At 72.5% G+C, this 55,119-nt stretch carries 55 protein-coding genes and 1 pseudogene (1 of these 56 only partly in view); 29 read left to right on the top strand and 27 right to left on the bottom strand.

The window, feature by feature from the left end; all coding sequences use genetic code 11:
* From ACFWPQ_RS26425 to ACFWPQ_RS26415, 3 genes are all read left to right on the top strand, one after another.
* On the top strand, positions 1–568 hold the end of the coding sequence (locus ACFWPQ_RS26425) for an IucA/IucC family protein (RefSeq protein WP_384039537.1). It extends 938 nt beyond the left edge of the window; the window shows 568 of its 1,506 coding nt (coding positions 939–1,506); its start codon lies off the left edge, out of view; it ends in the stop codon at positions 566–568.
* 211 nt (positions 569–779) lie between these two features.
* A complete protein-coding gene (locus ACFWPQ_RS26420; protein ID WP_384039534.1) occupies positions 780–2,045 on the top strand; it encodes a VWA domain-containing protein in 1,266 nt (421 codons plus the stop codon).
* Entirely contained in the window at positions 2,045–2,854 is an 810-nt protein-coding gene (locus tag ACFWPQ_RS26415) for a hypothetical protein (protein WP_384039531.1), read from the top strand. The genes ACFWPQ_RS26420 and ACFWPQ_RS26415 overlap by 1 nt, the downstream gene beginning before the upstream one ends.
* 53 nt (positions 2,855–2,907) lie before the next feature.
* Here ACFWPQ_RS26415 and ACFWPQ_RS26410 read toward each other — a convergent pair whose 3' ends face one another.
* Positions 2,908–3,543, bottom strand: coding sequence for a winged helix-turn-helix transcriptional regulator (locus ACFWPQ_RS26410; protein WP_384039528.1), 636 nt, complete (start codon positions 3,541–3,543; stop codon positions 2,908–2,910).
* Between the two features lie 81 nt (positions 3,544–3,624).
* Between ACFWPQ_RS26410 and ACFWPQ_RS26405 the strand changes: the two genes are divergently transcribed.
* The 5 genes from ACFWPQ_RS26405 to ACFWPQ_RS26385 all read left to right on the top strand — a co-directional run bounded on the left by ACFWPQ_RS26405 (position 3,625) and on the right by ACFWPQ_RS26385 (position 7,220).
* Positions 3,625–4,833: a pyridoxal phosphate-dependent aminotransferase gene (locus ACFWPQ_RS26405; RefSeq protein ID WP_384039525.1), complete on the top strand. Its 1,209-nt coding sequence runs from the start codon at positions 3,625–3,627 to the stop codon at positions 4,831–4,833.
* A gap of 57 nt (positions 4,834–4,890) precedes the next feature.
* Positions 4,891–5,421 carry a hypothetical protein gene (locus tag ACFWPQ_RS26400; RefSeq protein ID WP_384039522.1) on the top strand — a complete coding sequence of 177 codons (531 nt, stop codon included), beginning with the start codon at positions 4,891–4,893 and terminating at the stop codon, positions 5,419–5,421.
* 3 nt (positions 5,422–5,424) lie between these two features.
* Entirely contained in the window at positions 5,425–6,024 is a 600-nt protein-coding gene (locus tag ACFWPQ_RS26395) for a histidine phosphatase family protein (RefSeq protein ID WP_384039519.1), read from the top strand.
* 80 nt (positions 6,025–6,104) lie between these two features.
* Complete coding sequence (locus tag ACFWPQ_RS26390; protein WP_384039516.1) at positions 6,105–6,740, top strand: hypothetical protein; 636 nt, start codon at positions 6,105–6,107, stop codon at positions 6,738–6,740.
* A gap of 57 nt (positions 6,741–6,797) precedes the next feature.
* Positions 6,798–7,220, top strand: a complete 423-nt coding sequence (locus ACFWPQ_RS26385; protein ID WP_384039514.1) for an acyl-CoA thioesterase — start codon at positions 6,798–6,800, stop codon at positions 7,218–7,220.
* Between the two features lie 30 nt (positions 7,221–7,250).
* Here the strand turns inward: ACFWPQ_RS26385 and ACFWPQ_RS26380 are convergent, their stop codons facing one another.
* Positions 7,251–7,652, bottom strand: coding sequence for a winged helix-turn-helix transcriptional regulator (locus tag ACFWPQ_RS26380; protein ID WP_384039511.1), 402 nt, complete (start codon positions 7,650–7,652; stop codon positions 7,251–7,253).
* A gap of 113 nt (positions 7,653–7,765) precedes the next feature.
* Between ACFWPQ_RS26380 and ACFWPQ_RS26375 the strand changes: the two genes are divergently transcribed.
* Positions 7,766–9,193 carry an MFS transporter gene (locus ACFWPQ_RS26375; RefSeq protein WP_384039508.1) on the top strand — a complete coding sequence of 476 codons (1,428 nt, stop codon included), beginning with the start codon at positions 7,766–7,768 and terminating at the stop codon, positions 9,191–9,193.
* 71 nt (positions 9,194–9,264) lie between these two features.
* On the opposite strand, the gene ACFWPQ_RS26370 is transcribed toward ACFWPQ_RS26375, so the two are convergent.
* Positions 9,265–10,128, bottom strand: a complete 864-nt coding sequence (locus ACFWPQ_RS26370; RefSeq protein WP_384039505.1) for an NAD(P)H-binding protein — start codon at positions 10,126–10,128, stop codon at positions 9,265–9,267.
* Between the two features lie 93 nt (positions 10,129–10,221).
* Here ACFWPQ_RS26370 and ACFWPQ_RS26365 point away from each other — a divergent pair, with 93 nt between their 5' ends.
* Entirely contained in the window at positions 10,222–11,013 is a 792-nt protein-coding gene (locus ACFWPQ_RS26365; RefSeq protein WP_384039865.1) for a helix-turn-helix domain-containing protein, read from the top strand.
* Here ACFWPQ_RS26365 and ACFWPQ_RS26360 read toward each other — a convergent pair.
* From ACFWPQ_RS26360 to ACFWPQ_RS26350, 3 genes are read right to left on the bottom strand one after another with little or no spacing between them, the layout of a single operon-like run.
* Positions 10,961–12,634 carry an AMP-binding protein gene (locus ACFWPQ_RS26360; protein ID WP_384039502.1) on the bottom strand — a complete coding sequence of 558 codons (1,674 nt, stop codon included), beginning with the start codon at positions 12,632–12,634 and terminating at the stop codon, positions 10,961–10,963. The genes ACFWPQ_RS26365 and ACFWPQ_RS26360 overlap by 53 nt on opposite strands.
* A 19-nt stretch (positions 12,635–12,653) precedes the next feature.
* A complete protein-coding gene (locus tag ACFWPQ_RS26355) occupies positions 12,654–14,972 on the bottom strand; it encodes a CoA transferase (protein ID WP_384039499.1) in 2,319 nt (772 codons plus the stop codon).
* Between the two features lie 27 nt (positions 14,973–14,999).
* Positions 15,000–15,866: an alpha/beta fold hydrolase gene (locus ACFWPQ_RS26350; protein WP_384039496.1), complete on the bottom strand. Its 867-nt coding sequence runs from the start codon at positions 15,864–15,866 to the stop codon at positions 15,000–15,002.
* 103 nt (positions 15,867–15,969) lie between these two features.
* On the opposite strand from ACFWPQ_RS26350, the gene ACFWPQ_RS26345 reads away from it, so the two are divergent.
* The gene (locus ACFWPQ_RS26345) at positions 15,970–16,449 is read left to right on the top strand and encodes a MaoC family dehydratase N-terminal domain-containing protein (RefSeq protein WP_384039493.1); all 480 of its coding nucleotides are present in this window, start codon (positions 15,970–15,972) and stop codon (positions 16,447–16,449) included.
* Between the two features lie 20 nt (positions 16,450–16,469).
* On the top strand, positions 16,470–16,853 hold the full coding sequence (locus ACFWPQ_RS26340; RefSeq protein WP_384039490.1) for an acyl dehydratase: 384 nt from the start codon (positions 16,470–16,472) through the stop codon (positions 16,851–16,853).
* 32 nt (positions 16,854–16,885) lie between these two features.
* Here ACFWPQ_RS26340 and ACFWPQ_RS26335 read toward each other — a convergent pair whose 3' ends face one another.
* Genes ACFWPQ_RS26335 through ACFWPQ_RS26325 form a run of 3 tightly spaced genes read right to left on the bottom strand, consistent with a single transcriptional unit; the run spans position 16,886 to position 19,604 of the window.
* A complete protein-coding gene (locus tag ACFWPQ_RS26335; protein WP_384039487.1) occupies positions 16,886–17,848 on the bottom strand; it encodes a zinc-binding alcohol dehydrogenase family protein in 963 nt (320 codons plus the stop codon).
* On the bottom strand, positions 17,845–18,663 hold the full coding sequence (locus ACFWPQ_RS26330; RefSeq protein ID WP_384039484.1) for an ABC transporter permease: 819 nt from the start codon (positions 18,661–18,663) through the stop codon (positions 17,845–17,847). Before ACFWPQ_RS26330 ends, ACFWPQ_RS26335 begins: the two co-directional genes overlap by 4 nt.
* Entirely contained in the window at positions 18,660–19,604 is a 945-nt protein-coding gene (locus ACFWPQ_RS26325; RefSeq protein WP_384039480.1) for an ATP-binding cassette domain-containing protein, read from the bottom strand. The genes ACFWPQ_RS26330 and ACFWPQ_RS26325 overlap by 4 nt, the downstream gene beginning before the upstream one ends.
* Positions 19,605–19,907: 303 nt before the next feature.
* On the opposite strand from ACFWPQ_RS26325, the gene ACFWPQ_RS26320 reads away from it, so the two are divergent.
* From ACFWPQ_RS26320 to ACFWPQ_RS26290, 7 genes are all read left to right on the top strand, one after another.
* Positions 19,908–21,119: a Rieske 2Fe-2S domain-containing protein gene (locus tag ACFWPQ_RS26320; protein ID WP_384039477.1), complete on the top strand. Its 1,212-nt coding sequence runs from the start codon at positions 19,908–19,910 to the stop codon at positions 21,117–21,119.
* A gap of 124 nt (positions 21,120–21,243) precedes the next feature.
* The gene (locus ACFWPQ_RS26315; RefSeq protein WP_384039863.1) at positions 21,244–22,557 is read left to right on the top strand and encodes a M20 family metallopeptidase; all 1,314 of its coding nucleotides are present in this window, start codon (positions 21,244–21,246) and stop codon (positions 22,555–22,557) included.
* Positions 22,554–23,525: a catechol 1,2-dioxygenase gene (locus ACFWPQ_RS26310; RefSeq protein ID WP_384039474.1), complete on the top strand. Its 972-nt coding sequence runs from the start codon at positions 22,554–22,556 to the stop codon at positions 23,523–23,525. The genes ACFWPQ_RS26315 and ACFWPQ_RS26310 overlap by 4 nt, the downstream gene beginning before the upstream one ends.
* Positions 23,522–24,382, top strand: coding sequence for an alpha/beta fold hydrolase (locus ACFWPQ_RS26305; RefSeq protein ID WP_384039471.1), 861 nt, complete (start codon positions 23,522–23,524; stop codon positions 24,380–24,382). The genes ACFWPQ_RS26310 and ACFWPQ_RS26305 overlap by 4 nt, the downstream gene beginning before the upstream one ends.
* Positions 24,383–24,514: 132 nt before the next feature.
* Complete coding sequence (locus tag ACFWPQ_RS26300; protein ID WP_384039468.1) at positions 24,515–25,348, top strand: IclR family transcriptional regulator; 834 nt, start codon at positions 24,515–24,517, stop codon at positions 25,346–25,348.
* Positions 25,345–25,851, top strand: coding sequence for a MaoC family dehydratase N-terminal domain-containing protein (locus ACFWPQ_RS26295; RefSeq protein ID WP_384039465.1), 507 nt, complete (start codon positions 25,345–25,347; stop codon positions 25,849–25,851). The genes ACFWPQ_RS26300 and ACFWPQ_RS26295 overlap by 4 nt, the downstream gene beginning before the upstream one ends.
* Positions 25,848–26,273 (top strand): acyl dehydratase, encoded by a 426-nt coding sequence (locus tag ACFWPQ_RS26290; RefSeq protein ID WP_384039462.1) that lies wholly within the window; start codon positions 25,848–25,850, stop codon positions 26,271–26,273. Before ACFWPQ_RS26295 ends, ACFWPQ_RS26290 begins: the two co-directional genes overlap by 4 nt.
* On the opposite strand, the gene ACFWPQ_RS26285 is transcribed toward ACFWPQ_RS26290, so the two are convergent.
* Complete coding sequence (locus ACFWPQ_RS26285) at positions 26,242–27,231, bottom strand: ABC transporter substrate-binding protein (protein ID WP_384039458.1); 990 nt, start codon at positions 27,229–27,231, stop codon at positions 26,242–26,244. The genes ACFWPQ_RS26290 and ACFWPQ_RS26285 overlap by 32 nt on opposite strands.
* Before the next feature lie 220 nt (positions 27,232–27,451).
* On the opposite strand from ACFWPQ_RS26285, the gene ACFWPQ_RS26280 reads away from it, so the two are divergent.
* From ACFWPQ_RS26280 to ACFWPQ_RS26265, 4 genes are read left to right on the top strand one after another with little or no spacing between them, the layout of a single operon-like run.
* Positions 27,452–28,495, top strand: coding sequence for an NAD(P)/FAD-dependent oxidoreductase (locus ACFWPQ_RS26280; protein ID WP_384039455.1), 1,044 nt, complete (start codon positions 27,452–27,454; stop codon positions 28,493–28,495).
* A gap of 1 nt (position 28,496) precedes the next feature.
* Positions 28,497–28,817: a ferredoxin gene (fdxA, locus tag ACFWPQ_RS26275; protein ID WP_384039452.1), complete on the top strand. Its 321-nt coding sequence runs from the start codon at positions 28,497–28,499 to the stop codon at positions 28,815–28,817.
* Positions 28,817–29,821 carry an LLM class flavin-dependent oxidoreductase gene (locus ACFWPQ_RS26270; RefSeq protein WP_384039449.1) on the top strand — a complete coding sequence of 335 codons (1,005 nt, stop codon included), beginning with the start codon at positions 28,817–28,819 and terminating at the stop codon, positions 29,819–29,821. The genes fdxA and ACFWPQ_RS26270 overlap by 1 nt, the downstream gene beginning before the upstream one ends.
* A gap of 35 nt (positions 29,822–29,856) precedes the next feature.
* Positions 29,857–30,639: an alpha/beta fold hydrolase gene (locus ACFWPQ_RS26265; RefSeq protein ID WP_384039447.1), complete on the top strand. Its 783-nt coding sequence runs from the start codon at positions 29,857–29,859 to the stop codon at positions 30,637–30,639.
* A gap of 5 nt (positions 30,640–30,644) precedes the next feature.
* Here ACFWPQ_RS26265 and ACFWPQ_RS26260 read toward each other — a convergent pair whose 3' ends face one another.
* Positions 30,645–32,216 carry an AbgT family transporter gene (locus tag ACFWPQ_RS26260; protein WP_384039444.1) on the bottom strand — a complete coding sequence of 524 codons (1,572 nt, stop codon included), beginning with the start codon at positions 32,214–32,216 and terminating at the stop codon, positions 30,645–30,647.
* Positions 32,216–33,478 carry an amidohydrolase family protein gene (locus ACFWPQ_RS26255; RefSeq protein WP_384039441.1) on the bottom strand — a complete coding sequence of 421 codons (1,263 nt, stop codon included), beginning with the start codon at positions 33,476–33,478 and terminating at the stop codon, positions 32,216–32,218. Before ACFWPQ_RS26255 ends, ACFWPQ_RS26260 begins: the two co-directional genes overlap by 1 nt.
* A gap of 163 nt (positions 33,479–33,641) precedes the next feature.
* Here ACFWPQ_RS26255 and ACFWPQ_RS26250 point away from each other — a divergent pair, with 163 nt between their 5' ends.
* Both ACFWPQ_RS26250 and ACFWPQ_RS26245 read left to right on the top strand, forming a co-directional pair.
* Entirely contained in the window at positions 33,642–34,733 is a 1,092-nt protein-coding gene (locus ACFWPQ_RS26250) for an Lrp/AsnC family transcriptional regulator (RefSeq protein WP_384039438.1), read from the top strand.
* Positions 34,734–34,926: 193 nt separating this feature from the next.
* Positions 34,927–35,736: a chitosanase gene (locus ACFWPQ_RS26245; RefSeq protein WP_384039435.1), complete on the top strand. Its 810-nt coding sequence runs from the start codon at positions 34,927–34,929 to the stop codon at positions 35,734–35,736.
* Here the strand turns inward: ACFWPQ_RS26245 and ACFWPQ_RS26240 are convergent.
* The 15 genes from ACFWPQ_RS26240 to polX form a co-directional block, all read right to left on the bottom strand.
* Positions 35,721–37,049 (bottom strand): nucleobase:cation symporter-2 family protein, encoded by a 1,329-nt coding sequence (locus ACFWPQ_RS26240; RefSeq protein WP_384039860.1) that lies wholly within the window; start codon positions 37,047–37,049, stop codon positions 35,721–35,723. The two genes, ACFWPQ_RS26245 and ACFWPQ_RS26240, sit on opposite strands and share 16 nt — an antisense overlap.
* A gap of 308 nt (positions 37,050–37,357) precedes the next feature.
* Positions 37,358–38,734: an 8-oxoguanine deaminase gene (locus ACFWPQ_RS26235; protein ID WP_384039432.1), complete on the bottom strand. Its 1,377-nt coding sequence runs from the start codon at positions 38,732–38,734 to the stop codon at positions 37,358–37,360.
* A 120-nt stretch (positions 38,735–38,854) separates the two neighbouring features.
* The gene (gene pucL, locus ACFWPQ_RS26230; protein ID WP_384039429.1) at positions 38,855–39,760 is read right to left on the bottom strand and encodes a factor-independent urate hydroxylase; all 906 of its coding nucleotides are present in this window, start codon (positions 39,758–39,760) and stop codon (positions 38,855–38,857) included.
* Between the two features lie 4 nt (positions 39,761–39,764).
* Positions 39,765–40,169: a hydroxyisourate hydrolase gene (gene uraH / locus ACFWPQ_RS26225; RefSeq protein ID WP_384039426.1), complete on the bottom strand. Its 405-nt coding sequence runs from the start codon at positions 40,167–40,169 to the stop codon at positions 39,765–39,767.
* A 4-nt stretch (positions 40,170–40,173) separates the two neighbouring features.
* Positions 40,174–40,686, bottom strand: coding sequence for a 2-oxo-4-hydroxy-4-carboxy-5-ureidoimidazoline decarboxylase (gene uraD / locus ACFWPQ_RS26220; protein ID WP_384039423.1), 513 nt, complete (start codon positions 40,684–40,686; stop codon positions 40,174–40,176).
* Positions 40,687–40,823: 137 nt separating this feature from the next.
* The gene (locus tag ACFWPQ_RS26215) at positions 40,824–41,192 is read right to left on the bottom strand and encodes a helix-turn-helix domain-containing protein (RefSeq protein ID WP_384039420.1); all 369 of its coding nucleotides are present in this window, start codon (positions 41,190–41,192) and stop codon (positions 40,824–40,826) included.
* Positions 41,189–41,443, bottom strand: a complete 255-nt coding sequence (locus ACFWPQ_RS26210; protein WP_384039418.1) for a hypothetical protein — start codon at positions 41,441–41,443, stop codon at positions 41,189–41,191. The genes ACFWPQ_RS26215 and ACFWPQ_RS26210 overlap by 4 nt, the downstream gene beginning before the upstream one ends.
* Before the next feature lie 178 nt (positions 41,444–41,621).
* Entirely contained in the window at positions 41,622–42,299 is a 678-nt protein-coding gene (locus ACFWPQ_RS26205) for a VWA domain-containing protein (protein ID WP_384039415.1), read from the bottom strand.
* Positions 42,300–42,348: 49 nt separating this feature from the next.
* Positions 42,349–43,542: a hypothetical protein gene (locus tag ACFWPQ_RS26200; RefSeq protein WP_384039413.1), complete on the bottom strand. Its 1,194-nt coding sequence runs from the start codon at positions 43,540–43,542 to the stop codon at positions 42,349–42,351.
* Complete coding sequence (locus ACFWPQ_RS26195; RefSeq protein ID WP_384039410.1) at positions 43,539–45,080, bottom strand: protein phosphatase 2C domain-containing protein; 1,542 nt, start codon at positions 45,078–45,080, stop codon at positions 43,539–43,541. Before ACFWPQ_RS26195 ends, ACFWPQ_RS26200 begins: the two co-directional genes overlap by 4 nt.
* A complete protein-coding gene (locus ACFWPQ_RS26190; RefSeq protein ID WP_384039406.1) occupies positions 45,077–46,195 on the bottom strand; it encodes a hypothetical protein in 1,119 nt (372 codons plus the stop codon). The genes ACFWPQ_RS26195 and ACFWPQ_RS26190 overlap by 4 nt, the downstream gene beginning before the upstream one ends.
* On the bottom strand, positions 46,192–48,405 hold the full coding sequence (locus ACFWPQ_RS26185) for a hypothetical protein (RefSeq protein WP_384039404.1): 2,214 nt from the start codon (positions 48,403–48,405) through the stop codon (positions 46,192–46,194). The genes ACFWPQ_RS26190 and ACFWPQ_RS26185 overlap by 4 nt, the downstream gene beginning before the upstream one ends.
* Positions 48,402–49,286, bottom strand: coding sequence for a hypothetical protein (locus tag ACFWPQ_RS26180; RefSeq protein WP_384039402.1), 885 nt, complete (start codon positions 49,284–49,286; stop codon positions 48,402–48,404). The genes ACFWPQ_RS26185 and ACFWPQ_RS26180 overlap by 4 nt, the downstream gene beginning before the upstream one ends.
* A gap of 152 nt (positions 49,287–49,438) precedes the next feature.
* A complete protein-coding gene (locus ACFWPQ_RS26175; protein WP_384039400.1) occupies positions 49,439–50,092 on the bottom strand; it encodes a Crp/Fnr family transcriptional regulator in 654 nt (217 codons plus the stop codon).
* A 201-nt stretch (positions 50,093–50,293) separates the two neighbouring features.
* The gene (gene polX, locus ACFWPQ_RS26170) at positions 50,294–52,033 is read right to left on the bottom strand and encodes a DNA polymerase/3'-5' exonuclease PolX (RefSeq protein ID WP_384039397.1); all 1,740 of its coding nucleotides are present in this window, start codon (positions 52,031–52,033) and stop codon (positions 50,294–50,296) included.
* Positions 52,034–52,166: 133 nt separating this feature from the next.
* Here polX and ACFWPQ_RS26165 point away from each other — a divergent pair, with 133 nt between their 5' ends.
* The 4 genes and pseudogenes from ACFWPQ_RS26165 (at position 52,167) to ACFWPQ_RS26150 (ending at position 54,978) form a co-directional block, all read left to right on the top strand.
* Positions 52,167–52,997 (top strand): TIM barrel protein, encoded by an 831-nt coding sequence (locus ACFWPQ_RS26165; RefSeq protein WP_384039394.1) that lies wholly within the window; start codon positions 52,167–52,169, stop codon positions 52,995–52,997.
* 39 nt (positions 52,998–53,036) lie between these two features.
* Positions 53,037–53,930, top strand: coding sequence for a 2-hydroxy-3-oxopropionate reductase (locus tag ACFWPQ_RS26160; RefSeq protein ID WP_384039391.1), 894 nt, complete (start codon positions 53,037–53,039; stop codon positions 53,928–53,930).
* Between the two features lie 226 nt (positions 53,931–54,156).
* A pseudogene (locus ACFWPQ_RS26155) lies at positions 54,157–54,372 on the top strand (catalase-related domain-containing protein); the annotation flags it as partial.
* Positions 54,373–54,735: 363 nt separating this feature from the next.
* A complete protein-coding gene (locus tag ACFWPQ_RS26150; protein WP_384039388.1) occupies positions 54,736–54,978 on the top strand; it encodes a hypothetical protein in 243 nt (80 codons plus the stop codon).
* Positions 54,979–55,119 lie beyond the last annotated feature (141 nt).

The following is a 55,119-nucleotide window of genomic DNA, read 5'->3' as shown; positions in this document are numbered from 1 at the left end:
GCGCGAGTCGCCGGAGTTGTACGCGGCGCCCGGCGAGCGGGTCCTCCCGGTGGCCGCGCTGGCCACCACCGCCCTCCCCGGATCGCCGTCCTGGCTGGCCGAGTTCACCCGGCTCGCCCTCACGGTGGGGCTGCGGCTGCTGGACCTGGGCGTGGCCCTGGAGGCGCACGGCCAGAACCTCCTGGTGGTGCTCTCCGGGACCGGGGCACCCCTCCGGCTGGTCTACCGCGACCTGGCCGACATCCGCCTCAGCCCCGCCCGCCTCAGCCGTCACGGCATCACCCCGCCCGACCTGACGGGCCGCCTGGTCACGGACGACGAAACGATGCTGCGCCGCAAGCTGTTCGGCTCCCTGGTCGCGGGCGCGCTGGCGGGCACGGCGGGTTCCGGACCGGCCCTGGCGGCGGCCCTGCAGGCGGCCGTACGGCACCTGCCCGCCTCCCCCGACCTGACGGCCCTGCTCGAAGGCCCGCTGCCGGCCAAGGCGTTGACCCTGATGCGGCTGTCGCCGGAGGTGCCCGGGGACCAGTGGGCGGCACTGCCGAACCCGCTCGCCGACGTGCGGTGAACGCCGACGCCACGTGAACGCCACCGCCCCGTGAGCGCCGCCGCCCGGTGAATGCGGTCGCCCGGTGAACGCCGCGGCCCGCCGACCGCCCGACCCCGGCGGGTGAGCGCACCGGCCCGCCCGCCGCCCTCCGTTGGCCTGCCGGTCACTCCGGTTTCGGGCTCCGGACCCCGTTTTGGAGCCCGGCACCATTGATCAATAGGATCCGCCGATGATCAGAACACATCGGCCGGCGGCAGGGATCTGCGCCCTGCTCGCCGCCCTGGCGGCCGGGATCGCGTTCCCCGGCCAAGCGGTCGCCGACGAGACCACACAGGCCGCCCCCAAGGTGGAACTCGTGCTGGACGTCAGCGGCTCCATGCGGACGGCGGACATCGACGGCGGGACGCGGATGGCCGCGGCCAAGCAGGCGTTCAACGAGGTGCTGGACGCCACCCCCGAGGGGGTCCAGCTCGGCATCCGCACACTGGGCGCCGACTACCGCGGCAACGACCGCAAGGAGGGCTGCAAGGACACCGCGCAGCTGTACCCGGTCGGCACGCTGGACCGCACCGAGGCGAAGACCGCCGTCGCCACGCTCTCGCCGACCGGGTGGACCCCGATCGGCCCCGCGCTGCTCAAGGCGGCCGACGACCTCCAGGGCGGTGACGGGACCCGCCGTATCGTCCTGATCAGCGACGGCGAGGACACCTGCCAGCCGCTGGACCCGTGCGAGGTGGCCCGGGAGATCGCCGCAAAGGGCGTCGGGCTCACCATCGACACGCTCGGCCTGGTGCCGGACGCCAAGACCCGCGACCAGCTCAGCTGCATCGCGGACGCGACCGGCGGCACGTACACCTCCGTCCAGCACAAGGAGGAACTGACCGACCGGGTCGGCCAGTTGGTGGACCGGGCGGCGGACCCCGTGGTCACGCCGGTGGCGACCGAGGGGACGGACCAGTGCTCGTCCGCGCCCACGCTGAAGTCGGGGCTGTACACCGACCGTGAGGAGTTCGGGCAGCAGCGCTGGTACAAGGTCGACGTCAACCCCGGCCAGGAGCTGCGGGCTTCGGTGAGCGTCGCGGCCGACCGGGCCGTCAACGCCGACTACGGGGTGCTGCTGCGTGCGGTGACCGTGCACGGGCGGGAGATCGTGCGCGGCGAGGCGTCGGGCCTCGGCCGTACGGACGTCATCTCGACCGGGCTGCGGTATCCGAAGGCCGAGAGCGACGACGACGAGGACACCACCCCGGAGACCGTCTGCCTCCAGGTGACCAACTCCTTCTCCGCCGCGTCCGGCGTGAAGACCAGCCCCGGTCTGCCGGTCGAGCTGACGGTCGACGTGGTGGACGGGCCGTCGAAGGCGAGCGACGTCGCCTCCTTCGGCCTCGGCCGCGGCTGGTGGCTGCTCGGCGCACTCGTGCTGACCGGCTTCCTCGCGGGTCTGGTGTGGGGCTGGGTGTCCCGCTGGCGGGTCGCGGTCTGGAGGACCAACTGATGTCGATCACACGTGTGTTGAGCGCCGCCCTGCTGGCGGTGGGCCTCGCGGCGGGGCCGGCGGCGGCCGACTCCTCGCCCTCCCCGAGCGCCTCGGACGACAGCGCGGCGCCCACCCAGGCCGGCACGTCCTTCCGTACGGCGACGGAGATCGACCAGGGCCAGCAGGCGACGGCCAGCGGTTCGGCCGGCGACTACCTGTACTGGTCCTTCCCGGCCGACGCCGGCCAGCGTCCGGACGTCAAGGCGACGGTGAAACTGCCCGACTCGCACGCGGCGCAGACCTGGCAGATAGACGTGTACGACGGGCTGCGGCGTCGGCAGGCCTGCCAGTACGGCGCGCAGACCCGCACGGCCGCGCAGGACGCCGCGACGGTGGAGCTGGCCTGTGTGATGCGTACCGTCCGGGCCTGGTCGGAGCCGTGGGCCGACGACCCGCTGCCCGGCACGTACTACATCCGGCTGACGGTGGTGAACCTGACCTCGGCGGACCTCGGCCAGCCGGTGAGCGCCGAGGTGAAGGTGGACTCCAAGGACATCGGCGGATCGGCGGCGGTGGACGGTTCGCTGGCCAAGCCGCTGGTGCCGGGGATCGCGGTCAAGTCCGAGTCGGACGAGGACAGTTCCTCGTCGACGAAGTCCGCGGTGCTGTCCTCCATCGAGCCCGACGACGGCTGGTCCTCCGGCTGGTGGACCGACCGTTGGGTGTGGACCGGGATCGGCGGGGTGCTGGCCGCGCTGGCGGGCATCGGCGGGTACGCGCTGACGCGGGGGGCGGGGCGGCCGTCACGAGTGCCGCCAGGCATGTGATCCGATACCGACCTTGATGACTGGGCCCCGTTCGCGGCGGCCCAGTCGTCGTTTCAGGCCTCTCGCAGCTCCTTGGCCAGGGCGCCGTCCCCGGTCACCGTGACGCGCCCGTCCCGCACCGCCGGTACCAGCCCCGACTCGCCCCGGGCCAGGGCCGCGCCCGTCCCGGCGTCCAGCACGAGTCGCGCGTCGGGCTCCGCCGGGGCGGGGCCGTCGCCGTACACCGGGCCGCCCTCGGCGCCGACGTGGAGGTGGAAGTGCCCCTCTCCCAGCCGGACTTCGACGAGCCCCTCGCCCTCCAGGCCCGCCAGGCTCCGCAGCAGCGGCAGCGCGAACCAGTGGGCGCGTACCGCGTCGGTCGGCCGGCGCTCGCCCAGTTCGGGTTCGCCCCACTTCCCCAGCGCCTGCAGCACCGGGAGCAACTCCCGCCCGCGCTCGGTGAGTTCGTAGACGTACGCCGCACCCGGCGGGGGCAGCCGCCGCCTGGTGGTGACCCCGTCCCGCTCCATGTCCTTCAGCCGGGAGGCGAGGACGTCCGTGCTGACCCCCGGCAGATCCGCGTGCAGGTCCGTGTAGCGGCGGGGACCGGCGAGCAGCTCCCGGACGATCAGCAGGGTCCAGCGGTCGCCGACGACGTCGAGGGCGCGGGCTGCGGAACAGTACTGGTCGTAGCTTCGGCGAGGTGACATGCGACGCAGTCTAGACAAGATGTTGGACTTTCCAAGCTCCTACTTGGTAAAACCAAGCAACACGAGTTTCCGGAGGGGCGCATGGAGTTCCGGCAGTCCAACAAGCTCAGCGAGGTCTGTTACGAGATCCGCGGACCGGTGATCGAGCACGCCAACGCGCTGGAGGAGGCGGGCCACAGCGTGCTGCGCCTGAACACCGGCAACCCCGCGCTGTTCGGCTTCGAGGCGCCGGAGGAGATCCTCCAGGACATGATCCGGATGCTCCCGCAGGCACACGGCTACACGGACTCGCGCGGCATCCTCTCCGCCCGCCGGGCCGTGGCGGGGCGCTACCAGACGCTCGGCCTGGAGGTCGGCGTCGACGACGTCTTCCTCGGCAACGGCGTCTCCGAGCTGGTGTCGATGGCCGTCCAGGCGCTGCTGGAGGACGGCGACGAGGTCCTCATCCCGGCCCCGGACTTCCCCCTCTGGACCGCCGTGACGACCCTCGCCGGCGGCAAGGCGGTGCACTACCTCTGCGACGAGCAGGCCGACTGGTACCCGGACCTGGCCGACATGGAGTCGAAGATCACGGACCGCACCAAGGCCGTGGTCATCATCAACCCGAACAACCCGACCGGCGCGGTGTACCCCAAGGAGATCCTGGAGGGCATCCTCGACCTGGCCCGCCGGCACGGCCTGATGGTCTTCGCGGACGAGATCTACGACCAGATCCTGTACGACGACGCCGTCCACCACTCGGTCGCCGCCCTCGCCCCGGACCTGGTGGTCCTGACCTTCTGCGGCCTGTCGAAGACGTACCGGGTGGCCGGCTTCCGCTCGGGCTGGCTGGTCGTCACCGGCCCGAAGCAGCACGCCAGGGACTACCTGGAGGGCCTCACCATGCTGGCCTCCATGCGGCTGTGCGCCAACGCCCCCGCCCAGTACGCCATCCAGGCCGCGCTCGGCGGCCGCCAGTCCATCCGCGAACTCGTCACCCCCGGCGGCAGGCTGTACGAGCAGCGCATCGTGGCCTGGGAGAAGCTCAACGAGATCCCCGGTGTCTCGTGCGTCAAGCCGAAGGGCGCCCTCTACGCCTTCGCGCGCATCGATCCGAAGGTGCACCCGATCCACGACGACGAGAAGTTCGTCCTGGACCTGCTGCTCCAGGAGAAGATCCAGGTCGTCCAGGGCACCGGCTTCAACTGGCCCGCCCCCGACCACTTCCGCATCCTGACCCTCCCCCACGCGGAGACCCTGGAGACCGCGATCGGCCGGATCGGACGGTTCCTCAGCGGCTATCGGCAGTAGCGGACCGGTAGTGGGCCGCGGGGGCCGTCCGGGTAGGTCCTCCCCATGACCCAGCCCATGACCCAGCGGCCTCTGCTCCTCCTCGACGTCGACGGCCCCCTCAACCCCTTCCGGGCCCGGTTCCTGCAGCACCGCGGGTACGTGACCCGCAGGCTGCACCCCGCCAACTGGTCGGCCCGTCAGCGGCCCGGCTCCCGCAGGCTGCGCCGGGGGCTGCGGGTGCGGCTGCATCCGGGGCACGGGGCCCGGCTGCTCGCACTGCCGTACGAGCTGGCCTGGGCCACCACCTGGATGCATGAGGCCAACGAGATGATCGGGCCGGTCGTCGGGCTGCCCGAGCTGCCCGTCATCGAGTGGCCGGAGCTGTTCGCGAAGGATCCGGACGGCCTGTACTGGAAGACGCGGACCGTCGTTGCGTGGGCGGCCGGCAGGCCGTTCGTGTGGGTGGACGACATGGTCACCGAACTCGACGTCCGCCACGTCGCCGAGCACCACGACGGCCCCGCACTGCTCCTTCCGGTGGATCCGCGGCACGGCCTGCGGGCGCGTGAGTTCGCCGAACTGGAACGGTGGGCTCTTAGCCTCTGACGTATGGCTGATGTCTTCCTCGTCCGGCACGGTGAGACCGAGTGGTCGCGGTCCGGACGGCATACCGGGTGGACCGACGTGCCGCTCACCGAGCACGGCAGGGACGAGTCGCGGCGGCTGGTGCCGTCGATCCGCTCGCACCGCATCGGTGCCGCCTTCGTCAGCCCGCTCCAGCGGGCCCGCGAGACCGCCGAGCTGATCGGGGTGCCCGACGCCCGGGTCGACGCCGACCTGCGGGAGTGGGACTACGGCGGCTACGAGGGCGTGACCACCGTGGAGATCCAGCGCACCCAGCCCGGCTGGTTCCTGTTCACGGACGGGGTGGCGCCCGGTCCGCCGGAGCATCCCGGGGAGAGCCCGGAGCAGGTCGGGGAGCGGGCCGACCGGATGCTGGCCAAGGTCGAGGCGGCCCTCGCCGACACGGAGGGGGTCGTACTGCTCGTCGCCCACGGGCACTTCCTGCGCGTCCTGACCGCCCGCCGCCTCGGCCTGCCGCCGTCTGCCGGCGCCCTCTTCCAACTGGCGACCGGGACGCTGTGCCGGCTGGGCACGGAGCACGAGCGGCCGGTGATCGCGGGCTGGAACATCCGGCCCGGCGGATAGCGGGACCGCGTTGTCAGTGCCCGGCCGTAACCTTCGAAGAAGGGATCAGGACCGCGCTCGACGCCGGGGAGGTGTGCACCGTGACCCGACCGCCCACCGCCGCGCAGCGGCGGGTCATCGACGCCGCCGACCCGGTCACCGGACGGCTGCGCGGCACGGAGGCGCAACTGGCGGCGCTGGTCGGGCGCGGGCTGGCCTTCCGGCACCCGCGCCCGCCGCACGACCACTTCCTGACACCGGCCGGGCATCGGATACGGGAGGCTCCGGAGCCCCTGACCGCGACGGAACCCCGGGCCACGACGGGTGCCGAGCCGACCGGGGGCTTCGCCGCGCGGGTCGGCGGGGAGGACGCGGCCGACGCCGGGCCCGCCCGCGCCCGCGAGGTGCACAGCGCCTGGCAGGGGCTGCTCGAACTGCGCCGGATGACCAATCCCGACGGCGCCACGGACCGGCCGTGCGGCTGGGAGCGTACGCATCTGGTGCGGGCCGCCGCACTCGCCCTGGAGGCGGCCGGGCAGCCGCCCGAGGGGCCGGACACCCCCGGGTACCGGGTACGGGCCACCCCGCAGCCGGAGGCGGTCGCGGTGTACGCGCCGGCGGGCGAGCCGCTGCTGGCGTGCGCGGCCACCCTGGAGCGGGCGGGCTGGCAGACCGGTGAGTACACCGAGCCCCGGAGCAGACGGCGCTATCTGCTGGCATCGCCGCGCCGGGTGTGACCCTCGTGTCAGGATGCCGACGAAGGATCAGTGCGTCGTACACGAGAAGGGGAAGTCGTGAGCGAACCGTATTCCGTCCGCGTCACGGTCCGTGGTTACGAGACCGATGTGCAGGGCCATGTGAACCAGGCGGTGTACATCAACTACGCCGAGCACGCCCGCTGGTCGCTGCTCCAGGCGGCCGGGGTCACGCAGGCCGAGCTCATCGGGCGGGGCGTGGGACCGGTGGGGCTGGAGACGACCATCCGTTACAAACGGGAGCTGCTCGCCGGTGACGAGGTCGATGTGACCTGCGCGTTCGAGTGGAGCGGCGGCAAGACGTTCCGGGTGCTCCAGAAGATCACCAAGGCGGACGGCACGCTGGCCGCCGAGGTCGACGCGGTCGGCGGGCTGCTGGACCTGAAGGCCCGGAAGCTGGTCGCCGACCCGCGTGAGGTCTTCAAGGAACTCACCTCGGACCCGGAGCTGTTCGGGTTCTGAGAGCCGGCGGGCCCGTCGGTTCCGATCCGTCTACGCGTCGAGCAGTTCGGGCTGGTGCTCGGCGTCGTAGGCCGCCCGCGCCTCCGCGATGTACCCGCGGTTGCGCTCGGCCCAGTCGGTCAGCCCCAGCAGGGTCTCGTGCAACTCCAGCGCCACCGGGGTGAGTCCGTACTCCACCCGTGGCGGCACGGTCGGGTACACGGTGCGGGTCACCAGCCCGTCGCGCTCCAGGTTGCGCAGGGTGAGGGTCAGCATCCGGCGGCTGATGCCCTCGATGCCGCGCTCCAGTTCGGTGAAGCGGATGGGCCCGTGCGAGGCCGCGACCAGGATCTGGACGCTCCATTTGCCGGCCACCCTGTCAAGAACCTCACGGACCGGGCAGGCGTGCGCGTTCACGACCTGGGCGGTTACATCGGTGTTCCTCTGGGACATCCGACTGCCTCCTTACGCCGACTCCCATGGTCACCCACGATGTCCTCCGTTACAAGTCGTGCACCAAGGGACCGGTACCCGGTTCCGCCGATGAACACGGAGGCCACAGCGCCATGACGGCTGCCACCACGTCACCGACGCGCACACGGCAACGAACGTACCCCCGCCGGGCATCTCTCGCCATCCTGTGCGCGGGGGCCCTCATGACGATCCTGGACGGCACCATCGTGACCGTCGCACTGCCCGCGATCCAGACCGACCTGGGCTTCTCCGGGGCGGGGCTCGCCTGGGTGGTGAACGCGTATCTGATCCCGTTCGGCGGACTGCTTCTCCTGGTGGGCCGAATGGGTGATCTGCTGGGCCGCAAGCGGATGTTCACGGCCGGGCTCGCCGTGTTCACCGTGGCCTCCGTGCTGTGCGGGCTGGCCACCAGCCAGGGGCTGCTGATCGCGGCGCGGGCCGTACAGGGCGTCGGCGGGGCGATGGCCTCGGCGGTCGTACTCGGCATGCTGGTCGCGCTCTTTCCCGAGCCGCGTGAACAGGCCTGGGCCATCGCGGTGTTCAGCGCGGTCGGGTCGGTGGGCGCCACGCTGGGCACCTTCCTCGGCGGGGCGCTGACCCAGGCGCTGAGCTGGCACTGGATCTTCCTGATCAACCTGCCGATCGGCGTCGTCGCCTGGCTGGCGGCGGTCCGGGTGCTGTCCCCGGAGCGCGGCGCCGGGCTCCGCGACGGCGCCGACTACCCGGGCGCGGCGCTGGTCACCGGTGCGCTGATGCTCACGGTGTTCGTCGTCGTGGGCTCCGCCGACCGCGGCACGGCCACGACCCTGCTGCTGACGGCGCTCGCCCTCGCCCTGTTCGCGGCGTTCACCGTCCGCCAGACGCGCGCCCGACGCCCGCTGCTGCGCCCCAGGCTGTTCCGCTCCCGGACGCTGACCGGCGCGAACGCCGTGCAGGTCCTGATGATCGCGACGATGTACGGCTTCCAGTTCATCGGCGCGCTCTACCTCCAACGGGTGCTGGGGTTCGGCGAGTTGGCCACCGGCCTGGCCTTCCTCCCGGCGCCGGTGGCGCTCGGGGTGCTGATGACGACCCTCTCCGCGCGGGCGATCGGCCGCTTCGGGGCGTACCGGGTGCTGCTCGCCGGGCTGGTGCTGATCAGCGGCGGCATGGCGCTGCTGAGCCGGGCCCCCGCCGACGGCTCGTACGCCGCCGATGTGCTGCCGCCCATGCTGCTGATGGCGGCCGGGTTCGCGGCCGCCATGCCCCCGCTGACCGGTCTCGCCATGTCGGGCGCCGCCGAGGAGGACGCCGGCCTGGCCTCGGGGCTGTTCAACACCACGCAGGTGGTGGGCGGTTCACTGGGCCTGGCGGTGCTGAGCACGCTGGCGGCGAGCCGCACCGCCGGACTGCTCGACCGGGGCGCGGAGCTGGTCCCGGCCACCGCGGAGGGCTACCGGCTGGCGTTCCGGGTGGCGACCGGGCTCGCGGTGGCCGCCCTGGTGCTGGCGGGGGCGGTACTGCGGCCGCGGAGCCGGTGAGGCGGGGTCTCGACGCCGCGCGCACCGAGCCCCATTGACCTCAACCCGTCGCACAGGGCCGCCCGTCGACCTCAGCCCACCTCGAAGAGCCCCTTGTTGTCCGCCGCCCAGGTCCGGAAGGTCCGGGCCGGCCGGCCCAGCACCTCGGCCACGTCCTCGGTGAGCACCGCGTTGCCCCCGGCGCGGACGAACGCCAGGCCGGTCAGGACACCGTCCGCCCGGGTCCCGTCCATGCCCCAGGCCGTACGGAGGAACGCGCGGGTCTCGTCCGGGGACAGGTCCCGGGTCGGCACCGGGCGGTCCAGGACCTCGGCGAGCACGGCGGCCTGGCCGGGGACGGTGATCGCCTCGGGACCGGTCAGGGTGTACGTCCTCCCCGCGTGCCCGGTGTCCAGCAGGGCCCGCACGGCCACCTCGGCGATGTCGCGCGGGTCGATCACGCCCGACGCGCCGTCCCCGGTCATGTTGGGCACCGGTTCGCCCGCGCGCAGGGCCTGGAGCCAGGTCAGCGTGTTGGAGGCGAACGAGGACGGCCGCAGCACCGTCCAGGCGAGCCCGCTGTCCCGCACGGCCCGCTCGCCGGCCACGTGCCACGACCCGGACGGTCCGGTGGCCGGGTCGCCGGTGGCGATGGCGGAGAGCTTCACGAGCCGGTCGACGCCCGCGGCCCGCGCCGCGGCGACCAGCGCCGCGTCCTGCCCCTCGTCGGGGCCGGGCGGCCGCAGCAGGAACACGGCCGTCGCCCCGGCCAGCGCGGCGTCCAGGGCTGCCGGTTCGCCGTACGCCCCGCGGACCGCCTCCACCCCGGCGGGCAGCCGTGCCTTCGCCGGGTCGCGGGTGAGGGCGCGCACCTTCGCACCGCGCCCGGCCAGTTGTCGTACGACGTCACGCCCGATGGTGCCCGTGGCACCCGTCACCAGAATCATGAGGTCCACGGTGGGCCCGCCGGGGCGCCCCGCTCTTGGAAATTCCGGCACGCTCCGCCCGGCCGGGCGCCGGCACCCGGCCGTTACGGTGGAAGGGTGCCGATGACCATCGCCGAGCCGCTGCCGACCACGCCCGAGGCGCTGCGCCCGTGGGTCGCGGAGGTGCGGACCATGTCCTTCACCGACCCGCCCGAGGGGACGTTCGTCCAGTTGCCGGACGCGGGGACCAAGGTGGTGCTGCGGGTGACCGGGGACGGGCGGCGTGACGTGCTGGCCGTCGGGCCGCGGGTACGGGCGGCGTACCACGAGGGGAAGGCCCATATCGCGTGTGCGGAGCTGCGCCTCGCGCCGGGAACCGCCCGCGCGCTGCTGGGTGTTCCGGCCGCCGGGCTGGTCGGCCGGGTGGTGCCGCTGGACGCCCTGCCGGGCGGGGTGGCCCGCCGGTTCGCGCGTGAGGTGCGGTGGCTGGATCCGCGGGAGGCGCTGCCCCGCATCGCCGAGGTGCTGCCCGGGCTGCTGGCGGAGCAGGCGGACCCGGCCCGGACAGCACTGCTGCGGGCGGGCGCGGCCGCGCTGTCGGTGCGGATGGACCGGACGCCCGCGCAGGTGCGGGACGTGGCCCGGGAACTGGCCGTGAGCGAACGCCAGTTGCGGAACCTGTTCAGCGACGGCGTGGGGGTCTCCCCGAAGCACTACGCCCGTATCGAGCGCGTCCGCACGGTCGCCGCCCGGGCGGGCAGCGCCGGCTGGTCCGAACTGGCCGCCGCCACCGGCTACTTCGACCAGTCGCACATGACGACCGACTTCCGTGCCCTGATGGGCGTACCGCCCCGCTCCTACTTCAGGGGCCGGCTGCCCGCGACGACCCCCTGCCAGGCGATCCGGCAGCCCTGAACCCGGACGCGCCGTCACGGTCCCAGGTGCCGGGCGTGACCCCCCGTTCCCGCAGTACCGCCTTGCGCACCTTGCCGGTCTCGGTGAGCGGCAGCTCCCCGACCGCCTCGATGTAGCGGGGAACGGCGAACGCGGGCAGTTCGCGGGCGCAGTGCCGGGCCAGGTCCGCCGGGTCCGGCAGGCAGCCGGGCCGCAGGACCACGGCGACCATCACCTCGTCCTCGGCCAGTTCGGAGGCGACCGGGAAGGCGGCGGCCGTGACGACCGCCGGGTGGGAGCGGACGGCCGCCTCCACCTCGTACGAGGAGATGTTCTCGCCGCGCCGCCGGATGACGTCCTTGATGCGGTCGACGAACCGGAACCAGCCGTCGGGCTCGCGGACCACGCGGTCGCCGGTCCGGCGCCAGGAGTCCGGGGCAGGTTCGGGGTCGCCCAGGTAGCCGGTGGCGAAGGCGAACGGGTGGTGACTGCGGACGAGGAGTTCGCCCGGGGTGCCGTCCGGTACGGGGACGAGGTCCGCGTCGACCACTCGCGCCCCGAAGCCCGGCCGGACGGTGCCCATGTAACCGGGCCGGTGGTGCTCGGGGGTGGAGCCGATGACGAGGTTGGTCTCCGTGGAGCCGAAGCCGTCGACGAGCGTGACGCCGAACCGCTCGCGGAAGGGCTCCCAGAGCGGGCCGGGCGTGGCCGGGGAGAGGCCGCGGCGCACCCGGTGCGCCCGGTCGTCCGGGCCGGGCGGCCGGGCGAGCAGCATGGGGACCATCGCGCCGAGCAGGTGGACGGCGGTGGCACCGGCGTCGGCCGCCTGCCGCCAGAACCGCGAGGCGGAGAACCGCTCGCCGATCACGACGCACGCGCCCACCGTCATCGCCTGGGCCAGGGTGTTCAGGGCGTTGGTGTGGAAGAGCGGGAGGCAGGTGAACAGCACGTCGTCGGAGGTGAGGCGCAGGGCGTCCGAGACCGTACGGCCCCACCACACGAACTGGGCCTGGGGGCAGCGGACGCCCCGGGGCGGGCCCGTGGTGCCGGAGGTGAAGAGGACGGCGGCGGTGTCCTGCGGGCGGACGGGGGCAGGGGGCAGCGGCGCGGCGCCGTCGGGGCGCGGAGGCAGGCCGATGACCTGGCCGGGGAGTGGGGGCAGCCCGATGTCCTCGCCGGGGAGTGGGGGCAGCCCGATGTCCTCGCCGGGGTGCGGGGGCACCGTCTCCCCCGCCGTCTCCCCCGCCGCCTCCCTCGCCGTCCACACCGTCCCCCGGTACCCGGCCTCGGCCGCCCGCCGCGCCGACTCGGGCTCGGCGTAAAGGAACCGGGGCCGCGCCTCCCGCAGGGCGTGTTCCAGCGACCGGCCGCGCAGTGCGGTGTTCAGCGGTACCGCGACCGCGCCCAGCCAGGCGCAGCCGAGGAACAGGTCCACGAGTTCGACCCGGTTTCCCAGCAGCGCCGCCACCCGGTCGCCCGGCCCGCAGCCCCGGGCCGCCAGCGCCCCGGCCGTCCGGGCCGCCGCCTCGCGGGTCTCGGCGTACGTCCGTGCCGTCCCGCCGAGGCGCAGGAACGGGCGGTCGCCGTACCGCTCGGCGGCCGCCTCGACGAGTTCCGGCACGGTCAGGCCGGTGGCGATCACTTCGACATCCCGGTGTCGTTCACCGCAACACCCCCGCGTCATAAAGGTATTGGATCCGTTCCGGGGAGTATCCCGCCACCTCGCGCAGCACCTCCTCGGTGTCGGCGCCGAGCAGCGGCGCGGGGGTGCGGACCGAGCCGGGGGTGCGGGTGAGCCGGATCGGCGGGCCTTCGTGGAGGAAGGCGCCGGCGGCCGGATGCGCCATGCGGGCGTAGAAGCCGCGCGCCCTCAACTGCGGGTCGTGTTCGACCAGTTGCCGCCCGTCCTGCACGGCCCCTGCGGGCACCCCCTGCTGTTGCAGCAACTCGGCGGCCAGGTCCGCGGGGAGCGTACGCGTCCACGTGCCGATCGCCTCGTCCACGAGGGCGCTGTGCCGCCTGCGGCCGGCGGCCGTCGCCCCCTCGGAGACCAGGTCGGGGCGTCCGATCACTCGGCACAGCGCCGCCCACTCCTCGTCCGAACGGACGCTGGCGGCGAGCCAGTTGTCCGCGCCCAGACACCGGTACACGCCCTGCGGACTCCACACCGGATGCGTGTTGCCGATCGGGGACCGCGCGGAGGTGAGCAGGCTGGTGCCCATGTGGGCCGCGATCGCCTCCAGTTGGGAGAGGTCGATGTGCTGCCCGCGGCCGGTCCGGTCCCGGTGCTCCAGAGCGGCGAGGGTGGCCAAGGCCGCCTGGAGTCCGGCCACGATGTCGCCGTGCCCGTAGATGACCCCGACCACGTCACCGGGCCCCCACCCGGTCAGGCCGGTGAGCCCCGAACTCGCCGAGACGGTGTCGGCGTACGACACCCAGCCCGCCCGCGGACCGGTGTGCCCCATGCCGGACATGCTGACGTAGACGAGCCGGGGGTTGATCTCGCGGAGGATGTCCCAGCCGAGGCCGAGCCTGGTCATGACCGTGGCGCTGAAGTTCTCGACGAGGACGTCCGAGGACGCGACGAGGTCACGCAGCACGGCGACGCCGTCGTCAGTGCGGGTGTCGAGGGCGAGGCTGCGCTTGTTGCGGTTGACCTCGTTGAAGTAGCCGTTGGTGTCCGGGTCGGTGTGGGGGCCGCGGGAGAGGTGCATGAAGGGCGCGAACCGGGTGGGGTCCGGGCGGCCGGCCGACTCCACCTTGACGACGTCGGCGCCGTGGTCGGCGAGGACCTTGGTGCAGTAGGGGCCCGCGAGGACCCAGGTCAGGTCGAGGACGCGGACGCCGTCGAGGGCGGGACGGGCGGAGTCGCCCTCCCGCACGGACACCGGGCGCCGCTCGGCGAGCAGGTTCTGGTCGGCGCCCGCCGCCGGGACGGTGAGAGAGGTGATCCGGTGCCCCTCGGGGAACGCGAACGGGAATCCGAGGTCGGTGCGGCCGTCGACCTCGGTGAAGAAGCCGCGCGCGACGAGTTGGGGGTTGTCCGGCAGTTCGGCCGGTACGTCGACGGCGGCCCAGGGCAGCTTGCGGTCCTGGGCGCGCTCCGCGAACCGCGCCTTCGGCCAGGTGCCCGCGAAGTCCTGGACGACCTTGAAGACGTGCTCCTGGTGCTTCTTCCGCTCGACCGGGTCCTGCCACCGGGACTCGGTGAGGTCCGCCTGCGCGCCCTGCTCGCACAGCCAGTCGAGCAGCGCGTCCCACATCCGCGGGCTGCCGCCGAGTCCCCCGCCCAGGTGGCCGTCGGCGGCCCGGAACAGCCCGTGCGGGACCAGCGGGTGCACCCGCCCGGGGCGGGACGGCACCCGGTCCTCGTGCAGGTAGGCGAGGGTGCCGGCCTCCAGGGCGGCGGCGACGCAGGCCTGCGCGGAGACGTCGGCGAGCTGTCCGGGGCCGCGCCGGCGCGCCCGCAGGCCCAGCAGGGCGGCGATCGCCGCGTTGACGCCCGCGAGGTGTTCCGCCTGGTTCTCCGGCAGGTGCAGGGGCGGGCCGTCGGGGTCGCCGACCTGGGCGAGCATCCCGCCGAGGGCGGCCACGACGAGATCGGTGCCCTGCCAGCCGCTGCGCGGGCCGACCAGCCCGAAAGGGGTCACCCGGACGTGGACCAGATGGTCGAGGCCGGTGGTGTCGGCGCCGTCGGAGGTGCCGTCCGGTGTGCCGTCCGGTGTGCCGTCCGGTGTGCCGTCGAGGAGGATGTCGGCGCCCGCGAGCAGGCGGCGCAGCTCGTCCGGCCCCGAGACGGTCACCGAACGCTTCCCGGCGTGCCAGTGGGCGAAGCCGACCGGGTCCTCCCGCCGGTCGGGGTGGCCCTCGGAAGGTTCGGCCAGGACGACCTCGTAGCCGACACCGACCAGCAGCCGGCCGGCGAAGCGGGTGAAGGGGCTGGTCAGTTCGACGACCCGCGGGGTTGCTGCTGCGCTCACCTGTCCTCCTCTCCTCCTGCCCGTCGGTCAGCCGTGCCGCTGGTTCAGGAATCCGTCGACCACGCTGTGGAAGTCGTACGGTCGCTCCTCCTGGAGGTGGTGGGAGGCCTCGTGCATCACGTGCAGGTTCCCCTTGGGGATCATGCGGGCGAGCATCAGCGGGTAGTCGGGGGTGAGGAAGGCGTCCTGCATGCCCCACATGAACAGCACGGGGGCCTGGATGGCGCCGAGTTCGGCGGTCAGGTCCTGCCAGTCGCCGCGCGGGTTGTCGGAGGCGCCGGCCAGTGCGGTCTCCTCGGGGTCGAGGCTCTGCTCGTGGCGCAGCCGTACCGTGCCCTCCGGGATCGCCTCGGGGTCGTACCACTCCAGGCGGGCCATCAGCTCGCGCATCTTGGTGAGGGACGGGCCGTCGCCGCCGTAGTAGACGTCCCGGGCGTTGCGGCCGCGGCGGCCGCCCTCCGGGAGCGGGGCGAGCGGGCCGTAGAAGACGGGCATGCTGCCGGTGACCACCAACGACCGGACGCGCTCGGGGTACTTGGCGGCCAGGTTCAGCGCGATGGTGCCGCCCCAGGAGTTGCAGACGAAGTCGGCCCGGTCGATCTCCAGGGCGTCCATCAGGGCCACGGTCTTCGCCGCGTGGTAGTCCCACATGGGGCCCTCGATGACGGGCTTCGCCGACCTGCCGTACTGCAGGATGTCGACCAGCAGACAGCGGCGGTCGGCGGCGAACAGCGGGGCGACCTGCCCGAAGTCCGACCAGCCGGTGCAGCCGGGGCCGCCGCCGTGCAGGAAGATCGTGGGGCTGCCCGTGCCCAGCTCGATGTAGTGGTACTTGACGCCGTCCGCCTCCGCGTAGGCGCCCTGCGGGGGCGCCTGGATGTCCATGAGATCCATGAGCGGATCGTGCCGGGCGGCCCGGGCGGGTCCAAGCGGGGCGGTCCGCTGAGTGGTCCGGGTCTGTGGCCGCAGGAGTGCCGGCCTCCCTAAGGTCCCCGGCATGCTGGATGTCGCTGAGGAAAGAGCCCAGGCGGCGATGGGCCACTGGGAGGCTCGCTCGCTGGGGGTCGTACGGGCCGAGGCGGCGGCCGAGTTCGCACGGGCCGCCGGGGACACCGCGCCCGCACTGGTGGATCCCGCGGACCCCGCCTTCGTGGTGCACCCGATGTACCTCGTCAGCCTGCTGCGACCCGAACCGGGCTCTGAGCCCGGCGAGTTGAGGCCGGACGGCATGTACCGCGACGAGGTGCCGGGCACCGACGGGCTGGACGTCCGGCTCATGGCCGGCGGTCAGGCGGTGCGCTGGGTCGGGGAGGTGCGGGTCGGCGACCGCGTCGAAGTACGCCGTGCGGTCACGGCTGTCGACCGGAAACGGCCGGATCTGCTCCTGGTCACCGTCGAGAAGACGTACGCCGCCGAACGCGGCCCCCTCGTCGAGGTCACGCTCATCGAGGTCACGGAGAGGTTCATCGTGCGATGAGACCGTGCGCCGAGGGGGACGTGACGACGGAGCTCGTGCCCGACGAGGTCATGTTGCTGCGCTTCGGCGCGGTCACCCGCAACACGCACCGCATCCACTACGACACCGACTTCGCCCGGTCGGAGGGCCTGGCCGGGCCGGTCGTCATGGCGCAGCTGCACGGCTGTCTGCTGCACCGGGCGGCCGCGGCCCACGCCGGGCCCACGGGACAGGTGCGTGAGGTGTCCTGGCAGAACCGGGCACCCGCCCACCCGGGCGACCGGCTCACGGTGACCGCCTCCGTACGGGGCGTGGACCCGGCCAGCGGTGAGATCACCCTCGATCTCGTCGAACACCGGGGTGACGGTGTCGTCTGCTGCCAGGGCCACGCCGTGGTCGTGCGCCGGGAACACGTACCGGACTGATCCGCTCGTCAAGAGGCCATCGGCTTCTCGGCTCAGGAGAAGTCCAGCACCACCTTCCCCACCGCCTCCCCCGTCCGCAGCCGCTCCACCGCCTCGGCCAGCCGCTCCGGCCGGTGCCGTTCGACCGGCAACTCCAGCTCGCCGGCCGCCAGTTCACCCAGCATCCGGTCGACGTCGGCGGCCACCTCCCGGCCCCGGGTCATCAGGTTCACCGGCAGCAGTGAGACGTCGGCGAGCAGGAATTCCGCGAGGTCGACGGTGAGTTCACGGCCCGCGGTGTACCCGACCAGGGCGACCCGGCCGCGCGGCCGGACCAGGCCCAGGGCGGCCCGCAGCACCGGCCCGCCCACGGTGTCGACGACCGCGTCCACCGGCCCGCCCACCGCATCCGCCGTCAACTCCCCCGCCAGGACCGCCTTCGCGGCGGCCGGGACCCGGTCGAGCTTGGCGGGCCGCCCGACCACGCCGATCACCTCGGCCCCGGCCCGCGCCGCGACCTGAACGGCCAGTGACCCGACCGCGCCCGCGGCGCCGGTGACCAGCACCCGCTCGCCGGGCCGCACGCCCGCCACCGTGTGCACCGCCGCCCAGGCGGTACCGGCCGGGGTGAAGAACCCGCAGGCGAGCGCGGGATCCGTGCCCTCCGGCACCGGGATCGCGGCGGCGTCCGGCACCAGGGCGTGGCCTTGCCAGCAGCCGTCCCGGCGCAGTCCGAGCCCCTTGCCGTTGATCCTGACCAGGCTGCCCACCGGGTGGCTGTCCGAGGCGAGCACGTGCCCGGCCCCGTTGGTGCCGGGCACGGCGGGCAGGTCCGGCAGGATCCCGAACTTCCCGTCCACGACGTTGAGATCGAGGTGGCCGACCTGTGCCGCCAGCATCCGCACGAGGGTGTGGCCCGGCTGGGCTTCCGGCACGGGCCTCTCCCGGAGCCGGGGCAGGACGCCGAACTCTTCGAGGACCAGGGCACTCGACGTGCCGCTCACATTGCCGCTCACAGTTTCACTCCGTATCGACGCAGGACCCGGGAGGCCACGATCCGCAGCACGCGGTCGAAGACGAACCCGAGGAGGCCCAGGGTGATGATCCCGACGAACACCCAGTCGATGCGTCCGTAGTTGCGGGAGGTCCAGATCAGGGAGCCGAGGCCGACCTGGGCGGCGACGATCTCGGCGGAGACGATGGTCAGGAAGCTGTTGCCCATGGCCAGCCGCGCCCCGGTGACGATGTACGGCACCGTCGAGGGCAGTACCACCCCACGCAGGATCTGCCCCCGGCACGCGCCGAGGCTCGCCGCCGCGCGCAGCTTGGACTCGCCGACCGACATCACCCCGGCGCTGGTGTTGAGGATGACGATGAAGACGGCCGTGTAGAAGATCAGCACCACCTTCGAGGACTCGCCGATGCCCAGCCAGACCACGGCCAGCGTGACGAAGGCGACCGGCGGGATGAACCGGAAGAACTCGATGTACGGCTCCAGGAGCCGGCGTACGACCTTGCTCTGGCCGACGAGCAGCCCGGCCGGTACGCCCACCAGTAGCCCGAGGCCCCAGCCGATCAGGATGCGGCGGCTGGAGGCGATGATCGAGTTGGTGAGGGTGCCGTCCTTCGCGAGGTCGCCGGCGGCGGTGAGGGTCTCGTGCGGGGACGCCACGAGCGAGGGGCCGTAGTGCAGGGCCAGGAGCTGCCAGACGCCGAGGCCGACGAGAACGGAGACGGCGTACAGGCCGGCGGAGCGCAGCCCGAGGACCGCCCTGCGCTCGGCGCGCGGTTTCGGCGGGGCGGTGGCGGTCACGGTGGTCACTGTGGTCACGACGTCTCCTCCACGTCACGTTCCTGGTCGAGTCCCTCGTCGAGTCCCTGGTCGAGTCCCTGGTCGAGTCCCTCGTCGAGTCCCTCGTCGAGTCCCTGGTCGAGTCCCTGGTCGCGCAGGGCCTTGCGGACCTCTTCGCCGATGTCCTGGCGCAGGCTGCGGCGCAGGTCGAGGGCGGCCGGGTCGTCCTCGTCCCGGGGCCGCGGCAGGTCGACGGGGTAGACGGACTTGACCGAGGCCGCCGGGCCCGCCGTCATGACGGCGACCCGGTCCGCCAGCAGGATCGCTTCCTCGATGTCGTGGGTGACGAACACGACGGTGCAGCCCGAAGCCTGCCAGAGGCGGGCCATCTCCTCCTGCATGACCTGCCGGGTCTGCGCGTCGAGCGCGCCGAACGGCTCGTCCATCAGCACGACCCGGGGCTGGTTCGCCAGCACCCGCGCGATCTGCACCCGCTGCCGCATACCGCCGGAGAGCTGCCCGGGGAACCGGTCGGCGCAGTGCCGCAGCCCGACCAACCCCAGGTACTCGTCGGCCAGTTCGTGCTGCTCGGCGCGGGAGCGGCCGCGCATCCGGGGCCCGAAGGCCACGTTCTGCCGGACGGTCAGCCAGTCGAAGAGCGCCTCGCTGCTCTGGAACACCATCCCGAGGTCCGGGTCGGGTCCGGTGACCGGCTGCCCGTCGACGGTCAGCCCGCCCTCGGACGGCCGGACGAACCCCGCCAGCGCAGACAGCAGCGTGGACTTGCCGCAGCCGCTCGGCCCGAGCAGACACAGGAACTCACCGGCTGCCATGTCCAGCGTGATGCCGTCCACGGCGTGGAAGGAGCCGAACCGGATCCCGACGCCGTCGACGCGGACGGCGGCCCCGTGGCCGCCCGCCCGGCTGTCCGTGCCCTCGGTCCGGGCGGGCGCGGGGCCCGTCTGGATGGCCTTCGTCATCGCTCACGATCCCTTCGTGTCGAACGGGAGGAGGCTTCTGCTGCCGGCCTGTGGCTCCATGGGCACCTCGGGGGGGGGTGGCGGGGAAGCTGCCTGGGGCGGTACCGGGGGTGCGGGGAATTCGCGCACCGTAGAACGTGCCGGGTGGCGCGCGCATGGCCGGTGGTCCGCTGAGCGGAACGCCCGCCCCGGCGGGCCCGCGACGCGCCGGCGGTCTGCTCAGCGGAACGGTTTCGTAGGCCGCCACCTGCCGTGAGCCGAAGCTCGTCTCCACGCACCGACGGCAGCAGGAGGTCACGCACGATGACGACGGGTGAAGGCCCGAAGAACAGAAGCCGGACCGCGCCCGGCCGGCAGGACTGGTCTTCCTGGCCGCACTACGACGGCGCCGCCCAGGGCTTCCGCGGCTACTGGTACCCGGTCACCTGGTCCAGCCACCTGACCGGCAAGCCGCAGCCGTACACGATCTGCGGCGAGAAGATCACCCTCATCCGGGACGGCGGCACGGCGTACGCCCTGCACAACCGCTGCCCGCACCGCGGGGTGCCGCTCTCCGAGGGCGACCAGCAGTTCCCCGGCACGGTCAGCTGCCCCTACCACGGCTGGACGTTCGACCTGCCCACCGGAAAGCTCAGCGCGGTCATCACCGACGGGCCCGGCTGCCGGCTGACCGGCAAGGTGGGCGTACGGACATACGCGGTCGAGGAGCGCCTCGGCATGGTGTGGGTGTACATCCCGCTCGCCGACGAGGAGCCCCACCCCATCGACGAGCAGCTCCCCGAGGAACTCGTCTCCAACCCCTTCGTGATGGGCGGCCGGATCGAGCCGCGCGGCGGCAACTGGCGGTTCGCCTGCGAGAACGGCTTCGACGAGGGCCACGCCAAGTACCTGCACCGCACGGCCCTGTGGCGGCTGTTCAAGCCGATGCCGACCTGGAACATCACCAGGATCGTGCCCCGCGGCCGCTGGATCTACCGGGTCCAGGACGAGGTCCACTGGGAGGCCGACTTCCCCGGCGTGGGCCACTGGTCCAACAAGCGCTGGTGGAAGATGCAGCCGCCGAAGGAGACCTTCAACATCGGCAACACCGGCAAGGCGGACAGCATCAACCCGACGATCGAGGCCCAGGACTTCCCCGGCTTCGCGTCCCTGTCCATGCCGGGTGTGCTGCGGATCGTCTACCCGAACTTCATCCACTACGAGTTCTACGTCCCGGTGGACGCCGATCACCACAACTACGTCGGCGTGATGGTCAACTTCACCGAGGGCTGGTCGACCCTGCGCTTCTACGCCAAGTATTTGGGCGCCATCCGCTGGCTGTTCCACGGCCAGTTCTCCGGCCAGGACGCCTGGATGGTCGACGTCACCGACGCGCCTCCGGAGAAGCTCTACCGCCCCGACGTCTCACTGACCTCCTGGCGGAACCTCAGCGAGGAGGAGTACGGCAAGAAGCTGGCCGGGACGGGCACGGCCGGACCCGCAGCACCCGCAGCACCCGCAGAGAAGGAGGCGTGAGCATGCGCCGCACCCTGTTCACCCTGCTGGCCGGAGCCGCTCTCGCGATCGGGTTGCCGCTGGCCAAGCGACGCTTCGAGCGCAGCACCATGACCCAGGTCCACAGGATAAACCAGTGAACGTCCTGGCCGGCCTCGACGAGCGACGCGCCGGCTGGGTCACGGAGGCCTGGCGGCACGTCACCGCCGATCGGCTGCGTGAGCTGGTCGTGGGGCTGGTGGACATCGCGAGCCCCACGGGGGACGAGGGACCGCTGGCACGGCACATCGCCGGCACCATGTCACATACCATTAAAGATTCAACAACACAGCCCCTCGACGACCGCCAGGCCAACGCCTGGTCCCGCCTCAAGGGCGACGGCACCGGCCCCGACCTCATGCTCTACGCCCCCATCGACACCCTCACCGTGGGCGACGAGCGCGAGGACCTCCCTTGGATCGGCCCGGAGCTGCGGGAGGACATGCGGCCGCGGGCGACCGTGTACGACGACCTGGTCACCGGCCTGGGCGCCTCCAACCCCAAGGGCCACGCGGCCTGCGTGATGATGGCCGCCGAGGCGATCGCCCGCGCCGGTGTCCCGCTCACCGGCGACCTGGTCGCGGCGTTCGGCGCGGGCGGTATGCCCACCAACGCCCGGCCCGGCGGCCCCAGGCTCAACACCGGGCAGGGAGTCGGCTGCTCGTTCCTCCTGGAGCAGGGCGTGTGGACCGACTACGCGGTCATCGCCAAGCCCGGCTGGACGGTCTCCTGGGACGAGGTCGGCCTGGTCTGGTTCGAGGTCACCGTCCGCGGCACCCACACCTACGTGGGCTCGCGCCACCGGCTGCCGTACGACAACGCCGTCGCCCGCGCCGGGGAGGTCGCCCGGCACCTGGAGGAGTGGTTCGCCGAGTACGCCGAGCGGCACACCGGCGGCACGGTCGCCCCGCAGGGCGTCGTCGCCTCCGTGCGCGGCGGCTGGCCCCGCATGGCCGCGGTCACCCCGGCCTCCTGCACCCTGATGGTGGACCTGCGGATCGCCCCGGAGACCTCCCCGATGCAGGCGAAGCGGGAGTTCCTGGCGGCCCTCGGCAGACTGCCCGGAGACGTCACCGCGGAGATGGTGCTCGCCATACCCGGCACCCGGACCGACCCGGACAGCTGGATCCGCCGCTCCGCGACCGCCGCCTGGGAGGCCTTCGAGGGCCGCGAGCACGAGGTGATCCGCGGCAACAGCGGCGCCACCGACGCGAACATCCTGCGCGCCCGCGGCATCCCGACGGTGCGCGTCGGCATGCCGAAGGTTCCCCAGGCCGAGGCGCCCTTCGAGATCGACTTCGCGCGCGGGATGAACACCGTCTCCGTGCGGGCGATGGAGAAGCTGACCCGCCACCTGATCCGTACGGCGGTCGACACCGTCACCCGCCCCCGCACAGAGATCCCCGGAGACCCGGCATGACCGAGATCGTCCTGGGTGTCGGCGCGTCGCACAGCACGCTGATGAACACCCACTGGGACCAGACCTTCCACAAGGACCGCGCCGAACGCTTCCGCGACGCCCTGGCCGCCGCCCGCGACCGGCTCGCCGCCGCCCGCCCGGACACGGTGGTGCTGGTCGGCTCCAACCACTTCCGCGGCTTCTGGCTGGACCTCATCCCGAGTTTCACGCTCGGCGTCGGCGAGTGCGTGGCGAGCGGCGAGTCCGGCACCCCGAAGGGCCCGCAGCGGGTCGACGTCCCGCTGGCCCGGCACCTCGCCGGCTCCCTCGTCGAGGACCACGGTTTCGACATCGCCTTCTCCGCCCGGCTGCAGATCGACCACGGCCAGTCGCACGCGATCCAGTACCTCCTCGACGGACTCGACGTGGAACTCGTCCCGCTCGTCGTCAACGTCTTCGCGCCGCCGCTGCCGACCCTGGAGCGCTGCGAGCGACTGGGCCGGGCCATCAGGGAGACACTCCTCTCCTTCCCGGCGGACCGGCGGGTCGCCGTCATCGGCTCCGGCGGCCTCTCGCACCGGCTGCCCTGGCCGGACTGGCGTGCCCCGCACGGCGACGACGAGGAGTTCATGGTCGACGCCTGGCTCAACGGCCGGGAGAACTGGCAGGACTACGACGTCCGCCGCCGCGAGATCATCCGGGCCGCGGAGGCCGCGCTCACCCCCGAGTTCGACGAGGAGTTCCTCACCCTCCTGGAGCGCGGCGAATCCCGCCGCCTGACCGGCCTCACCACCGAGGACCTGGAGAAGCGGGCCGGCAACGGCGCCCAGGAGATCCGCACCTGGCTGCTGATGGCGGCCGCCCTCGGCCACGTCCCCGGACACCGGCTGGCCTACGAGCAGCTGCCCGAGTGGCTCACCGCCATGGCCGTCGCCGTCCTCGACCCCGCGTCCCCCGCGCGCCCCGCGTCCCCCGAAAGGCAGTCATGAGCATCTGGACCGAACTGACCGGCACCGACCACCGTCTCGCCTACGTCGACGCCGGCGGCATCCGCACCCGCGCCCTGCAGGCCGGGCCCGAGGACGGCGAGCACGTGGTGTTCCTGCACGGCACCACCGGCCACCTGGAGGCCTTCGTCAGGAACATCCCGGTGCACGCCGCCGCCGGGTACCGCGTCCACGCCGTCGACATGCTCGGCCACGGCTACACCGACAAGCCCGACCGGCCCGGTGAGATCCCCGCCTACGTCGAGCACCTGATCGCCTACCTGGACGCCGTGGGCGCCGAGCGGGCGCACCTGGTCGGTGAGTCGCTGGGCGGCTGGGTGGCGTCCTGGGCGGCGAGCGAGCACCCGGACCGGGTCGCCTCCCTGCAGCTGCTCTGCATGGGCGGCACGAAGATCAACCCGCAGGTGATGGAGCGGCTGAAGACCGCGACCAGGGCGGCGGCCCTGGAGGACGACATCGCCCTCACCCGGGACCGGCTGCGGCTGCTGTGGGCCGAGTGGGACGAGGACCTGGGCGAGGAGCTGACCCGGGTCCGGTACGAGATCTACCACCAGCCCGAATTCCAGCAGAATCTCGACAACCTGCTGGCCCTCCAGGAGGTCGACCGGCGCGAGCGCAATCTGCTGCGGCCGGACCGGATGGCCCGGATCAAGGCCCCCACGCTGGTGGTGTGGGCCAACAAGAACCCGTTCGGGGACGTCCCGGAGGGCGAGGCCATCGCCGCCGCGATCCCCGGGGCCCGGCTGGAGGTCTTCACCGAGTGCGGGCACTGGCCGCAGCACGAGAAGGCGGAGCTGTACAACCCGCTCAGCCTGGGGTTCCTCGGCGAGGCCGGCTGACGATACGGCCCGCTGACGGTACGACGAATTTACCCCTGGCCTCTGGCCTGATCACGGGACACATGGTTCCGTTTCCCGCATGACGCAGGACTGACTTCCGCATGGCAACGGATTGACCGGGAGGTTCCGCCCATGACCGTCACCACGGTCGGCCGCGCCGACACCACGCCAGCCGAACCCGCACCCGCCGTCCCGCGCGGTTCCGTCATCCCACGGGCCGAGGCTCCCGGCCAGGACACCATGAACTCGGTCCTGGGCAAGGTCAGGCCGATCCTGGAGGCGTTCACCGCCGAGGACGACGCGCTCTCCCTGGCCGAGCTGGTGCGCCGGACCGGGGTGGCCAAGGCGACCGTGCACCGGCTCGCGCAGGAGCTGGTCGTCTGGGGGCTGCTGGAGCGCTCGGGCTGCGACTACCGGCTGGGGCTCAAGCTCTTCGAGATCGGGCAGCGGGTGCACCGGCAGCGGATCCTGCGCGAGGTGGCCCAGCCGTACATGGAGGATCTCCTGCTGGCCACCCAGGAGACCATCCACTTCGCCATCCACGACAGCCTGGACGTCATCTACCTGGAGAAGATCTTCCCGCACCGCGGCCTGAGCGAGGAGTCCCGGGTCGCGGGCCGGCTGCCGCTGTACTGCACCGCGACCGGCAAGGCGATCCTGGCGTTCTCCCCCGCCTCCCTGTTCGCGGAGGTGGTCCGGAGCGGGATGAAGCCGCTGACCCGGCACACGGTGACCTCGCCGGGGCGGCTGCGCGCCCAGCTGGAGCGGGTCCGGGCCGACGGCGTGGCGACCGAGGCGGAGGAGATCAGGCTGGGCTACGCGAGCATGGCGGTGCCCGTCTTCAGCCCTCAGTCCACGCTGGTGGGGGCGCTGTCCATCACCGCGCCCACCTACCGGATGGACGGCCCCGGCCATGCCGTGGCGCTGCGCACGGCCGCCCTGGGCATCGCCAGGTCGCTGCGGTGAGCGCCGTACTGGACGAGGTCCTGGCGCGGGCCCGGGGGCTCGTCGGGGAGTGGGAGAGCGAGGACTGCGGGGTGCTCGCCGTGAAGGACTTCTGCCGGTACGCGGCGGCCCTGAACGACGTCGGCTATCTCCGCCGGGCCCGGACCCAGGAGGCCGCCGGGGACGAGGTCGTGGCCCCCGCGCTGTTCCTCGCCGGGACGATGAGCTGGCAGGACGGCCCCGCCGAGCACGAGCTGCGCCCGGACGGGCTGGCCGTCCGGGAGTCACCGTGCACCGCGGGCCTGCCGGTCCGCCAGGTGCACGGGGGCCAGACGGTGCGGCTACGGCGGACCCCGGTCGCCGGCACCCGGGTGACCGCCGCGCGGGCGGTCACCTCCGCGGACCGGCGGCAGGGGCGGACCGGCGACTTCGTGCTGCTCGGCGTCACCACCCGCTTCACCGCGCAGGACGGTGCCGAGCTGATGGCGATGGACGAGACGATCGTCGTACTGGAGGGACCGTGAACGGCGCGCCCGCGGCCGGGCAGGTCTGCCCGCCGCGTTCCTACACCCACACCCCCGTGCAGCTGTTCCGGTTCAGCGCCGTGTCGTGGAACTCCCACCGCATCCACTACGACGCCGGGTACGCCGCCTCCGAGGGGTTTCCCGGGGTCGTCGTCCAGTCCACCCTGCACGGCGAGACCCTCAGCCGGCACGCCCTGGACTGGGCCGGGCCGGGGGCGGAGCTGGCGTCGGTGAGCTGGCGCAACCGGGCCACCGCCGTGGCCGGGGAGCCGCTGACCTGGACGGGGACGGTCCGTGCGGCCGAGCCCTGTGACGGGGGTACGCGTGTGACGCTGGACGTCGCCGTGGTGAAGGGCGACGGCGTCCCCTGTGTCACAGGGCTCGTGGAACTCACCTGGCGTGCTGGTCGTACCAGCCCTTGAGCAGGGTGGTGTCGAGGTCGGGGGACTTCTTGACCAGCTTCTGTGCGAGCAGGAAGTCGACGATCTTCTGTGCCGAGGTGACGTCGGCGCCGCCGAGGCCGCGGGCGGAGAAGGTGATCTCCGGGAGTACCTTCTCGGTGTCCGCGACGGGCAGTTTCACCTGCTTGTTCGTGGCCTCGGCGGCCGCCGCGGGGTCGGAGGTGACCAGCTTGTCCGCCTGGGCGACGGCCTTGAAGACCTTGCCGGCGGTGTCCTCGTTGTCCTTGAGCCAGTCCTGGTCGGCCAGCAGCCACTGCACGTAGCGCACCCCGAAGTCGCCGATGCGGGCGGTGATGTGGCCGCCGGACGCGGCGCCCTTCGCCGCCCAGGGCTCGTACAGCACGTACCCGTCGATCGAGCCGCGCGCCAGCATGCCGGGCATCTCCGGGGCCGAACTCTGCAGGATCTTCACGGACTTCGGGTCGATGCCGTTGTGCAGCAGGTACTGGTGGGTGGCGTACAGGCCGAGCCCGCCGATCGACGCCATGGTCCTGATCTGCCCGGGCTCGGTGATCCCGTCGCGGAGGACGACCTTGAGGTAGCGGTCGGAGGACTGGAAGACGCCGAGGGCGCGCAGGCCGGGGTCGTTGACCATGAGGGGCAGGGCGGTGGAGTCGGCGTTGGCCGCGATCTGCGCGGTGCCCGCGGTCACGGCCTGGGACGCGGCGGGTCCGCCCTCGGTCTTCACCAGCTCGACGTCGACGCCCGCCTTCTTGAACAGCCCGCGTTCCTCCGCGAGATAGAAGGGGGCGTACGAGGCGTCCACGCCGAGGGCGACCCGTACCGTCGGCAGCCCCGCCGCCGACACCCCCGCCGAGTCCGTCGTGCCTGCCGAGCAGGCCGTGGCCAGGAGCAGGACCAGTGCCGCGCCGACGGCGCCTCTCCCGCCCGATGTCCTACCGATCGCGTCCGTGTGCATCTCGCCCTCCCGGGGTCGTGGTGCATGGGTGGGAGGACGGTCCCAGCGCCGGGCGGGGAGGTGTGAGCGAAGCGTCCTGCTGACCGGAACGGCCGGGGCGGGCGCGGTGTCCCGCTCACCGGGACGATGCGGCGCCATCGCACAGGCGCGGGCCCGGCGTCCTGCTCACCGGAACGAACCCGTAGGACGGTATCGGGCCCCGCTCCTACGCTCCCGGGTCATGAGCGTTCTCACCGACGTGCCGACGAGCACGGACGCACCCGGCGCGATCGAGACGGACATCCTGATCGTCGGCGCCGGTCCGGCCGGCCTGTACGGCGCCTACTACGCCGGCTTCCGCGGGCTGCGGGTCGCCGTCATGGACGTCCTGCCGCAGCTGGGCGGCCAGATCAGCGCGATGTACCCGGAGAAGCCCATCCACGACATCGCCGGGTTCCCGGCGGTGCGCGGCCGGGACCTGGTGGCGAACCTGGTGGCGCAGGCGGAGCCGTACGGCCCGCGCTACCTGCTCGGCCACCGGGCCGTCGAGCTGACGCACGGGCCCGACCTGTTCCCGGTCGTGCGCAGCGACCGGGGGGCCGTGGTCCGGGCCGGGGCGGTCGTCGTGACCGGCGGGGTGGGCACCTTCACGCCCCGGCCGCTGCCGGCCGGCGAGGACTTCCTGGGCCGCGGCCAGGTGTACTTCGTACCGGACCCCGTCGAGCACACCGGGCAGGACGTGGTGGTCGTCGGCGGTGGTGACAGCGCCTTCGACTGGGCCGCGGTCCTCGCCCCGATCGCCCGGTCCGTGCGGCTCGTGCACCGCACCGCCCGCTTCCGTGCCCACCACGCGAGTGTGCAGAAGGTCCGTGACCTCGGCATCGAGATCATCACCGACACCGAGGTCGGCGCCCTGCACGGCACCGCGCGCGTCGAGCGGGTGGAGCTGCGGCACCGCGTCACCAAGGCGACCCTGGAGGTTCCGGCCGACACCGTGGTCGCGGCCCTCGGCTTCATCGCCGACCTGGGCCCGCTGCAGCACTGGGGCCTCGGCCTGAACGCGCGCCGGATCAGCGTGGACACCCGGATGGCCACCAACCTGCCCCGGGTCTTCGCCGCCGGCGACATCACCGACTACCCGGGCAAGGTGCGCCTGATCGCGGTGGGCTTCGGCGAGGTCGCCACCGCCGTGAACAACGCGGCCACCGTCATCGACCCCGAGGCCGCGCTGTTCCCCGGGCACTCGACCGAGAACCCCGGGCATCCCGCCCAGAAGGAGAACTGACATGGCCTACGTCATCGGCCCGGCCTGCGTCGACATCATGGACCGCTCCTGCATGGAGGAGTGCCCCGTCGACTGCATCTACGAGGGCGAACGCAAGCTCTACATCAACCCCGTCGAGTGCATCGACTGCGGTGCCTGCGAGACGGCCTGCCCCGAGCAGGCGATCACCGTGGACCGGCTCGCCGACCCCGAGTTCCGGGCCGACAACCGGCGGTTCTTCGAGGAGACCCTGCCGGGGCGGGAAGCGCCGCTGGGGACGCCGGGCGGTGCGAACGGGCTCGGCCCGGTGGGCATCGACACCCCGCTGGTACAGGCCCGTTGATGAGGGTCGGGGTCCGCGTCCCGCCCTGCGACCGCGCCGACCGCGTGCTGGAGACCGTACGGCGGGCGGAGGAACTCGGCTTCGACGACGTCTGGTTCCCGGACTCCCAGCTGCTGTGGCGGGACGTGTTCACCACCCTCACCGCCGCCGCCCTGGGCACCGACCGCATCGGCCTCGGCACCGCCGTCACCAACCTGGCGACCCGCCACCCGGCGGTGGTGGCCTCCGCCGCCCGCAGCGTCGCCGAACTGGCGCCCGGCCGCTTCACGCTCGGCCTCGGCGTCGGCAACAGCTCGGTCGGCCCCGTCGGACTGCCGCAGAGCACGTCGGCGGCGATGCGCGAGGGCATCCGCCTGCTGCGCGCCCTCCTCTCCGGCGAGGAGCGGGAGTTCCCGGGCGGGGTCCGCTCACGCCTGCGCGACCCGGGCCCCGGTGTCCCCCTGTACCTGGCCGCCAGCGGGCCGAAGAACCTGCGGCTGGCCGGGGAGATCGCCGACGGGGTGATCCTGCTCAGCGGGGTCTCCCCGCGGACCCTCGCCCGGGCGGCCGCCCGGGTGGGGGAGGGAGCCGCCGCCCGCGCGGCCCGGCCGCCGCTCACCGTCTCCGCGTTCTGTGCCGTCACCGACGACGTCGAGGCCGCGGCCAGGCAGCTCAAGCCGATCTGCGCCTCGATCGCCCAGAACGGCGGGGCACCCTTCCTGGCCCTTGCGGGCATCGACGTCCACGTGCCGGAGAAGGTCGAGGGCGTGTACCCCGACCTGGTCCACGCGGAGGACTGGAAGGCGGCCGTCGACATCTGCTCGGCCTGGATCAGCGACGACAACGCCCTGCGGTTCGCCGAGGAGTTCTGCCTGTCCGGCACGGCCGACGAGATCGCCACCCGGCTCCGTGCCCTGGAGGCGGGCGGGGTCGACGGTGTGTTCCTCCAGCACGTCGGCTCCTACGACCCGCCCACCGACCTGATCGAGGCGGTGGGCAGCGCTGTACTGCCCCGAATCAAGTGAGAGCTCAAGTGACAGCTTCAGTAAGGGAGAAGACCGTGCGAAAAGGCTATGTGCCCAGCAGGTTCGGCCAGTTGCACTACGCCGAGTGCGGCGCCGGCGAACCCGTCCTGATGCTGCATCAGACCCCGCGCTCCTGGACCGAGTACCTGGAGGTGCTGCCGCTCGTCGGCGCCGGACACCGGGCGATCGCGATGGACACCCTCGGCTTCGGGGCCTCCGCCAAGCCCGAGGGGCCGCACTCCATCGAGCGGTTCGCCGACGCGGCCGAGGACCTGGCCGACGAACTCGGCCTGGACCGCTTCCACCTCGTCGGCCACCACACCGGCGGGGTGATCGCGGTGGAGCTGGCCGCCCGCCTCCAGGACCGCGTGGCCAGCCTCCTGCTGTCCGCCACCCCGTTCATCGACGACGAGAAACGCCGGACGGCCGCCGAGCGCAAGCCCGTCGACCATGTGGACCCGGTACCCGACGGCTCCCACCTCCTCGACCTGTGGAACCACCGGCGCGGCTTCTACGAGGTCGGCCAGGAGGCCGCGCTCACCCGGTTCATGGTCGACGCGCTGACCGTCCTGGACCGCGTCGAGGACGGCCACGTCGCCGTCCGCACCTACGAGATGGACCGCCGGCTGCCGCTCGTCACCGCCCGCACCCTCGCCGTCTGCGCCCCCGGCGACCACTACTCGCTGCCCTCCCTGGACAAGTTCGCGGCGGCCCTCAAGTGCGGGACCCGAGTGCTGTCCGGCGGACATGTGCCACTCCCCGAGCAGTTGCCCGGGGAGTTCGCGCAGGTCGTACGGGACTGGGCGGCGGCCGGGTAATCCGGTCACCTGAGGCCGATGTGCGCACCCGGACCGAGCGGCAGGTCGAAGCCGTAGAAGACGCCCAGGATCGCCAGCCACACCACCAGGAACGGCACGGTGAAGATCGCCAGCCGGGAGATGAGGGTGCCGAGCCGGGCGTCGGGTTCGTAGCGGCGGAGCATCGCGAGGAGCAGGAAGACGTACGGGTTCATCGGCGTGATGATGCCGGTGGCCGAGTCACCGATGCGGAACGCCGCCTGGCTGAGGGCCGGGCTCATGCCGAGCAGCATGAACGCCGGCACGAACACCGGCCCCACCAGCGACCACAGCGCCGACCCGGAGACGATGAACAGGTTCAGGCAGGCGGCGAGGAGCACGAACGCGACCAGCGCCCAGAAGCCCGTCAGGCCGATCGCGTCCAGCCCGGCGGCCGCCTTCACCGCCAGCAGGATGCCCACGTTGGACCAGTTGAACAGGGCGATGACCTGGGAGGCCACGAACATCAGGACGATGTAGCCGGCCATGTTCTGCACGGAGCCGGTCATCGCGGTGACCACGCCCTCCGAGCCGCTGAGCGCCTTGACCGTGAAGCCGTAGGTCAGGCCGGCCAGCAGGAACGCCCCGAACAGCACCGGCACGATGCCGGTGAGCAGCGGGGAGGGCACCAGCGCCCCGCCGTCGCCGCGCAGCGGGGCGCCCTCGGGCAGCCACAGCGACAGCACCGCGGCCGCGTAGGCGAGGACGACGAGCGCGGTGTACAGCAGGCCCCGGCGCTGGACGGGGGTGAGGGCCAGGTCCTGCTCCTCCTCCGGCTCGTCGGCGGAGGGCTCGTAGACGCCCAGGCGGGGCTCCAGGACACGGCTGATGAGGAACCCGCCGAGCAGGCCGAGGACCAGGCTGCTGGAGGCGGTGAAGAAGTAGTTGATGAGAAGGTTCAGGTCGAGGCCCTTGGCGGCCGGCAGGACCGCGGCCGCCTGCTGGGTGATGCCGATGTAGAGGGCGTCCAGCGAGCCGATCGTGAACCCGGCCGCATAGCCCGCGCCGACGCACGCGAAACCGCCGATCAGACCGGCCACCGGATGGCGTCCCGCGCTCTTGAAGACCACGGCGGCCAGCGGCGGCAGCACGATCGCGGCCACGTCGCTGATCATGTGCGCCTGGCAGGCGACCAGCGCGACCAGGTACGGCAGCAGGGCCCGGGGGGCTCGGGCCAGGGTGGCCCGCATGACCGTCTCCAGGAGCCCGGCCTTCTCCGCGACCCCCACCGCCATGATCATGAGCAGGACGGCGGCGACGGGCGGGAAGGTCGCGAAGTTGGTGACGAGGTTCTCCGTCAGCCAGCGCACGCCCTCGCCGGTGAACAGCCCGGTGATCGGCTTGGTGTCGGTGGTGCCGGGGACGGTGACGTGCACGTCGCCGAGCGCGAGTGCCGTGGAGACCACGGCGAGCAGCAGGAAGAGGACGGTGAACAGCAGGATCGGGTTGGGGAGCGCGTTGCCGACGCGTTCGATCAGCGCGAGCACCCGGTCGACGCCGCTGGGGCGCCGTCTGTCCGGGGACTCGCTCGGGGCGGGGAGGTCGGTGAGTGAGGACATCAGAGCCGCCCTTCCGGCGTTGTTGGCAGGAGATCCTTGCGTACGACGCCGTCCTGGACGACGCAGACGATGTTCGCGGGGTCGCCGAGGACGCCGATGTCCCGGAGCGGGTCCCCGTCGCAGACGACCAGGTCGGCGGTGCGGCCCTCGGTGAGGGTGCCCAGCCGGTCGGCGACGCCGAGGAGTTCGGCGGCGGTGCGGGTGCCGGCGACGATGGCGGCCATCGGGTCCATGCCGAGGTCCACCAGGTAGGAGAGCTCCATCAGGTTGACCCCGTGCGGGCCGACGGCCGCGTCCGTGCCGAGGGCGATCCGGGCACCGTACTCGATGGCCCGCGCGATGTTCTCCTTGGTGACGCCGGACCAGCGGGTCTTCTTCTGGTAGTGGTAGTCCGGCATCGTGTCCTTGTTGATGCCGGCGTAGACGGTGGACAGCGTCGGCACGACGAACACCCCGCGCTCGCCGGCCAGGTCGAGGGCGCGCTCGTCGAGGCCGTAGCCGTGCTCGATGCTGGTGACGCCGCCGCGGATCGCGTTGAGGATGCCGGCGTTGCCCTGGGCGTGCGCGGCGACGGGCTTGCCGCCGTGCCGCCGGGCCTCGTCCACGACGGCCCGGATCTCCTCCTCGAGGAGGCCCTCGTCGTCGGGATCGTCGTAGGGGCTGCCCATGCCGCCGGTGGCGCAGACCTTCACCAGGTCGGCGCCGTCGCGCAGCACCCGGCGCACCGCGAGCCGGGCCGCCGCCGTGTCGTCGGCGATCTCGGACATCCCGGCGCTCAGATCGGTCCCGTCGGGCAGCCGGACGTCGGCGTGGCCGCCGGTGTGGCTGATGATGCGTACGGCGGTGTGCAGCCGGGGTCCGACGACGCGGCCGCTCTCCACGGCCGTCCGGAAGCCCGCCGACAGGCCGCCGAGGTCGCGGGCGGTGGTGATGCCGGCGTCGAGGGTCCGGCGCAGCCGGGTGACGGTGTCCAGGGTGACCAGGACCGGGTCGAGTTCGGCGCGGCGGCCGGGCGCCGACCCGTGGGCGTAGGCGAGGTGGACGTGGCAGTCGAAGAAGCCGGGCAGTACGGTGCGGCCACCGGCGTCGACGCTCCGCTCACCTGCGGCGGGCGGGGCGGTCGCGGCGAGACCGGCGTAGGCGATGGAGCCCTGGGCATCGATGGTGACTACGGCGTCGTCCACCGGGGCGGCGCCGGTGCCGTCGATGAGGCGGGCGCCATGGATCCGCAGGGCGGTCTGGGGGGCGATGGGGTCCGTCATGGGGTGCGGTCACTCCTCATCTGTCGGGGACAGTCGAGAACACTCGGGGCGGTCGGGAACGGTCGGGGGCAGGAGAAGGGAGTGTGGAATGCTGAGGAAGACCTGGTGTGACGATGCAGACTTCGCGTCGGATTCCCACACCGCGCGCAGAGATGCGCCGCTCATGGGCGTGCAGGATCGTGCCGCCCCGGAGCCGGAACTCGACGAGCTGGACCGGTGCGTCGTGCACGCCCTGCAGATCCGTCCCCGGGCGCCGTGGACGCTCGTCGGCGAGGTGCTCGGGGTCAACCCGGTCACCGCGGCCCGGCGCTGGCAGCGGCTCCAGGAGGCGGGCCTGGCCTGGGTGACCGCCTACCCACGGCTGTACGACCCGCGGATCGTGGTCACCGCGACCGTCGAGGTGGACGCCGAGCCGGGTGCCGCCGAGGACGTGGCGCAGGCCATCGCGCGGGACCCGGCGGTGCCCAACATCAAGCTCACGGCGGGCGGCCGGGACCTGGTGGCCGCGGTGCAGACCCGCAGCCTGGACGAGCTGGCCCGGCTCACCACCTCGCTCTTCCAGCGCACTCCGGGGGTGCGGGCGACCCGTACGCACGTCTCGACCGGCGTCTCGACGGAGGGCAGCCGGTGGCGGCTGCGCAGCCTGGACGAGGCCCAGGCGGCCCGCCTCGAAGCGGCGCTCCCGCCGTCCGGCCTGCCGGCGACCCCGGCCGAGTCGCGCTGGGACGAGCTGGACACCCGCCTGCTCGAACTCCTCAGCGTGGACGGCCGGATGTCGTTGCGCGACCTGGCGGCGGCCACCGGGACCAGTCTCACCACCCTGCGCCGCCGGGTGCAGTCGCTGCTCGCCTCCCGGCTCTGCCTGCGCTGCGACCTGGCACGGCCGCTGTCGGGCTGGCCGCTGTCCGCGGTCTACTTCGCCTCGGTGCCGGGCCAGTACGTCGAGGAGACCAGCAGGGTGTTGGCCGGGGTGCGCGAGGTCCGCTCGTGCTCGATCTCGGCCGGGCCGTACAACCTGATGATCGACGTCTGGCTGCGCGATCTGCGCGACGTGCACGCGTTCGAGGCCCATCTCTCCCGCAAGCTGCCCCGGCTGACCGTCGCCGACCGCTCGGTGGTGCTGCGCACGGTCAAGCACATGGGCCGGCTGCTCGACCACGACGGCCGCTGCGTGGGGGTGGTCCCGCTGCGCAACCCCCAGGTCGCCGGCGCACGGCACGCGCTCGATTCGGGTGCGGCGGCCGGCGGGACATGAAGACGCTGTACGCGACGAAGGCGGGCGTGCCGCTGCGGGCGGTGGCGAAGCGTGGCGTGGCCGGGTCCGGACGGTCGGGAACCGGTACCTGATGCCGTCGGCTCACAGTGACTTCCTACCGTCACCCCATCGCTTTCCCAAGTTGCCGGGTCAGTCTCAACATCGTTTGACAGCCCCCTGCTTGGGAGTACCTGTGCCGATCCCGCACCTCAGAGCCGCCCGCCGCACCCTGCTCGCCGCCGCGGGCGCCGCGCTGCTGACCTCGCGCTGGCCCTCGGCCGAGGCGGCGGACGCGACCGGGCTCGCCGACCCGGTCAAGAAGGACATCGCGATGCGGCTGGTGAGCAGCGCCGAGAACTCGTCCCTCGACTGGCAGGCGCAGTACAAGTACATCGAGGACATCGGGGACGGGCGCGGCTACACCGGCGGGATCATCGGCTTCTGCTCCGGTACGGGCGACATGCTGGCGCTGGTCGAGCTGTACACGGAGTGGGACGCGGACAACCCGCTGGCGAAGTATCTTCCCGCGCTGCGGGCGGTGAACGGCACCGCGAGCCACCAGGGCCTGGCGCCGGGCTTCCCCGCCGCGTGGCAGAAGGCGGCGAGGACGGCGGCCTTCCGCAGGGCGCAGCGCCACGAACGGGACCGCGTCTACTTCGACCCCGCCGTCGCGCGCGCCAAGAAGGACGGTCTCGGCACGCTCGGGCAGTTCGTCTACTACGACGCGATGGTCATGCACGGCCCCGGCACCAGCACCCTCGCCTTCGGCGGCATCCGTGCCCGGGCCCGCAGGCACGCGGCGACCCCGGCGGACGGCGGCGGGCAGCGGAGGTACCTCGGCGCCTTCCTCGGCGCCCGCGTGTGGGCGATGCGGCAGGAGGCCGCCCACCGGGACGTCAGCCGGGTAGAGACCGCCCAGCGGGTCTTCCTCGAGGCGGGCAACCTCGACCTGCACACCCCGCTCAAGTGGAAGGTGTACGGGGACAGTTACGAGATCGACTGAGGCGCGGCGAGGAGTACGGCGGCCTCCGTCGTACCCCTGCCTGCCGCCCGCCGCCGGCCGAGGTGGTTGAAGACCAGGTTCAGCAGCACGGCCGCCACGCAGCCCGTCGAGATTCCCGAGTCGAGGACGATCCGGGCCGTCTGCGGGAAGGCGTGGTAGAAGTCCGGCGCGGTGATCGGGACGATGCCGACGGCGAGGGAGACGGCGACGACCAGGATGTTCTCGTCCTTGTCGAGGCCCGCCCCGACCAGGGTCCGGATGCCGCTGGCCGCCACCGAGCCGAACAGGACCACCCCGGCGCCGCCCAGCACCGGGCGGGGTACGACGGCGATCAGCGAGGCGGCCATCGGGCACAGCCCCATCAGCACCAGGAAGCCGCCGCCGGCCGCGACCACGAACCGGCTGCGGATCCGGGTCATCGCGACCAGGCCGATGTTCTGCGCGAAGGCGCTGCACATGAACCCGTTGAAGAACGGGCTGATCGCCGAGCCGAGGGTGTCGGCGCGCAGGCCCGCCGCGATCGTCCGCTCGTCGGCGGGCCGTTCGACGATCTCGCCCAGCGCCAGCATGTCCGCGGTGGACTCGGTCATCGAGACCACCATCACCACGCACATCGACACGATCGCGGCGACCTGGAACTGCGGGGCGCCGAAGTGGAAGGGCGTCGGGAAGCCGACGACGTCCGCGTCCGCGACCGGCCCGAAGTCCGTGACGCCGAACGGGATCGCGACGGCCGTGCCCGCGACCAGGCCGGCGAGTACGGCGATCTGCTTGACGAAGCCGCGGGTGAACCGGCGCAGGAGGAGAACGATGACGAGCGTCGCGGCCGCCAGCCCGAGGTACTTCGCCGAACCGTAGTCGTCGGCCGTCGAGTCGGGGCCCTGCGCCCAGCCGAAGGCGACCGGGAGCAGCGAGACGCCGATGAGGGTGATGACCGTGCCGGTGACGACCGGCGGGAAGAAGCGGACCGCCTTGCTGAAGAAGGGGGCGGCGAGGAAGCCGAGGAGGCCGGCGACGATCACCGCGCCGAAGATGACCGGCAGGGCGTCGGACTTGTCGTGGGTGGCGGCGGCGATCGCGGTCATCGGGGCGACCCCGGCGAAGGTGACGCCGTTGACGAAGGGCAGCCGGGCGCCGATCTTCCAGATGCCGAGGGTCTGGAGGAAGGTGGCGAGGCCCGCGGTGAAGAGGCACGCGCCGGTGAGGAAGGTCAGTTCGGTGCCGGTGAGGCCGATGGCCGCGCCGACGATCAGGGGCGGGGCGACGACTCCGGCGTACATGGCGGCCACGTGCTGAAGGCCTGTGGTGGCCATTTTCAGGGCGGGGAGTTTCTCGTCGACGGGGTGCACGGGATGCGCGGACACGGGCGGTTCCTCCGGTCGGTTGACACGTCGGCTCTGACGTGGGTTTCAGGGAGGTGGTGCGTGCGGTCGTGGGGGCGCCTCCCGCTCGGGCGAAGCCGGGAGCGGGGAGGGACCGAAGGACGGTGACCGTGCCCGGGCGCGCGCAGGGCTGCGCACGCCCGGGAGACGGCCGCCGTGGGCCCGTTTCGGGGTCCACGGCCACCGGCCGGGAGCCGTCCCTCCCGACCGGAGCTCAAGTGACTTGCGGAGAAGCGGGGTTACCGCGCGGAGAGCTGCGCCAGCCGCTGGGCCTCGGCCCGGGTGGAGCGGGCGATCGCGTCCTCGTCGACGTGCAGCAGGCGGCCCGCCTCGACGATCTGCCGGCCGTTCACGAAGGAGGCGGTGACCGGGGCGGCCGCGCCGAGGACCAGGGCGGTCACCGGGTCGGCGATGGAGGCATGGGCGAGGGTGTCCAGCTTCCAGAGGACCAGGTCGGCGAGCTTGCCGGGTTCGAGGGAGCCGATCTGGCTTGCGCGACCGAGGACCTGGGCGCCGCCGTACGTCCCGAGGCGCAGCGCCTGGCGGGCGCCCAGCGCTGCCTCCTTGTGCGCGCCGAGGCGGTTGATGAGGAGGGCGTTGCGCAGTTCGGTGTGGAGTTCGCCGGACTCGTTGGACGCGGTGCCGTCGACGCCGAGGCCGACCGGGACGCCGGCGGCGAGCATGTCGGGGACGCGGGCGATGCCTGCGGCGAGGCGGGCGTTGGAGGACGGGCAGTGGGCGACGCCGGTCTTCGTGCGGGCGAACGCGGCGATGTCGGAGTCGTTCATGTGGACGCAGTGCGCCATCCACACGTCCTCGCCGAGCCAGCCGGTGGACTCGAAGTAGTCGGTCGGGCCCATCCCGAACAGCTCCTTGCAGAACTGCTCCTCCTCGACGGTCTCCGAGCCGTGGGTGTGCAGCCGGACCCCGAGGCGGCGGGCCAACCGGGCGCCCTCGCGGAGGAGTTCGGTGGAGACGGAGAACGGCGAGCAGGGGGCGACGGCCACCTGGGTCATCGCGTCGAAGGAGGGGTCGTGGTGCTCCTTGACGGTGGCCTCGGTGGCGGTGAGGGCACCGTCAAGGGTCTCGACGGCGAAGTCCGGGGGCAGGCCGCCGTCCTTCTCGCTGCGGTCCATGGAGCCGCGGGCGAGGGTGAAGCGGACGCCCGTCTCCCGGGCGGCGCGGATGATCGCGCCGGACAGGTCGCCGGAGCCCTTCGGGAAGACGTAGTGGTGGTCCATCGCGGTGGTCACGCCGCCCCGGGCCATCATCGCGAGCGAGCCCTGCGCGGCCGCGTACACCATGGGCTCGTCGATGCGCGCCCAGGTCGGGTACAGCGCGACCAGCCAGTCGAAGAGGTTGTGGTCGGTGGCCAGGCCCCGGGTGATCCACTGGTAGTAGTGGTGGTGGGTGTTGACCAGGCCGGGGGTCACCAGGTGGCCGGTGGCGTCGATCCGGCGTACGACGTTCTCCAGGCCCTCGGGGGCGTGGCCCGCGCCGAGCGACTCGATGCGGTTGCCGGCGATGACGACGTGCCCGTCGGCGTACTCGGTGTCGTGGGCGTCGACGGTCGCGATCGAACAGTTCTCGATGACGATGCGCTGGTCTGCTGCCATGGTTCGTCCTTTTCGCTCAGTGGACTGGTGATGTGGGCACGGCAGGACCCTGGAGATTTGAGTGCCGCGGCCGGGGAGCGGGAACCCCGCCGGCCGCGGGTGCCGAGGTGGGGAGTCTGGTCAGAGGTTGGTGAGGTCCACCGGGATCTTCGCCTCGCAGCCGTCCCGCAGGACGGTCGCCTCGATCAGGCCGTAGGGCCGGTCGGCGGCGTAGTACACGGCACCGTCCTCGGTGGCGTTCTTCAGCCCGAACGGCTCCAGGTCCACCAGGAAGTGGTGCTTGTTCGGGAGCGAGAAGCGGACCTCGTCGATCTCGCCGCGGTGGTCGATGATCCGCGAACCCATCTGGTACAGGGTCTGCTGGAGCGAGAGGGAGTAGGTCTCGGCGAAGGCCTGGAGCATGTGCTTCCTCGTCTGCTCGTAGGACTCCTCCCAGTCGGGCGTCTTCCCTTCGTCGCCGGACCAGTTGAAGCGCCAGCGGGCGGAGACCTGGGTGGCCAGGATGCGGTCGTACGCCTCGGGGAGGGTCGTGTACTTGTCCTTGACGTAGCCCCAGAACTCCGAGTCGGTCGAGTTCATCACGACCAGGTCCTTGAGTCCGGAGACGACCTCCCACCGCTCGCCGTCGTAGGTGATCTGGGCGAGCCGGGTCTCCTGGCCCTGGCGGACGAAGGAGTGCGCTCCCTTGCCGGAGTGCTCGATGCGCTCCCAGGCGTACTCCTCGATACGGATCCGGGCCGTCCTGATCGGTTCCTGGCTCGTCACGAAGTGCCGGGCGAGGTGGATGCCGAACTGCTCGGCGGACTCGATGCCGTGCTCCTTGGCGAACGCGAACACCGTGTTCTTGGTGGTGTCGGTCGGCAGGACGTTGGCGTTGGAGCCGGAGTAGTGGACCTCGTCCATGTCGCCGGAGAGCGACACCGACACGTTGAGGTCCTTGATGTGGTGGGTGGCCCCGTCCCGCGTGATCTTCACGACCCGGTTCTCGGCCTTGCCGTACTGGTTCTGTCCAAGAATCGTAGGCATAGAGCTAGCTCCCTCGGTAAACGGAGTAGCCGAACGGGTTGAGCAGCAGCGGTACGTGGTAGTGCTCGCCCGGGACGACGGCGAACGTGATCGCCACCTCCGGGAAGAACACGGCCGGTCCGCTGTCCCGATTCGCGGGGGCGTCCTGCTGCGCATCGGCTTGCTTCTTCGCGGACTTCTCGAAGTACGGCTCCACGGCGAAGTCGAGCCGTACGTGTGTGGTGCCCTCCGGCAGCGCCGGCAGGTCCTTGCACCGGCCGTCCGCGTCGGTCGCGGAGCCGCCGAGCGCCTCCCAGTCCGCTTCCCGGCCGGGGCGGGCGGAGAGCAGGACGGCGACGTCCCGGGCGGGGCGGCCGACGCTCGTGTCCAGGATGTGGGTGGACACGGAGGCGGTGGTGCTGGTGCTCATGGCGTCAGGCGTCCTCTTCGACGAGTCGGGCGAGCCGGATACGGTTGATCTTGCCCAGCTCGGTGCGGACGATCTCCCGCTCCGTCTCGGGCGGGTTGCCGATCCGCTCCTTGACCGCGTCCCGCATCTCCTCGCCGCTGCGGCCGGTGGCGCAGATCAGGAAGACATGGCCGAACCGCTCCTGGTAGGCCAGGTTGAGTTCGAGCATCTCCGCCTTGAGGCCGTCCGCGGCGCCGGCCATGCCGGACTGCTCCCGGGCCGAGGTGGGGTCGCCCGGCTTGGGGCGGCCGATCGGCGGGTGCCCGGCCATGGCCTCGGCCAGGTCCGCCGTGCTCAGCTCGGCCATGGCGGCGTCGCCGGCGGAGTAGAGGGCCTCCGGGGTGGCGTAGGGGCGGGCGGCGAGCAGGCGCCGGCCCCACGCCGTGGAGGCGCACGCCTCGTGGAGGGCGGCGAGGGCCGCCTGCTCCTCCAGGTCGTTGAACCGGGCCAGGCCCGGGGGCGTGGAAGTCGACGTCACGGGAGCCTCCGTGGCCGTGGGCGGCCTTCGTGCTGAACGGGCTGCCGGTAGCTAACTCCCTGCAGAACCCTTCGTCAACACTTTGTTGAAAATTCCGCGTAACAACCCCCGGACGCACCCCCGGCACACCCCGTGGGTCAGTTATCCTTCTCGCGGTTCAGGTAGTTGTAGACGGTGAAGCGGCTCACCCCGAGCGCGCTCGCCACGGTCTCCACGCCGTGCCGTACGGAGAAGGCGCCCCGCGCCTCCAGTATGCGCACGACCTCCTGCTTCGCCTTGCGGTCCAGGTCGGCCAGCGGCTTGCCCTGCTTGCGCTCCATGGCCGCCAGGATGTGATCGAGGGAGTCCGCGAGCTGCGGCAGCCGTACGGCGACCACGTCGACGCCCTCCCAGGCGAGCACGACGTCGTCGGGGCCGGCCTCGTCGGGCGGGAGCATCTCCCCGCCCATGGCGTCGACCAGCGGCTTCACGGCGGTGATGAAGGGCTCGTCCCCGTTTCCGGTCACTTGTCGCCGCCCTCCCCCACCACGTTGACCTGGAGCGAGATCCGGGTGGCCCCGGCCTCCAGGGCCCTGCGCAGCAGCGCGTCCACGGCACCGAGCACGGCGTCGGAGCCGCCCTCCGCCGTGTTCCCGAACGGCCCGACGTCCACCGCGTCCAGCGCGGCCGCCTCGATGACCTCACGGGCGACCAGCGCGTGCGCAGGGGCCTCGTCGAGGTCGAAGGGCTCGGTGGTGAACTCCACTTTCAATCGCATTGCGCCCCCATGGCACGGCTCTGACCTGCGCGTTCTCTCACTCTTCCGACCGAGAGGGCACAGCCGGGGCACATACGCCCGCCAAGGGGCCGAACACGCGGTCCGTCGCAACCCCGGTCTGTCGTTCCGACACGACCTTAACGGACTCCTCCGCTGCGATCAGCCCTGATCCGCGAGATCAATCCACGTAGTCGAGGGGGACCGTCCGGTAGCCCTTGACCTGTTCCGGGACCTCGAGCCTGCGGCTGGCGGCGGAGGCGACCATGGAGTGCAGGAAGCTGATCAGCGCGTTCCGCAGGGCCGACGTGTTGTCGTCCGACTTCTCCGCCACGAAGGCCGCGACGGTGGCGATCCTCTTGATCACCTCTTCGCGAGCGTTGCCGAAGCCGTAGGCGATGATGTGGGGCCTCGTCTTCCACTGAGGGTCCAGCAGGTCGTCCAGATGGTTCTCCCAGGGGTCGTTCGGCAGATCCTCCTTGTCCGTGGGAATGCCGTCCGTGAGGATGAAGACGACGGGCCGCAGCACGCGGACTCCCTTGTCGACCAGGGCGGGCACATCCGCCTCGATCCGGGTGCGCACCAGCTGGAACATGGGGCCGAAGTTGGTGCGTCCGGAACACGTGACCGTGGGCAGGTGGTTCACGTCGTCGAAGTCCGTCATCTGGGTGACGACATGGGGCCGGCTGTTGAACGACAGCACGGACAGGTGGACGAACTCCTTGACCTGCGGGGTCGTGTCGATGGTGTCGTAGATCGTCTCCAGCGTCTGGTTGAGCAGGTGCTCGGACTTCTGCATGGAGCCCGAGGTGTCCAGCACCACGTACATGGGCAGGCCGGACGACGGTGCGTAACTCATGGTGATCCTTTTCGAGTTGCCTGGTGACGGGGCGCGGTTGCGGGACGGGTCACGCCCAGAGGACGAGGAGGACGACGAACAGCGCGAGAAGGGCCAGGGCGACGCAACAGCCGATGAACTGAGCCGCGCCCTTGCCGTTCCCCGCCGGTGACGGGTGGGACCCCGGCCCGGGAGCCGCGGTCGCGGCCGGTTGCGGCGCCGGACCCCGGGTGTGCGGCTCGGCCGTACGGGCCGTCCCGCCCGAGGCCGTCCCACCCGTTGCCTTCGCGCCGGAGGTCGTCGCGCCGGAGGTCTTCGCCGCAGGGCGGTGGCGTACCTGGCGGAAGCCGGTGACATTGCTGCCCGGCGCGACGTCCGCCTGGGCCCCGGTGCCGCCCGGACTCCGCAACGCCTTCAGCAGCGTCGCCGTCCGCGGACGGTTCCGGAGATCGCCGCGGTCGAGTGCCTGCCGGAGCAGCGCGGGGAAGGTGTCGCTCGCCGGCCAGTCGCGCTCCAGCCTGCTGAGACTCTCCAGCGGTTCGCCCCGCGCACCGGTGATGCAGCGCAGGGCGAGCAGGGCCATCCGGTACCGGTCGGTCGGGACGGTCAGCGGGGTGCCTTCGGGGAACGCCGGATCGCTCCAGTCGGGCGATGCGATCCACGACCGGGTGCCGATGCCGCAGGAGTCCATGTCGAGCAGGTACACCGAGTCGCTGTCCTGGTCCCACAGCGCGTTCCGGTAGGACCAGTCGCCGTAGACGACGTCGTGCCGTTCCAGGACGGCGCCCAGCTCCAGGAACCGGCAGGCGATCTCCAGCCTGCGCTGACGCGCGGGCGGGTGCACCCCGATGGCCTTGAGGTAGGCCGCGTCCTTCACCAGATGGTCGAGCTGGAGCTCCCGTGGCTCGCTGCGCCGCCCGCCACGGAGGTTGAACGGCACGTAGAAGCGGGACGGCGCCTCGGCCATGACGACACCGACCGTCCGGTCCCCGTCCGTGATGCGGGAGACCGGCCAGGCGGCACTGCGGTCCAGCGTCCCCAGATCCGCCTGTGTCATCGAGCGCGGCAGCGCCACGAGGCGCCTCAGTGTGGCCGCCTCCGCCGGGGCCATGGGCGACTTGTACAGCTTGGCGACCCAGCCGGGACGGTCCGCCAGGCGGTCCACCGTGTGCGCCTGGCCGCCTCCGCCCAGGTTCTCCCCGGCGAGTTCGACCGAGGACAACGGGACGTCGTCCGGGAAGGGGTGGTCCGACCAGGTCCTCATCGCCGTCCTCCGTCCGCGGACGGGGTCCAGACCACGACGGCGGTCCGGTCGTCGTTTCGCTGGTGGGAGTCGTAACTGATGTGCAGCAGCAGGTCCAGGGCGGTGACCGGGGCGGCCCAGTGGTGGTGGAACCAGTCGTGGGCCTGCGGCAGTTCCGCGAGCGCGTCGCCCACCCCGTCGGTGGTCAGGGCCAGCGCCTGGCCGGGGCCGAGCGAGACGTGACGGCGTTCGACGGCTTCGGGGGTGTGCGGCAGAAACGTGCGGAGCCGTCCGGCGTCGGGCCCCTGTTCCTTTTCGCCCAGCACCTGGGCCCAGCGCTGCGGCCGGCGTGCCCAGGCGCCGGTGTCGCCGAGTCCGGCGATCCAGACGTCGCGGTCGCCGTTCGGTGCCGCGCCGGCGGGGACGACGGCCGCCACGGCGACGGTGCGCACACTGTCGGCGGGCCATTGGCGCTGGCTGGCGTGGGCGTGGACGTGCCGCGCCGCTTCCAGAAAGGCGCTGCCGTGATCGAGGTGGAAGAGCGGTACGCCCTCGTCCAGCTGGCGCCGCAGGGAGTTGACCAGAGAGAGGGTGGCGACGGCGGCCGCGGCGTCGGAGTGACTGCTGTCGGACATGCCGTCCGCGACCGCCACGACCAGATGCCGAGCGGCGGCGTCCCGGCCGATGCGGTACGAGTCCTGCCGGGGGCCGGCACCCGTCTCGTCGATCCGGTGCCCGGGTCCCACCACCGAGGCGGCACGGACCTCCAGATCACCCACCCGCGCGGAGTCGGCCGCCATGCCCGGCGGCGCCGGCTGCTGCGGCAGCCGCCAGGGCAGCTCGGCGAGGCGGGACGGCTGGTACATCACCGGGGGCGGCGGGCAGGCCCACGCCGCCCCGGACGGGACGCGCTTCCTCCCCGCGGGGACCGCCGGAACCGGCGGGACCACCGGAACCGCCGGCTCCGCCACCGGCCGCGTCGGCGCGACCCGTTCCACCCCGCCGACGGGACCGGACCCGGGCGGACGCTCGTCCGCGGGGGAAGGGGGGCTCTGCCACGCGGCCGGGGTGGTCGTGCCGTTCCACCCGGCGGGGACAGGGTTGCCGTTCCGCGAGGCCGGGGCATGCGGCGAGGAGACCGGGGACGGGCCGGTGCCCTGCCGCGGACCGTCGGCGGCGCCTCCCGGGATCGTCTGCTCGTCCTGCTTTCGCGAGGTGACCGCCATGACCGCCTCTCCCGCGAGGAAGCCGGCGATCGCTCCCACGACCAGCCCGGCAGTCGCGCCGTAGGGCCCCGCCATGATTCCTCCCAGAATGCCCGCCAGCAGTGCCAGCAGTGCCGTGCTCCAGCCGATGACACCGGCGGCACGCCAGCGTCCTGCGGACGTGCCGCGGTGATGACCGGGCGGCTGACCGCCCGGCGCGCCGACCGGCACTCCGCCCGGCAGCCTGCCGGGCCCGCGCCCCGCGGACTTCGGGCCCTGCGGCCGGGCGTGGTCGTAGGGGTACGTGTATCCCTGCTCGTGGCCGTGGTCGTGACCGGGGGGATCCTGCGTCATCCCTTGTCGTCCTCCTCGCCCCGGGTCCGGTCGCCGTGGGCCGGGGAGCGGCGCCCGCCGACCGGCTTCCAGCTGACGACTCCGCTGCCCGGTTCCTCCGGCCGCGGGCCGCCGGTGCCCGTGGCGGGCTCCGGTCGGGGCCCACCGGCCGCGCTGTTCTCCGTTCCGAGGGGCGCGGGGGGCTGGGACCGGGGAAGGGGCGGCGGAGTCCCGCCGCCCAGCGCGGGGCCGGCGTACGGGAGCGGCTCGCCCATGAACCGCTGGACCCACTCGGCGTACTCGGCGGGGTGCAGGTCGCCCTTGAGGTCCCGCAGCAGGGTCTGTTTCCGCTCCAGTGCCATGTCCTGTCTGGCGGCGATCTCCTGGAGGATGCTGCGCAACTGGCTGGGATCCTGTGCGACAAGGTGCATCAGGAGCCCTCCCTCGCCCTGCTGGGCGGCCTGCAGCGCGGCGGTCCGCTGCCGTACGCGTCGTGCCTCGTGCTCCTCCACCAGGGAGGTCAGCTCCTGTTCGCCCTCGGTCTGGACCCGGTTGACCTGGTGGGTGAGCTCGGCATGCTCCCGTTGCCAGGCCAGGTCGCGGTGCTGGCGCAGTTGGCGTTCGGCGGTCTCGTCCAGACCGAGCCGGACCGCGCAGGCGAAGACCGTCAGCCCGGCGTCGAAGGGGTGCTCGCGGCTGCGCAGGGAGCGGTTCGCCGAGTCCTCCGCGCGGGCGACGTCCTCGATGTCGAACCCCCGCGTGAGCGGACGCAGCAGGTCGTTGAGCACGCCCCGCACCAGCGACTCCGCCGTGGCCACGGTGGTGAGGCGGCGTTTCACCACCACGTCCGGTGAACTGACCCGCCAGGCTGTGCTGATCTCGGCCTGGAAGCCGAATCCCCTGGTCCGGCTGGGCAGGGAGTCCTGCCAGTCGGTGTGGTGGTCGGTGATGTCCACCTCGTAGCGGTAGTGGAACCGCGACGACTCGAAGAAGGACGGCCTGCGGTCCACCACGACGGGTTCGCCGGTGTCGAGCGAGAACACGAGAGCCGTTCCCGGCCGCGGTGTCTCCCCCCGGTTCACCATCCCGGCGGGCCACGGACCCGCGATCAGCTGCTCGGGATCGGACATGGTCATGATGTGCTGCCTTTGCTGTCGAAGTGGCTCAGGATCTGCCCGGCGCTGCGGGCGGCACGGCTGTCGGGTGCGTTCCAGGTGGAGACATGGCGCAGCAGGAAGCGTCTGCTGCGGTCGGTCGGTGCCGCCGCGTGCAGCAGCCGGGCCAGCGCGCGGCGGCCCGAGGGGTCCGCGTCCACCGTGCGGGCCCATTCCGTGAGGACCTGGGTGGCCGCCTCGTAGGTCTCGGGGGACTGGAGCACCGCGTCCCAGAGCAGCGCGATGTCCCGCTGGCGCACGGGGTCGCGGGAGGCCAGCGCCAGCAGCTTGGGCCACCGGCGGTGCGGCTCGCCGCCGCGTGCCGGCATGTCCTCCAGCAGGTCGGCCGCCGCGAAGAGGAAGGACAGCTCCCCGACGGTCCGGCGCTGTGCGTCACGGCGGGAGATCCAGTGCCGGAGCAGGTGGAGGGCGTCGCGCGCCTCATGGCCGTCCGTCGCGGCGAGCGCCTCGGTGACCCCCAGGCAGATCGCCTCGATGATCTCCGCGCTGTCGGTGGCGGCGAGCGTGTCGAGAAGAGCGACGGCCTCACCGGCGTTACCGGCGCCGGAGCGCCCGAAGGCGGTCCAGGCGCGCGCCGCCGTGGCCCGCAGAACCGCGTCACCGCCTGCCCACGCCTGGATCAGGTCCCTTACCGGTGAGGCGAGTTCGGGATTCTCGGCGGCGATGACCAGGGCCGTCGCGGCGGCCTCGCGCAGCACTCGCGCGGGGCTCCTGGCCCAGGGCTGCAGGACCCCCGTCCGCAGACTGTCGAAGGACAGCTCGGCCAGGAACCCGACGGCGACCGCCGCCCTGGTCCGGACGGTGGCCAGTTCATGGCTCGCGCAGTCCTTCAACCAGCCCGGCAGCTGGTGGCGCAGGACGTCGTACTCCTCCCACACGTTCTGCAGGACACGGCTCGCCATCCGGGAGTCGTCGAAGCGCACGACCTTCGCGGGGGCGCCACCGTGCCGGGAAGCGACCTGTGCTCCGACGAGCGAGGCGTTGAGCCGGCGCAGCCGCGTCGCGCGGGTCGCGGTGACCGCCTCGTTGCGGGGACGTTCGGGGTGTTCGGCGGTGGGCGGCGGCTGGAGCCGTCGGCCGAGCGAGGTGGCGAGCGTGGACACGGTCTCGTAGGCCTCTCCGCCGAAGACCGCCGTGGCGACGGCCACGCACTGCGTGGGAAGGTCCGCCAGGCCGTTGAACCATTTCTCGAACTCCTCCGCGTCGCGCAGCGAGCCGTGTTCCCTGACCTGGCGCACGGCGTCCGCCGGCGCGGCCGACGACTCGGAGAGCAGACGGGCGTTCTCGGCCGCCCTGGCGAGCGACGCGCCGACCGCCTGCGGCTCGGCGAAGAGTGCGGCCGCCTCCGGGGCGCGGAGCAGCTCCTCCGCCCGTCTCGTCCGCTGCGGGCCCAGCCACCAGCGCAGGTGCCTCTCGAAGACGTCCCACGGTGCGGGCGGCCCGCTCACCGGGAAGGTCTGCTTGTCGAGTTCGGGATCCGCCGTGCGCGCACCGTCGCGCAGGGTGACGACCAGGCGGCAGTTCCGTGCGCGCATCACCGAGTTGAGGCGGTGGAGTTCGAAGCCGGTGAACGGAGGGGCCGTGCCCGCGGGGTTGAGCTCCTGGAGCAGGTAACCGTGGCCCGGCCGCAGCGACGTCTCCTCGAGCAGCGTCAGGTCGGCGTCCGGCTCCAGGCACTGCAGGGTGGTGTGCCCGCGTGCCAGCAGCAGCCGTTGTGCCACGGCGTACTTTCCGTGGCCCTGGGCGCCGCTGAGCAGAACCACGCGGAAGGGCTCGCTGTCGCGCAGCAGGGCGTCGTAGGACGCCGGAGGCAGGAAGGCCGAGGAGACGAGGTCGATGTCCTGGGCCGACAGCTGGTAGGCGCGGACGGAGCGGCGGCCCTGGCCGAGGAGCACCTCGATGTGGTCTCCGCCGTACACCCGTTCACCGGTGATCCGTGACTGTGCGAAGCGCGAGAGGTAGGAACGGGCGTCCCGCTCCGCGTCGAGGCGTTCGTCCGTCGAGCCGGGCTGGGCCGCGCGTGCCGACAGGGCGCGGCGGATGTCGTCGACGCCGAGCTCCGGGGTGTCCGCCGGGCCTGCGGACACCGGGGACAAGACCTCGCCCTCCTGGGCGGGCGAGGTGTTCTCCGGGCCGTGCTGGGCGGAGCCCTGGGCGGATTCCTCCGTCATGCGCCGTCCCCGTTCCGGGCGGAGTCGGTGTGCGCCTCGTCCGGCGCGAGGCCTTCGTAGTGGTTCCCGCCGTACACCCGGCCCGGGTTGTGGAAGACGGCACCGGCGAAGGGGCCGTGGTTACCGCCGGCCGGAGGGGCCGGCGGGGCCGGAGCCACGGGGCCCGGGGTCGCGGCGACGGACGCGGGGTCCGCGGCCGACGCGCGCGTGGCGGACGCGTCCGTGGCGGGAGGGGGTGCGGACGGCGTCGGGTGCTCGGGGGCCGGGGCCGGGGCGCCCAGCCCCGGGGGTTCGTCGTAGCCGGGGACGCGCAGCCAGGCCCGGGAGGTGATCTCCTTCGCCATGAAAGGCAGTTCACGGAAACCGGACGCCGGAAGCTCGGGGTAGTCGTGGCGGACGACCGCGGCGTGCCAGTCCGCGGTCACGGCCAGCGCCAGGCCGGAACGGGAGGCCGCTGCGAGGGTGGTCCGCAGCGCGTCCAGGTCCACGAGCCGGCACGCGGTGTTGAGCGCTTCGCCCACCCAGCCGCGCCTGTCCTGTGACACCTCGCCGGCATGCAGCGCGACGCGCACCCGCAAGGCGGTCTCCTCGTTGCCGCGCTGTGCGTGACCGCGCAGACCGGTCTGCAGGGCGTCCAGGAAGCTGGTGGTCAGGTCGAGTTTGGAGACCGACGGACGCAACAGGAGGAAGCAGCCGTCCCCCCGGTCGCTCGTGGCCGCCACGTCGTCGGTGCCGACTCCCGCCTGCTCCAGCGCCTTGTCGACGATGGCGTAGAGCTGTTCCCGCAGCCATCGCTGCATGGGGTCCGTGCGGCGGCCGAATCGCTCTATGTCGATGACCACGATGAGGTAGTAACGCGGTTTGCCGTCCATGCCGTCCATGCCGGATGCACCTCTCCTTCGTTCACGTGGGACAGCGGCCGCCGGGCTTCCCCCGGGCGCGCTCCGACGACCGCCGCACCCCAGACAAGCCGATGCCCCGCCCTCTCTTCCGCATCAAATGACCCACTGGAGAGCAGTTGGCCGGCGTCCGGTCAGGGCCGATCCGGTTCCCAGGTGGCGAGCGAGGCGGGGTCCAGGACCACGATGACGCCTCTCTGGGTGGCGACCAGTTCGCAGGCCTGCAGTTCGCGCAGGGTCCGCACGACGGACTCCCGCGACGTGCCCACCGCGCTCGCCAGCTCGTACTGCGTGATCCGCACCGACCGTGCCGTCGGGGCCCAGGCCGACGCGTCCGCGCCGTACCGGCCGGCCATCTCCACGAGCAGCCGTGCCACCCGTGTCGCGGCGGGCTCGGCACCCAGCGCCTCACGCTGAACGTCGGCGTGCCGCAGCCGTGCACCGACGCTCCGGAGCACCGCGAGACCGAGGTCTCCGTTGGCACGCAGCAGTGCGGTGAACCTGCTGCCGGACACCGCGACCCCGTGCCCGTCCTGCGTCGCGATCACCGAAGCCGAGCGTGTTCCGCCGTCGATGCAGGAGAGTTCGCCCACCAGCTCCCCGGCTCCCCTGAAGGCAAGCAGGCTGGTGTAGCCGCCCACGGACTCGGACACGACCTTCACGACGCCCTTGCGCAACAGGATCGCCCGGTCGCCTCGTTCTCCCTGGCGCAGCAGCACGTCGCCGTGCCGCCAGGTCTCCACCACACCCGCGCCGTACAGCAGGGTCAGGTGCTCCGAACTGAACACCTGTAACGCTGACACATGACGTAAACCGGGCTCCGGCGCCGAACGTACGTCGTCCCGCACAGGAACTCCCCCTCCCCCGTTCCGGTCGGGTGCTCGGCTGCGGCCGGGCGCCCGGGACGACCACTGTAGGGGCGGAAGTTCCGCGTAGTGAGGCGTTTGCCCCAGAACCATGGGTTTGCCGCTCCGGTCACCGACCGGGTCTCACCGGCCCTTGCGCAGGAACCCCCGCAGCCGCCGCTCCGGCCAGGTGTTGATCACGTCGTCCCTGGTGAGCCAGCCGCGCTGGGCGGTGCCGATGCCGTAGCGCATGTTGGCGAGGTGCGGGACGGCATGGGCGTCGCTGTCGACGGCGAACTTCACGCCGTGCCGGCGGGCCCGCAGGATGTCCTCGTCGCGCAGGTCGAGGCGGTGCGGGTGGGCGTTGATCTCCAGGGCCGTGCCGGTGCGGGCGCAGGCGGCGAAGACCGCGTCGAGGTCGGCGTCGATGCCGGGCCGTTTGCCGATGAGGCGGGTGGTGGGGTGGCCGATGACGTTGACGTACGGGTTCTCGCAGGCCCGCACGAGCCGCCGGGTCAGCTGCTCGCGGCTCTGCCTGAAGTGCGAGTGCACGGAAGCGACGCACAGGTCGAAGCCGGCGAGGAAGTCGTCCGGCCAGTCCACCTCGCCCTCGGGGCCGATGTTCAGCTCGGTGCCGTGCAGCAGCCGCAGCCCGCCGCGCCGCCCCTTGACGGGATACGCGCCGTCCAGCTCGCGCACCTGCTCCCGCTGGGCCAGCATCCGCTCGTCGGTCATGCGCTGCATCGCCAGGTCGGGCGCGTGGTCGGTGACCGCGTAGTAGGCGTAGCCGCGCGCGGCGGCCGCCTCGGCCATCTCCTCCAGCGGGGCGAGCCCGTCCGTGAGGTCGGTGTGGGTGTGCAGGTCACCGCGGAGGTCGGCCTCGGTGACCAGTTCGGGCAGTTCGTCGCGCAGCCCGGCCTCGATCTCCCCGCGGTCCTCGCGCAGCGTCGGCGGGATCCACGGCAGGCCGAGCCGGGCGTACACCTCCTCCTCGGTCCCGGAGACGATCTTCTCGCCGCTCTCGACGTCGAAGAGCCCGTACTCGGAGAGCTTGAGCTTCTGGTGCACCGCGATCTCCCGGGTGCGGATGTTGTGGGCCTTCGAGCCGGTGAAGTACTGGAGGGCCGCGCCCCAGGAGTCCGGCGGTACGACGCGCAGGTCCACATTGAGGCCCCTGCCGGTGCGCACGGACGTCTTGGTGCCGCCCTGCCCGATGACCTCGGTGACGTACGGCAGCCCGGTGAACGCCCGCATGAGCGGCGCGGAGTCCTCCGCCGCGGCGAGGATGTCGATGTCACCGATGGTCTCGCGCATCCGGCGCAGTGAGCCGGCGTACGTGCACCGCTCGCAGCCGGTCACCGCGGAGAGCGCTCCGACGATGTCCTCGGCCAGCTCCATGGCCACGTCGATCTGCACCCGCCCGCCGGAGGACCGGAGCAGTTCGATGCCGTGGAGGATGTTCTCCTCCGTCTTCGGGCCGAAGCCCTTGAGGTCGCGCAGCCGTTCGTCGCGGATGGCGTCGGCGAGTTCGTCCACCGACGAGACGCCCAGCTCCTCGTAGACCGCCATGGCCTTCTTCGGGCCGAGGGTGGGGATGGCCGTCAGTCGCCGGACCCCGTCCGGGATCTTCGCCCGCAGCTCCTCGACGGCGGCCACCCGGCCGCTGTCGAAGTACTCGCGGACCTTCTGGGCGATCGACTTCCCGACGTTGGGGATCTCCTGCAGCCCCTTGAGGTCGAGGGTGGAGACATCGGCGTGGTGGCCGCCGAGGGACCGGGCGGCCTTCTCGTAGACCCGCGCCTTGAACGCGTCTCCGCCGGTGATCGAGATCAGGTCCGCGTACTCCTGGAGCAGTGCGGCCACCTCGTCGTTGGACCGAGCCATGCCTTCAGGGTAGGGCGCCGGTTCTGCGCGGGCGCTCTTGACAGCTCTCCCCGTTCACAGGCAGTCTTCCATTAAGCAGAAATCAACTTCCGTAATACGGAAAAGCAGCCAACGGAAGGGAGCGCCGGCCCCCATGGGATTTGCAGAGCAGCGCTTCAACGTCAACCTGTCGATCCTCTTCACGGAACTCCCGCTCCTGGAGCGCCCGGCGGCCGCCGCCGCGGCCGGCTTCTCGGCGGTCGAGCTGTGGTGGCCCTGGGTCGACTCCCCCACCCCCGAGCGCTCCGAGCTCGACGCGCTGAAGAAGGCGATCGAGGACGCGGGCGTCCGGCTGACCGGCCTGAACTTCTACGCCGGACAGCTCCCCGGCCCCGACCGGGGCGCCCTGTCGCTCCCCGGCGCGGAGTCGGAGAGGTTCCGCGCCAACATCGACGTCGCGGCAGGCTTCGCGGAGTCGCTCGGCTGCACGGCCCTCAACGCGCTGTACGGCAACCGCGTCGACGGCGTGGACCCAGCCGAGCAGGACGCCCTGGCGCTGGAGAACCTGGCGCTCGCGGCGCGCGCGGCCGACCGGATCGGCGCGCTGCTGCTGGTCGAGGCGCTGAACAGGCCCGAGTCGCCGCGGTATCCGCTGGTGTCGGCGCCGGCCGCCGTCGAGGTCGTCGACAGGGTCAACGAGGCCACCGGGCTCGGCAACGCGCGCTTCCTCATGGACCTCTACCACCTGTCCATGAACGGCGAGGACCTGCCGTCGGTGATCGAGCGGTACACGCCGAGGACGGGCCACGTCCAGATCGCCGACAACCCGGGCCGCGGCGCCCCGGGCACCGGCTCACTCCCCCTCGACGACCTCCTCGACCAGCTGCGGAAGGCCGGTTACGACGGCTGGGTGGGCCTGGAGTACAAGGCGGGCGACCGCCCGAGCGCCGACGCCTTCGAGTGGCTCCCGCGCGAAGCGCGCTGAACTCCCCGACTTTGCAGAGCAGGCAGAGAGGCACCCCCGATGAGCAACACACTCCCCAAGATCGCCTGGATAGGCCTCGGCATCATGGGCTCCCCCATGTCCGAGAACCTGGTCAAGGCGGGTTACGACGTCACCGGCTTCACGCTGGAGCAGGACAAGCTGGACCGGCTGACCGCCGCCGGCGGCACCGCGGCCGCCTCGATCGCCGAGGCCGTGCGGGGCGCCGACGTGGTCATCACGATGGTGCCCGCGTCACCGCAGGTCGAGGCCATCGCCTACGGCCCGGATGGCATCCTCGACAACGCCGGGTCCGGCACTCTCCTCATCGACATGTCGTCCATCACCCCGCAGACCTCCGTCGACCTGGCGAAGGCGGCGCGGGACAAGGGCATCCGCGTGCTCGACGCGCCCGTCTCCGGCGGCGAGGCCGGGGCCGTCGAGGCCGTGCTCTCCATCATGGTCGGCGGCGAGCAGGCCGACTTCGACAGCGCGAAGCCGATCTTCGAGGCGCTGGGCAGGACCATCGTGCTGTGCGGTCCGCACGGCTCCGGTCAGACCGTGAAGGCCGCCAACCAGCTGATCGTCGCCGTGAACATCCAGGCGTGCGCCGAGGCCGTGGTCTTCCTGGAGAAGTCCGGCGTGGACCTGGCGGCCGCGCTGGACGTCCTGAACGGCGGCCTGGCCGGCTCGACCGTACTGACGCGGAAGAAGGACAACTTCCTGAACCGCGACTTCAGGCCGGGCTTCCGAATCGACCTGCACCACAAGGACATGGGCATCGTGACGGACGCGGCCCGCAACGTCGGCGCCGCCCTTCCGGTCGGTGCCGTGGTGGCACAGCTGGTCGCCTCCCTGCGCGCGCAGGGCGACGGCGGCCTGGACCACTCCGCACTGCTCCGCTCGGTGGAGCGCCTGTCCGGCGCCCAGGTCTGAGCCGACCCCCAGGACTTCCGGGCGGCGCCGGCGCCGACAACTGTCCTGTCGCGCCCAGGTGCCGGCGCCGCCCGGGAACCACGACGACCTCGTCGGGAGCGGCACCCCGGTGTTCCTCGGTCCCTTCACGAGCCGTCAGGAGCCGGACACCGTCCGGGACTTCCGGGCACACACCCCCGGGACCGCCCGCCGGGTGCCGGTCGTCGTGGCGGCGATCGAGCGGGGCAAGGACGACGGCCTCCCGCGGGCCGGCGAGGTGCGCCGACTGCTGTCCGAGGAGGAGCGGCGGCACCTGCCCGCCGACATCGCCGGCGGCCTCTCCCGGGGCTCCCGGGTCTCCCGCGACGACGTGATCGAGAAGAACCCGACCCATTTCCACGCCGCCCACCCGGAGTACGGCAGGCGCGTGGCGGAGGCGGTCCGCGCCCTGCGCGAGGACTGACCCCACAGACGGCCCGCGGCGGCCGACCGGCCCGGATGAGGGGTGGCCGGTCGGTGTCGGTGCGCGGGCGGGGCGAGGACCGCGGCGGCGTGCGAGCCAGTGCGGTGGTGAAGGAACCGGGCGCTCTTCCCGACCAGAGGGAAGCACCCCCGGTTCCGTCGCAGCCGCCGCGGTCCCAGCCACCCTCCCCGAGCCCCGTCCGGCGGCGCGAACGTCCTGTCGCGCCCAGCCTCGCGCCGTCGGACGGCCACACCGCGGGAGAGCCTCACGGACTCCCTGAGCGCCGGACAGCGCCGGGCGCGGAACCGCCCGCGTCCGGCGCTTCGGCGTGCGTTTCCGCCTCCGCCGCAGGAGCCTTGAGGCATGACAGCACATCCACCGACGGAGTTTCCGCACATCGTCGTGCACGCGCCGGCCCTGGACGGCTCCCGGCGGGTCACCGAGGGCGACGTGACCCTCGGGATCGCCTCCCACCTCGACGACGTGATCGAGATCCTGCGGATGGCCGACCTGGACCGGATCGAGGTCGAGGAGAGCGACCTCATCGAGTGGCAGGGCGGCGGCCCGGACGACTGGCCGGGACTGACCGAGCATCCCGAAAGCTGATGTACCGGGACGAACACGCAGGCCGATCCTCAAATAAAGCTCTGAACTCTGTTCAGGATGCTTCAACCGCCGTAGTCGGCGGGCATATTCACGTCACACGGTGCCCGCCGGCACGGGGGCGGCGGGCACCGAGTCACCGAC

The organism is Streptomyces sp. NPDC058464 (assembly GCF_042721035.1).
Classification (GTDB): domain Bacteria; phylum Actinomycetota; class Actinomycetes; order Streptomycetales; family Streptomycetaceae; genus Streptomyces.
This window is presented reverse-complemented; position numbering and strand designations above follow the sequence as displayed.

Coding starts and splice junctions, on each gene's coding strand:
- ACFWPQ_RS26200 (WP_384039413.1), bottom strand. CDS start 43,542: ATGAGGACCTGGTCGGACCACCCCTTCCCGGACGACGTCCCGTTGTCC.
- polX (WP_384039397.1), bottom strand. CDS start 52,033: ATGGCTCGGTCCAACGACGAGGTGGCCGCACTGCTCCAGGAGTACGCG.
- ACFWPQ_RS26180 (WP_384039402.1), bottom strand. CDS start 49,286: ATGGACGGCATGGACGGCAAACCGCGTTACTACCTCATCGTGGTCATC.
- ACFWPQ_RS26270 (WP_384039449.1), top strand. CDS start 28,817: ATGAGGGTCGGGGTCCGCGTCCCGCCCTGCGACCGCGCCGACCGCGTG.
- ACFWPQ_RS26410 (WP_384039528.1), bottom strand. CDS start 3,543: ATGTCACCTCGCCGAAGCTACGACCAGTACTGTTCCGCAGCCCGCGCC.
- ACFWPQ_RS26250 (WP_384039438.1), top strand. CDS start 33,642: ATGGGCGTGCAGGATCGTGCCGCCCCGGAGCCGGAACTCGACGAGCTG.
- ACFWPQ_RS26185 (WP_384039404.1), bottom strand. CDS start 48,405: ATGACGGAGGAATCCGCCCAGGGCTCCGCCCAGCACGGCCCGGAGAAC.
- ACFWPQ_RS26400 (WP_384039522.1), top strand. CDS start 4,891: ATGACCCAGCGGCCTCTGCTCCTCCTCGACGTCGACGGCCCCCTCAAC.
- ACFWPQ_RS26415 (WP_384039531.1), top strand. CDS start 2,045: ATGTCGATCACACGTGTGTTGAGCGCCGCCCTGCTGGCGGTGGGCCTC.
- ACFWPQ_RS26165 (WP_384039394.1), top strand. CDS start 52,167: ATGGGATTTGCAGAGCAGCGCTTCAACGTCAACCTGTCGATCCTCTTC.
- ACFWPQ_RS26210 (WP_384039418.1), bottom strand. CDS start 41,443: ATGCGATTGAAAGTGGAGTTCACCACCGAGCCCTTCGACCTCGACGAG.
- ACFWPQ_RS26420 (WP_384039534.1), top strand. CDS start 780: ATGATCAGAACACATCGGCCGGCGGCAGGGATCTGCGCCCTGCTCGCC.
- ACFWPQ_RS26160 (WP_384039391.1), top strand. CDS start 53,037: ATGAGCAACACACTCCCCAAGATCGCCTGGATAGGCCTCGGCATCATG.
- fdxA (WP_384039452.1), top strand. CDS start 28,497: ATGGCCTACGTCATCGGCCCGGCCTGCGTCGACATCATGGACCGCTCC.
- ACFWPQ_RS26255 (WP_384039441.1), bottom strand. CDS start 33,478: ATGACGGACCCCATCGCCCCCCAGACCGCCCTGCGGATCCATGGCGCC.
- ACFWPQ_RS26300 (WP_384039468.1), top strand. CDS start 24,515: ATGACCGTCACCACGGTCGGCCGCGCCGACACCACGCCAGCCGAACCC.
- ACFWPQ_RS26260 (WP_384039444.1), bottom strand. CDS start 32,216: ATGTCCTCACTCACCGACCTCCCCGCCCCGAGCGAGTCCCCGGACAGA.
- pucL (WP_384039429.1), bottom strand. CDS start 39,760: ATGCCTACGATTCTTGGACAGAACCAGTACGGCAAGGCCGAGAACCGG.
- ACFWPQ_RS26350 (WP_384039496.1), bottom strand. CDS start 15,866: ATGGATCTCATGGACATCCAGGCGCCCCCGCAGGGCGCCTACGCGGAG.
- ACFWPQ_RS26345 (WP_384039493.1), top strand. CDS start 15,970: ATGCTGGATGTCGCTGAGGAAAGAGCCCAGGCGGCGATGGGCCACTGG.
- ACFWPQ_RS26190 (WP_384039406.1), bottom strand. CDS start 46,195: ATGACCATGTCCGATCCCGAGCAGCTGATCGCGGGTCCGTGGCCCGCC.
- ACFWPQ_RS26320 (WP_384039477.1), top strand. CDS start 19,908: ATGACGACGGGTGAAGGCCCGAAGAACAGAAGCCGGACCGCGCCCGGC.
- ACFWPQ_RS26150 (WP_384039388.1), top strand. CDS start 54,736: ATGACAGCACATCCACCGACGGAGTTTCCGCACATCGTCGTGCACGCG.
- ACFWPQ_RS26280 (WP_384039455.1), top strand. CDS start 27,452: ATGAGCGTTCTCACCGACGTGCCGACGAGCACGGACGCACCCGGCGCG.
- ACFWPQ_RS26285 (WP_384039458.1), bottom strand. CDS start 27,231: ATGCACACGGACGCGATCGGTAGGACATCGGGCGGGAGAGGCGCCGTC.
- ACFWPQ_RS26310 (WP_384039474.1), top strand. CDS start 22,554: ATGACCGAGATCGTCCTGGGTGTCGGCGCGTCGCACAGCACGCTGATG.
- ACFWPQ_RS26205 (WP_384039415.1), bottom strand. CDS start 42,299: ATGAGTTACGCACCGTCGTCCGGCCTGCCCATGTACGTGGTGCTGGAC.
- ACFWPQ_RS26195 (WP_384039410.1), bottom strand. CDS start 45,080: ATGACGCAGGATCCCCCCGGTCACGACCACGGCCACGAGCAGGGATAC.
- ACFWPQ_RS26305 (WP_384039471.1), top strand. CDS start 23,522: ATGAGCATCTGGACCGAACTGACCGGCACCGACCACCGTCTCGCCTAC.
- ACFWPQ_RS26375 (WP_384039508.1), top strand. CDS start 7,766: ATGACGGCTGCCACCACGTCACCGACGCGCACACGGCAACGAACGTAC.
- ACFWPQ_RS26405 (WP_384039525.1), top strand. CDS start 3,625: ATGGAGTTCCGGCAGTCCAACAAGCTCAGCGAGGTCTGTTACGAGATC.
- ACFWPQ_RS26365 (WP_384039865.1), top strand. CDS start 10,222: ATGACCATCGCCGAGCCGCTGCCGACCACGCCCGAGGCGCTGCGCCCG.
- uraH (WP_384039426.1), bottom strand. CDS start 40,169: ATGAGCACCAGCACCACCGCCTCCGTGTCCACCCACATCCTGGACACG.
- ACFWPQ_RS26240 (WP_384039860.1), bottom strand. CDS start 37,049: ATGGCCACCACAGGCCTTCAGCACGTGGCCGCCATGTACGCCGGAGTC.
- ACFWPQ_RS26235 (WP_384039432.1), bottom strand. CDS start 38,734: ATGGCAGCAGACCAGCGCATCGTCATCGAGAACTGTTCGATCGCGACC.
- ACFWPQ_RS26395 (WP_384039519.1), top strand. CDS start 5,425: ATGGCTGATGTCTTCCTCGTCCGGCACGGTGAGACCGAGTGGTCGCGG.
- ACFWPQ_RS26325 (WP_384039480.1), bottom strand. CDS start 19,604: ATGACGAAGGCCATCCAGACGGGCCCCGCGCCCGCCCGGACCGAGGGC.
- ACFWPQ_RS26380 (WP_384039511.1), bottom strand. CDS start 7,652: ATGTCCCAGAGGAACACCGATGTAACCGCCCAGGTCGTGAACGCGCAC.